50 protein-coding genes (1 of these 50 running past the window's edge) are annotated in these 57,671 nt (G+C 37.4%); 32 read left to right on the forward strand and 18 right to left on the reverse strand.

Features of this window, described 5'->3' with window-relative positions; translation table 11 throughout:
• The first annotated feature begins 231 nt into the window (after window positions 1-231).
• Window positions 232-747 (forward strand): ester cyclase, encoded by a 516-nt coding sequence (locus BIZ36_RS16020; RefSeq protein WP_187458909.1) that lies wholly within the window; start codon window positions 232-234, stop codon window positions 745-747.
• A gap of 120 nt (window positions 748-867) precedes the next feature.
• Here the strand turns inward: BIZ36_RS16020 and BIZ36_RS16025 are convergent, their stop codons facing one another.
• Genes BIZ36_RS16025 through BIZ36_RS16035 form a run of 3 tightly spaced genes read right to left on the reverse strand, consistent with a single transcriptional unit; the run spans window position 868 to window position 3,024 of the window.
• Complete coding sequence (locus BIZ36_RS16025; protein WP_187458910.1) at window positions 868-1,956, reverse strand: hypothetical protein; 1,089 nt, start codon at window positions 1,954-1,956, stop codon at window positions 868-870.
• Entirely contained in the window at window positions 1,940-2,482 is a 543-nt protein-coding gene (locus BIZ36_RS16030; RefSeq protein ID WP_187458911.1) for a hypothetical protein, read from the reverse strand. The genes BIZ36_RS16025 and BIZ36_RS16030 overlap by 17 nt, the downstream gene beginning before the upstream one ends.
• Window positions 2,482-3,024 (reverse strand): RNA polymerase sigma factor, encoded by a 543-nt coding sequence (locus BIZ36_RS16035; RefSeq protein ID WP_187458912.1) that lies wholly within the window; start codon window positions 3,022-3,024, stop codon window positions 2,482-2,484. The genes BIZ36_RS16030 and BIZ36_RS16035 overlap by 1 nt, the downstream gene beginning before the upstream one ends.
• 222 nt (window positions 3,025-3,246) lie before the next feature.
• Between BIZ36_RS16035 and BIZ36_RS16040 the strand changes: the two genes are divergently transcribed.
• Together BIZ36_RS16040 and BIZ36_RS16045 are read left to right on the forward strand one after the other, a co-directional pair.
• The gene (locus tag BIZ36_RS16040) at window positions 3,247-5,652 is read left to right on the forward strand and encodes a TonB-dependent receptor (RefSeq protein ID WP_187458913.1); all 2,406 of its coding nucleotides are present in this window, start codon (window positions 3,247-3,249) and stop codon (window positions 5,650-5,652) included.
• 5 nt (window positions 5,653-5,657) lie between these two features.
• The gene (locus BIZ36_RS16045; RefSeq protein ID WP_187458914.1) at window positions 5,658-6,506 is read left to right on the forward strand and encodes a DUF4249 family protein; all 849 of its coding nucleotides are present in this window, start codon (window positions 5,658-5,660) and stop codon (window positions 6,504-6,506) included.
• Between the two features lie 17 nt (window positions 6,507-6,523).
• Here BIZ36_RS16045 and BIZ36_RS16050 read toward each other — a convergent pair whose 3' ends face one another.
• Window positions 6,524-7,330, reverse strand: coding sequence for a DUF1853 family protein (locus BIZ36_RS16050; RefSeq protein ID WP_187458915.1), 807 nt, complete (start codon window positions 7,328-7,330; stop codon window positions 6,524-6,526).
• A 135-nt stretch (window positions 7,331-7,465) separates the two neighbouring features.
• Here BIZ36_RS16050 and BIZ36_RS16055 point away from each other — a divergent pair, with 135 nt between their 5' ends.
• From BIZ36_RS16055 to BIZ36_RS16065, 3 genes are all read left to right on the forward strand, one after another.
• A complete protein-coding gene (locus tag BIZ36_RS16055; protein WP_187458916.1) occupies window positions 7,466-8,863 on the forward strand; it encodes a Gfo/Idh/MocA family protein in 1,398 nt (465 codons plus the stop codon).
• A 112-nt stretch (window positions 8,864-8,975) separates the two neighbouring features.
• Entirely contained in the window at window positions 8,976-10,130 is a 1,155-nt protein-coding gene (locus tag BIZ36_RS16060) for a vWA domain-containing protein (protein WP_222937438.1), read from the forward strand.
• A 51-nt stretch (window positions 10,131-10,181) separates the two neighbouring features.
• Window positions 10,182-11,651, forward strand: coding sequence for a magnesium chelatase (locus BIZ36_RS16065; RefSeq protein ID WP_187458918.1), 1,470 nt, complete (start codon window positions 10,182-10,184; stop codon window positions 11,649-11,651).
• A gap of 79 nt (window positions 11,652-11,730) precedes the next feature.
• On the opposite strand, the gene BIZ36_RS16070 is transcribed toward BIZ36_RS16065, so the two are convergent.
• Entirely contained in the window at window positions 11,731-13,227 is a 1,497-nt protein-coding gene (locus BIZ36_RS16070; protein ID WP_187458919.1) for a sensor histidine kinase, read from the reverse strand.
• On the reverse strand, window positions 13,224-13,922 hold the full coding sequence (locus BIZ36_RS16075) for a response regulator transcription factor (RefSeq protein WP_187458920.1): 699 nt from the start codon (window positions 13,920-13,922) through the stop codon (window positions 13,224-13,226). Before BIZ36_RS16075 ends, BIZ36_RS16070 begins: the two co-directional genes overlap by 4 nt.
• 234 nt (window positions 13,923-14,156) lie before the next feature.
• Here BIZ36_RS16075 and BIZ36_RS16080 point away from each other — a divergent pair, with 234 nt between their 5' ends.
• Window positions 14,157-15,671, forward strand: a complete 1,515-nt coding sequence (locus BIZ36_RS16080; RefSeq protein WP_222937439.1) for a spondin domain-containing protein — start codon at window positions 14,157-14,159, stop codon at window positions 15,669-15,671.
• 82 nt (window positions 15,672-15,753) lie between these two features.
• Here the strand turns inward: BIZ36_RS16080 and BIZ36_RS16085 are convergent, their stop codons facing one another.
• Window positions 15,754-16,236, reverse strand: a complete 483-nt coding sequence (locus BIZ36_RS16085; protein WP_187458921.1) for a hypothetical protein — start codon at window positions 16,234-16,236, stop codon at window positions 15,754-15,756.
• 179 nt (window positions 16,237-16,415) lie between these two features.
• Window positions 16,416-16,850 (reverse strand): hypothetical protein, encoded by a 435-nt coding sequence (locus BIZ36_RS16090; protein WP_187458922.1) that lies wholly within the window; start codon window positions 16,848-16,850, stop codon window positions 16,416-16,418.
• A gap of 67 nt (window positions 16,851-16,917) precedes the next feature.
• Here BIZ36_RS16090 and BIZ36_RS16095 point away from each other — a divergent pair, with 67 nt between their 5' ends.
• From BIZ36_RS16095 to BIZ36_RS16110, 4 genes are all read left to right on the forward strand, one after another.
• Complete coding sequence (locus tag BIZ36_RS16095; protein WP_187458923.1) at window positions 16,918-17,703, forward strand: tRNA pseudouridine synthase A; 786 nt, start codon at window positions 16,918-16,920, stop codon at window positions 17,701-17,703.
• A 42-nt stretch (window positions 17,704-17,745) separates the two neighbouring features.
• Window positions 17,746-18,849 (forward strand): magnesium/cobalt transporter CorA, encoded by a 1,104-nt coding sequence (gene corA / locus BIZ36_RS16100; RefSeq protein WP_187458924.1) that lies wholly within the window; start codon window positions 17,746-17,748, stop codon window positions 18,847-18,849.
• 105 nt (window positions 18,850-18,954) lie between these two features.
• The gene (locus tag BIZ36_RS16105) at window positions 18,955-19,458 is read left to right on the forward strand and encodes a hypothetical protein (protein ID WP_187458925.1); all 504 of its coding nucleotides are present in this window, start codon (window positions 18,955-18,957) and stop codon (window positions 19,456-19,458) included.
• 96 nt (window positions 19,459-19,554) lie between these two features.
• On the forward strand, window positions 19,555-20,352 hold the full coding sequence (locus BIZ36_RS16110; protein WP_187458926.1) for an alpha/beta hydrolase: 798 nt from the start codon (window positions 19,555-19,557) through the stop codon (window positions 20,350-20,352).
• Window positions 20,353-20,361: 9 nt separating this feature from the next.
• On the opposite strand, the gene cysM is transcribed toward BIZ36_RS16110, so the two are convergent.
• Both cysM and epsC read right to left on the reverse strand, forming a co-directional pair.
• Window positions 20,362-21,246: a cysteine synthase CysM gene (gene cysM, locus BIZ36_RS16115; protein ID WP_187458927.1), complete on the reverse strand. Its 885-nt coding sequence runs from the start codon at window positions 21,244-21,246 to the stop codon at window positions 20,362-20,364.
• Window positions 21,236-22,030, reverse strand: coding sequence for a serine O-acetyltransferase EpsC (gene epsC, locus BIZ36_RS16120; protein ID WP_187458928.1), 795 nt, complete (start codon window positions 22,028-22,030; stop codon window positions 21,236-21,238). Before epsC ends, cysM begins: the two co-directional genes overlap by 11 nt.
• 93 nt (window positions 22,031-22,123) lie before the next feature.
• On the opposite strand from epsC, the gene BIZ36_RS16125 reads away from it, so the two are divergent.
• Window positions 22,124-22,804 carry a DUF2461 domain-containing protein gene (locus tag BIZ36_RS16125; protein ID WP_187458929.1) on the forward strand — a complete coding sequence of 227 codons (681 nt, stop codon included), beginning with the start codon at window positions 22,124-22,126 and terminating at the stop codon, window positions 22,802-22,804.
• Here the strand turns inward: BIZ36_RS16125 and BIZ36_RS16130 are convergent.
• Window positions 22,801-23,208: a glyoxalase gene (locus tag BIZ36_RS16130; protein WP_187458930.1), complete on the reverse strand. Its 408-nt coding sequence runs from the start codon at window positions 23,206-23,208 to the stop codon at window positions 22,801-22,803. The genes BIZ36_RS16125 and BIZ36_RS16130 overlap by 4 nt on opposite strands.
• A gap of 219 nt (window positions 23,209-23,427) precedes the next feature.
• Between BIZ36_RS16130 and BIZ36_RS16135 the strand changes: the two genes are divergently transcribed.
• Genes BIZ36_RS16135 through BIZ36_RS16145 form a run of 3 tightly spaced genes read left to right on the forward strand, consistent with a single transcriptional unit; the run spans window position 23,428 to window position 26,162 of the window.
• Window positions 23,428-24,783: an NAD-dependent succinate-semialdehyde dehydrogenase gene (locus tag BIZ36_RS16135; RefSeq protein WP_187458931.1), complete on the forward strand. Its 1,356-nt coding sequence runs from the start codon at window positions 23,428-23,430 to the stop codon at window positions 24,781-24,783.
• Between the two features lie 28 nt (window positions 24,784-24,811).
• Window positions 24,812-25,708, forward strand: coding sequence for a DUF72 domain-containing protein (locus tag BIZ36_RS16140; protein WP_187458932.1), 897 nt, complete (start codon window positions 24,812-24,814; stop codon window positions 25,706-25,708).
• Window positions 25,709-25,763: 55 nt separating this feature from the next.
• Entirely contained in the window at window positions 25,764-26,162 is a 399-nt protein-coding gene (locus BIZ36_RS16145) for an acyl-CoA thioesterase (protein WP_187458933.1), read from the forward strand.
• On the opposite strand, the gene BIZ36_RS16150 is transcribed toward BIZ36_RS16145, so the two are convergent.
• Window positions 26,156-27,436, reverse strand: coding sequence for a dipeptidase (locus tag BIZ36_RS16150; protein ID WP_187458934.1), 1,281 nt, complete (start codon window positions 27,434-27,436; stop codon window positions 26,156-26,158). The genes BIZ36_RS16145 and BIZ36_RS16150 overlap by 7 nt on opposite strands.
• Before the next feature lie 195 nt (window positions 27,437-27,631).
• Between BIZ36_RS16150 and BIZ36_RS16155 the strand changes: the two genes are divergently transcribed.
• From BIZ36_RS16155 to BIZ36_RS16180, 6 genes are read left to right on the forward strand one after another with little or no spacing between them, the layout of a single operon-like run.
• Window positions 27,632-28,348, forward strand: a complete 717-nt coding sequence (locus tag BIZ36_RS16155; protein WP_187458935.1) for an Hpt domain-containing protein — start codon at window positions 27,632-27,634, stop codon at window positions 28,346-28,348.
• A gap of 12 nt (window positions 28,349-28,360) precedes the next feature.
• On the forward strand, window positions 28,361-28,732 hold the full coding sequence (locus BIZ36_RS16160) for a response regulator (RefSeq protein WP_187458936.1): 372 nt from the start codon (window positions 28,361-28,363) through the stop codon (window positions 28,730-28,732).
• Window position 28,733: 1 nt separating this feature from the next.
• Complete coding sequence (locus BIZ36_RS16165) at window positions 28,734-31,745, forward strand: HEAT repeat domain-containing protein (RefSeq protein WP_187458937.1); 3,012 nt, start codon at window positions 28,734-28,736, stop codon at window positions 31,743-31,745.
• 3 nt (window positions 31,746-31,748) lie between these two features.
• Window positions 31,749-33,179 (forward strand): glycosyltransferase family 2 protein, encoded by a 1,431-nt coding sequence (locus BIZ36_RS16170; protein ID WP_187458938.1) that lies wholly within the window; start codon window positions 31,749-31,751, stop codon window positions 33,177-33,179.
• A gap of 5 nt (window positions 33,180-33,184) precedes the next feature.
• Complete coding sequence (locus tag BIZ36_RS16175; RefSeq protein WP_187458939.1) at window positions 33,185-35,545, forward strand: sulfatase-like hydrolase/transferase; 2,361 nt, start codon at window positions 33,185-33,187, stop codon at window positions 35,543-35,545.
• A gap of 2 nt (window positions 35,546-35,547) precedes the next feature.
• Window positions 35,548-36,894, forward strand: a complete 1,347-nt coding sequence (locus BIZ36_RS16180) for a YaiO family outer membrane beta-barrel protein (RefSeq protein ID WP_187458940.1) — start codon at window positions 35,548-35,550, stop codon at window positions 36,892-36,894.
• 22 nt (window positions 36,895-36,916) lie between these two features.
• Here BIZ36_RS16180 and BIZ36_RS16185 read toward each other — a convergent pair whose 3' ends face one another.
• Both BIZ36_RS16185 and BIZ36_RS16190 read right to left on the reverse strand, forming a co-directional pair.
• Window positions 36,917-38,194, reverse strand: a complete 1,278-nt coding sequence (locus tag BIZ36_RS16185; RefSeq protein ID WP_187458941.1) for a PI-PLC domain-containing protein — start codon at window positions 38,192-38,194, stop codon at window positions 36,917-36,919.
• 660 nt (window positions 38,195-38,854) lie between these two features.
• A complete protein-coding gene (locus BIZ36_RS16190; RefSeq protein ID WP_187458942.1) occupies window positions 38,855-39,718 on the reverse strand; it encodes a sigma-70 family RNA polymerase sigma factor in 864 nt (287 codons plus the stop codon).
• A gap of 172 nt (window positions 39,719-39,890) precedes the next feature.
• Between BIZ36_RS16190 and BIZ36_RS16195 the strand changes: the two genes are divergently transcribed.
• The 4 genes from BIZ36_RS16195 to BIZ36_RS16210 all read left to right on the forward strand — a co-directional run bounded on the left by BIZ36_RS16195 (window position 39,891) and on the right by BIZ36_RS16210 (window position 44,075).
• Window positions 39,891-40,403, forward strand: a complete 513-nt coding sequence (locus tag BIZ36_RS16195; RefSeq protein ID WP_187458943.1) for a DUF6155 family protein — start codon at window positions 39,891-39,893, stop codon at window positions 40,401-40,403.
• A gap of 179 nt (window positions 40,404-40,582) precedes the next feature.
• Window positions 40,583-42,094 (forward strand): DEAD/DEAH box helicase, encoded by a 1,512-nt coding sequence (locus BIZ36_RS16200; protein ID WP_187458944.1) that lies wholly within the window; start codon window positions 40,583-40,585, stop codon window positions 42,092-42,094.
• Window positions 42,095-42,150: 56 nt separating this feature from the next.
• Entirely contained in the window at window positions 42,151-43,404 is a 1,254-nt protein-coding gene (locus tag BIZ36_RS16205) for a glycosyltransferase (RefSeq protein WP_187458945.1), read from the forward strand.
• 131 nt (window positions 43,405-43,535) lie between these two features.
• The gene (locus tag BIZ36_RS16210) at window positions 43,536-44,075 is read left to right on the forward strand and encodes a hypothetical protein (protein WP_187458946.1); all 540 of its coding nucleotides are present in this window, start codon (window positions 43,536-43,538) and stop codon (window positions 44,073-44,075) included.
• 9 nt (window positions 44,076-44,084) lie between these two features.
• On the opposite strand, the gene BIZ36_RS16215 is transcribed toward BIZ36_RS16210, so the two are convergent.
• Window positions 44,085-46,715, reverse strand: coding sequence for a PAS domain S-box protein (locus tag BIZ36_RS16215; protein ID WP_187458947.1), 2,631 nt, complete (start codon window positions 46,713-46,715; stop codon window positions 44,085-44,087).
• A 297-nt stretch (window positions 46,716-47,012) separates the two neighbouring features.
• Between BIZ36_RS16215 and BIZ36_RS16220 the strand changes: the two genes are divergently transcribed.
• The gene (locus BIZ36_RS16220) at window positions 47,013-47,855 is read left to right on the forward strand and encodes a 1,4-dihydroxy-2-naphthoyl-CoA synthase (protein WP_187458948.1); all 843 of its coding nucleotides are present in this window, start codon (window positions 47,013-47,015) and stop codon (window positions 47,853-47,855) included.
• A gap of 206 nt (window positions 47,856-48,061) precedes the next feature.
• On the opposite strand, the gene BIZ36_RS16225 is transcribed toward BIZ36_RS16220, so the two are convergent.
• Entirely contained in the window at window positions 48,062-49,390 is a 1,329-nt protein-coding gene (locus BIZ36_RS16225) for a serine hydrolase domain-containing protein (protein WP_187458949.1), read from the reverse strand.
• Between the two features lie 176 nt (window positions 49,391-49,566).
• Between BIZ36_RS16225 and BIZ36_RS16230 the strand changes: the two genes are divergently transcribed.
• Genes BIZ36_RS16230 through BIZ36_RS16245 form a run of 4 tightly spaced genes read left to right on the forward strand, consistent with a single transcriptional unit; the run spans window position 49,567 to window position 53,654 of the window.
• The gene (locus BIZ36_RS16230) at window positions 49,567-51,102 is read left to right on the forward strand and encodes an FG-GAP repeat domain-containing protein (RefSeq protein WP_187458950.1); all 1,536 of its coding nucleotides are present in this window, start codon (window positions 49,567-49,569) and stop codon (window positions 51,100-51,102) included.
• Window positions 51,092-51,505: a 3D domain-containing protein gene (locus BIZ36_RS16235; RefSeq protein ID WP_187458951.1), complete on the forward strand. Its 414-nt coding sequence runs from the start codon at window positions 51,092-51,094 to the stop codon at window positions 51,503-51,505. Before BIZ36_RS16230 ends, BIZ36_RS16235 begins: the two co-directional genes overlap by 11 nt.
• On the forward strand, window positions 51,498-52,181 hold the full coding sequence (locus BIZ36_RS16240) for a peptidoglycan recognition protein family protein (RefSeq protein ID WP_187458952.1): 684 nt from the start codon (window positions 51,498-51,500) through the stop codon (window positions 52,179-52,181). The genes BIZ36_RS16235 and BIZ36_RS16240 overlap by 8 nt, the downstream gene beginning before the upstream one ends.
• A 3-nt stretch (window positions 52,182-52,184) precedes the next feature.
• Entirely contained in the window at window positions 52,185-53,654 is a 1,470-nt protein-coding gene (locus BIZ36_RS16245) for a M14 family metallopeptidase (RefSeq protein WP_187458953.1), read from the forward strand.
• A gap of 388 nt (window positions 53,655-54,042) precedes the next feature.
• Here the strand turns inward: BIZ36_RS16245 and BIZ36_RS16250 are convergent, their stop codons facing one another.
• Window positions 54,043-54,870, reverse strand: coding sequence for an OmpA/MotB family protein (locus tag BIZ36_RS16250; RefSeq protein ID WP_187458954.1), 828 nt, complete (start codon window positions 54,868-54,870; stop codon window positions 54,043-54,045).
• A gap of 222 nt (window positions 54,871-55,092) precedes the next feature.
• Window positions 55,093-56,184: a vWA domain-containing protein gene (locus tag BIZ36_RS16255; RefSeq protein ID WP_187458955.1), complete on the reverse strand. Its 1,092-nt coding sequence runs from the start codon at window positions 56,182-56,184 to the stop codon at window positions 55,093-55,095.
• Window positions 56,185-56,422: 238 nt separating this feature from the next.
• Between BIZ36_RS16255 and BIZ36_RS16260 the strand changes: the two genes are divergently transcribed.
• Entirely contained in the window at window positions 56,423-57,433 is a 1,011-nt protein-coding gene (locus tag BIZ36_RS16260; protein ID WP_187458956.1) for an XdhC family protein, read from the forward strand.
• Window positions 57,433-57,671: the start of a nucleotidyltransferase family protein gene (locus BIZ36_RS16265; RefSeq protein WP_286174883.1), read on the forward strand. Its footprint extends 370 nt past the window's final position; 239 of the gene's 609 nt are visible here — the first part of the coding sequence; the start codon lies at window positions 57,433-57,435; its stop codon lies beyond the right edge, outside the window. The genes BIZ36_RS16260 and BIZ36_RS16265 overlap by 1 nt, the downstream gene beginning before the upstream one ends.

Below are 57,671 nucleotides of genomic sequence, written 5' to 3' on the forward strand. Positions count from 1 at the left end.
TTATTACATACTTTAAAAAATAATTCTACACTGAATAACGAGTATTCTCAACTCTTATAAAATACGGTGTATTTTACACATTTATTTATACTAAAGCCTTTGGGATACACGTTTTTATGTTAAATTGAATAACGTTTGGTATAAATACCGAATGTATTTAATGGCAACAGTTCCCTACCTTCATTTCCCCCAGAACAGTTTGCCGGGAGACCGACTGACAAACCTTCTGATATGAAACCAAATTTTTGGCTTTACGGCCTATTGACCGTAATAGTATTTTCCTGTAAAGAAGAACCCAAAATTCAGGATTCTCTTGTAACGAATTCGACATCTCCAAATTTGGAGCGGATTATAAACGATTATAAACAATGCTGGAACAATAACCAACCAGAGTCATTTGAGTGTCTTTTAGCAGAAGATTTTAAGCGTTTTTCAAATGGAAAATTAGAAGCAACCAATTACGAAGAACTTACGGCGCTTGTAAATTCTCTACATGATTATATTCCAGATTTTCATACGGAAGTAAAGGATTTGGTCATTCAAGACAACAAGGCTTTTTATAGGTGGGAGTGCACAGGAAGTTTCAATGAAAACGGAACCACCAACCTTAAAAAGACTATAAATGGTTTTGCCGTTATCACATTTAGCGAGGATGGCTTAATACATAGACATGAAAACTTTTACGACTCGCTAGAGGCGTTTTTGAGGCTAAAAACCCCAACCAAAGGTGAAGTGGTACTTCACTAAAATCCATGTCTTTGAAATCAGTATTATCTATCTCTTCACTATTAATTGATATTAATCTCGGAAAAGAAATTTAAAACCAAACATTAGAACGTTATAAGGCGGTTCAAGTTTTGGTTCTTTCTAAAATTCCTTGATTAGAACCAATCCTTTTTTTCCAGTTATATTGATTTCTCCTTGAATATTGCTACCATAACTTGCACTGATCTCCCTTAGTTTTTTTCCTTTGTCCAACATTTTGGAAGAGACCTTCTCAAAGGACTTGGGCAACCTAACCAATCCTTCTTCCAAAACTGCGTTGAACGAATGCGAAAAGTTATTTACGTTTATGTTTACCTCGGAAGATTCTTGATTTACATTTATTTGTGTTTCAGGTGCAATTACTTCATCTACCCTTAAATCTGCAACTCGCATATTTAAATCTGCATAGGTGCTCAATCTCGTTAATTGTAGATTGGTAAATTTTAAGGTACCGTACAGACTTCCAACTTCAGAAATAACAACTTCGTCCTTATTGGAATGAAGCTCCATTGAAGTTATTTTTTGAACGTCAATTTCACTGCCATTTGAATTAATATGTAGACTTTTGGAATCCTCCATATCCAAAGAACCGTTGGTAAGTTCAAAGTTTCCGTAATTAATATTTCTAGCTTTTATTTCGCCATACTGCATGCTAAGGTCGGCTTTGTTTAAATCATTGTTCAACCACATATCGCCATGTTCTACCTTAGCTTTTAAAACACCTTTCCAGCTTTCCACAAATACATCTCCAAATTTATTGGAGATATCAAGTTCCGCTTTAGTAGGCAGATATACCTTGAAATCAATTTTGATGGTACTTTTATCCATATCAAAAGGATTGGCTTTCTCAAAAAGTTGATTAAAAAAACCGGTTTCCTTTTCTAAAACCTCATAGGTAACGGAAACATAATTTTCACTATTTCTCAAAATAGGTTTTATTCTTTTGAGCATCACCTTGGCTTCTTCCTTCTTTTTGTTTTCTACTGTGATATCCATGGTAATGACCAGTTCTTCTTTTTCCCAACCATAGACCTTGATGTCGCCATACTTGTTCTCAATATTAAGCGCACCGGAATTGGTAAACCTGTACGTTTTTTCCAATTTCTTGGTTACCTTTTGTTGAGCATAAACACTTCCCATAATTCCAAAAATGGCAACAAAAACCCAAATTTTCTTATAACGTATAGCCATATTCCTCTTCTTTAATTTTGGTATCGTTCAATTGTTTCAATAGGTTTTCTATGAGCACAATTCGCTTCTTGTAATTGGCAACAATTGCCTCTAATACCAATTGATTATCTAAATTATTCCGCATCTCCTTTCGCAGTTCATCATACTCTTGATCCAATTCATCCATAAAGGACAAAAACTCCTGCTTTTCTTCATCTGAAAGTTGACTGTTCTTTTTTATGAGCTGTACTTGATAAGAAACCAGACCTTGGTAATGACGATCAATGTCCTGTAACTCCTTGGAAGCGTACATGGCTTTCTCGTTATTGCCGACTTCCATAAATGAAATTCCCAAAAGGGCTCCTGCCCCTAAAAGAATGCATATGCTCGCGGCTACCTTAAATATGGATTTTCTCCAAAGCGGTATCACCTTTGTTTTTGAATCCGGTAGGCGAGATTCTATATTCGCCCACATTTTGGAGCGATCGGCCACCTGTACATCAAACTCCTTTCTTCTTTCTCTTATATTTTTTTCAAAACTGTCCATCACAGATTTTTAATGATATCAATTAATTTCTTTTTCGCCCTGTGGTATTGGGATTTGGATGTGGAGGTACTAATCCCCAGTACTTCACCAATTTCCATATGGTCATAACCTTCCAGCAGATAGAGGTTAATTATTTGTCTGTAACCATCAGGTAGCTTATCTATTCCTAATTTTACTTTGCTGATTTCCACTGCTTCCATCATTTCTTCCGGCGCATCATCGGATAGGTGAAATTCATGCTCATCCATTGGTGTTACCGGAATTCGTTTTAACTTTAAATGGTTAATGGATTTATTGATTACAATACGTTTGAGCCATGCACCAAAAGTACTTTCATACTTGAAGCTCTCTAAATTTTTAAATGCTTCCACAAAACTATCCTGAACTATATCTTCCGCATCCTCTTTAATTTTCAAAAACCGCATACCAACATTGTACATGGCATCTATGTAGAGCTCGTACAGTTGATACTGTGAGTTTCTATCTCCTTGCTTGCTTTTCTCCACCAGGGATTTATGTGTAAAACGAATATCGGTTTCCAACTAAAACAGAATGGCTGTTACTACAAAGGTTACTGTTCTCTTTTAAAGACAATACTAAATTCTAAAGGTTGCACTGTCTACCAAAAAAAATGTTTTGCTATAAACTTACTAAAACCAAATTGCTCGGTTTAGTGAATTATTCTCTAAAATTTGGTAGTTCATGCAACCTGTAAAAATTTCATCTGTCCATAAGGGTGTTCAATAATCAAAAAAAGTATGGGCATGAAAACAAACAACAAAGAAGGATTTGTGAAGCGGACCAAAAGATACCTTCTTCTCTTTTCTTTTCTAATGGTATCTATCTCCTATAGTCAAGAGAATTTTACCTTAAACGGAAGTATTACAGATAGTACGAATGGCGAAACCCTATTTGGTGCCTCAGTGTTTTTAGAGGGAACTACCATTGGGGCCATTACCAATGAGTATGGTTTTTATTCTTTAACCGCACCAAAGGGAAACTATACCCTATTAATCAGTTATATGGGGTATAACAGTAAAAGAAGGGAATTAACTCTAAATAGCAAACAAAAACTGGACTTTGAATTAGTTGAGTATTCCACGGAACTTAATGAAGTTATTGTAACAGCCGATGAACCGGAAATGGCCGTTTTGCGAAAGCCCGAAATGAGTGTTTCCAAAATGAACATTGCTACGGTTAAACAAATGCCGGTGGTACTGGGTGAAGTAGATATCCTAAAGTCCCTACAGATGTTACCCGGGGTGACCAACAATGGAGAAGGCAGTGGTGGGCTGCATGTAAGGGGAGGGGCCCAAGATCAAAATTTAGTACTACTGGACGAGGCGATCATTTATAACACGTCACATCTTTTCGGTTTTTTTTCTGTTTTTAATGCAGATGCCATTAAGGATATGAAATTATACAAAGGAGGTATTCCCGCACGATTTGGGGGTAGGGTTTCGTCTGTCTTGGATGTACGACAAAAGGATGGGAACAATAAAAACTTTGCTTTAACAGGGGGGATTGGCGCCATTTCTAGTAGGCTGGCGGCCGAAGGCCCTATTTTCAACGACAAAGGTTCCTTTCTAGTAGCTGGAAGAACTTCCTATGCCCATCTGTTTCTAATGCTGGCGGGCGAGAAAAATAGAGCAAGTTTTTATGACCTTAACCTGAAGACTAATTATGAAATTAATGAAAACAACAAACTCTTTCTTTCAGGATATTTTGGCAGGGATATTCTAAAGTTCGGGGATGTTTTTGATAGCAGTTACGGTAACTCCTCCGGAAACCTTAGATGGAACCATATTTTTAACGAAAGGTTATTTTCCAATATGTCCGCTATTTACGGTAGATATGATTATAACATCGGTTTCAATAGTGAGGATTTTGAATGGTTGGCATCTATTGATAATTACAATTTGAAGTACGACCTTAAGTATTATTTCAATGATGGTTTTAAGTTGGATTTTGGTGCCAGTGCTATTTACTATGAATTTGATCCTGGCAGGTTGGAGCCTACTTCAAACGAATCGGCTATCAATCCGCTTAAATTGGACATCAAAAAAGCGCTGGAGAGTGGCTTATATGTTAATGCCGAACATAAGTTAACCGATAGATTATCTGCCCAATATGGTCTTCGCTTTAGTCTTTTCAATAGAATGGGCGGTCAGGCCTTAAATGACTATGAAAATGACCTTCCTGTTGTATTTAACAGTAGACTGGGAATCTATGAAGAGGGAAATGTTATAGGGGAAACCTATTATGAAAATAGGAATTCTATTGAAGCATTTCATAATTGGGAGCCTAGGGCATCGTTAGCGTATCAGCTAAATGAAAATTCCTCAGTGAAAGCCGGGTTTTCTAGGGCGGCCCAATATATTCACCTTCTTTCAAATACAACCTCCGTAACTCCGGTAGATGTTTGGACACCCAGCGGTAAATATGTTAAACCACAATTATCCAATCAATATGCCTTGGGATATTTCAGAAACTTTAAGGATAAAGAGTATTCCATGGAAGTGGAGGGCTACTATAAAACAGTAGACAACAGGATCGATTATATAGATGGTTCTGAGCTCATTGGACAAGAAGCCATTGAAACGCAAATATTAAATGGCGAATCCCGAGCTTATGGGTTAGAGGTCTTGTTACGTAAAAATGAGGGCAAGCTTACCGGATGGTTGGCATATACCTTGTCCAAATCTGAGCAGAGAACTCCTGGTGGCAGTGCTGGAGGTTTGGGAATCAATGACGGGGAATGGTACAGAACTCCTTATGATCGAACTCATGATATTTCGGTGGCCGCAAGTTATTATCTAAACGAAAAATGGAGTTTTGGAGGTAATTTGGTCTTTCAAACGGGTAGACCAGTTACCTATCCAAATGGTCAGTATATATATGAGGATATTTCCGTGGCTAGTTATGCTCCAAGGAATTCAGACCGTTTACCTGCCTATCATCGTTTGGACCTTTCTTTAAATTATAAACCGAACAAAAGACCTAAAGCAGCCTGGAAAGGGGAATGGGTTTTAGGTATTTACAATGTTTATAACAGAAAAAACGCAGCATCCATTTCTTTTGGTCAAAACCGGGAAACCGGTGCCAATGAAGCTACTAGAACTGCCATTTTTGGAATTGTTCCATCTCTTACTTATAACTTCAAATTCTAAACATTATGAAAAATATCAGATTCCTCATACTACTTTTTACTTCCCTCATTCTCACAACATCTTGCGAGGATGTTATTGATGTTGATGTTCAAAATGCCAATACCAGGTTAGTTGTGGAAGCTTCCTTGGACTGGGAAAAAGGCACTGCCGGAAATATACAGACCATCAATCTTAGAACTTCCACCCCCTTTTTTGAAAGTGGTTCCAATACCTCCGTAACAGGAGCTCTTGTAACCGTCACAGATTTGGACACGGGTACCGAATTTTCATTTGTAGATGAGAACAATGGTAGCTATAGGACCAACGAATTTGAGCCCTTTCTTGGACACACCTATGAACTAGAAATCGTATATAACGGGGAAATTTTCACAGCGAAGGAAAACCTAAATTCCGTCCCGGACCTAAACATTATTGGACAGAGTAGGGAGGACGGGTTTAATGAGGACGACCTAGAGGTAAACATGAAAATTCAAGATCCTCCTGAAGAAGGAAACAGCTATTTTTTTAAGTTTTGGAAACAAGGAGAGTTACTGCCTTATTTTGAGGAATTTGATGATGAATTCGTTAATGGAAATGTAGTTGATTGGTATTTTGAAATTGGTGAGGATGAGGAAACGGAAAAAAAAGAAGCATTTCAACCAGGGGATACGGTAGAAATAAATTTTTATTCTATCTCACCTGAATACCTATCCTATTTGCGAATTTTGATCAACCAAATTGGCGGTGTGGGTTTGTTTGATTCAATTCCTGTAGAAGTCAAAGGTAATTGCGTTAATGAAACCAACCCGGAGAACTATGCTTATGGATACTTTAGAGTTACCCAGATGGTAAAAGCAAGTTATTTATTTGAGTAGTTAAATTTCTAATACAACTACCACCAAACTACGAACATTTTCGTAAAACCACCATTTTGCTTTTTCATCCATATCATGGGGGAGTTTTCCTTTATGATTCTAATATTTATTTCCAAAAGACATTCGTAATGGGTCAACCAGTCTACATTTTTAGGTGGATCAATGACCCATTGCGATTTATACGGAATATAATACTGATGTTCTTTAAATTCGGTAGCGTTGAATTCATCAAAAGAAATCCAAAATCCAGCAATACAGGATTTGTTCAAAGGCCTGATATGAACGGTAGGGTTCCAATAGGGTACAAATAATTGTGCCTTGAAACAACACTGATGCACTAACTCATTACTTTCAATTCCATTATTTTTTAGTGCGGTGATGGCCTCAGGCTCATGTACTAATTGAAACTGTTGATTCTTAATCTTCTCCATTTTGGTAAAGAACATATCCCGTCTATTAGGACCCATCAATTGATGGATTGGCTCGCTAATAGATGAATCGATGATATAGAATTTATAAGTGAGCTCTACATGAAGGAGCCTATGACTTTGCAGGTCTTCTAAAATAAAATCAATTTCCCCTATGGTGCGTTTTTCCCTTTGCACAGGAAGATTGTGTAGTCTAACTTTGAATTTTTTAGAATAGTTAATCAATTGTAGAAAGACACTTTCCATTTGATGGCCCAACCTCATTTTTGTTGAAATTGGTTGGGTCTCCAAACCCTCAAATTCAATCTTCGGAAATGGAAATTGGACCATTCCAAATTGCTCATGTACCCAAAGTGGAGGGGTATTGTAAAATCCGATAAATTGAGAATTGGGCATGAATAATGTGGTTTTTGGATTTTTAAAGTTGAAAGTTTCAAAATACAGGATGTAAAGTAAAAATCATCATAATTTCTCTATCTTGTACAACTACCAATAGATATAGTACTTATTAATTAAACTAAACTACCAAAAATGAAATCGAACCGAAGAAATTTTATTAAAAAGACGAGCATGGTGGGAGCTGGAATAACCTTGTCTCCAGCTATTGCCAAAGCTAATTTTTTTGGAACTGAAAGAGCCTTCAATGCCCAATATATGGGAGATTTTTCAGCACCTAAATTAGATACCGTACGTTTTGCATTCATTGGTGTTGGAGCCAGAGGTTCGGGCCATGCTAAACAAATTGCCGCTATTGAAGGAACTGAGATCGTTGCTATTTCCGACTTGTATGAGGATTTGGCAAAAAAGTCTGCGGAGGCCTGCAAAGAGCAGGGTAAAGGGGAACGCCACAAGAAAATAAAGCTGTATACCGATGGCGAAAACGACTGGAAAAAGATGTTGGCTAAAGAAAAACCTGATGCGGTCATAATAGCCACTCCGTGGAAACTTCATGCCCCAATGGCCTTAGAGACGATGAACGCAGGAGCGCACGCTTTTGTAGAAGTCCCATTAGCATTGACCATTGATGAAATGTGGCAACTGGTAGATGCTTCCGAGAAGACCAAAAAGCATTGCATGATGATGGAGAATGTGAATTATGGCAGGGAGGAACTTCTTTATTTAAATATGTGCAGGCAGGGTGTTTTAGGCGAGTTGCTACATGGCGAAGCTTCCTATATTCATGAATTAAGGGGACAAATGAATCAAGTGGATAGAGGTACGGGATCTTGGCGAACCTACCATTATGCCAAAAGAGACGGAAATCTGTATCCTACCCATGGCCTAGGTCCTGTAGCGCAGTATATGAACGTGGGTAGGGGAGACGATAATTTTAAGTTTATAAATTCTTTCTCCTCTCCTGCAAAGGGAAGACCGCTATATGCCAAAAAGAACTTTCCGGCAGACCATCAATGGAATCAATTGGATTACAAGGGTGGCGATATGAACACCTCCATTATCAAAACTACTTTAGGAAGAACCATTATGGTACAGTGGGATGAAACCAGCCCCAGACCTTACAGTCGTCATAATTTAATTCAAGGTACCAAAGGAACTTTAGCTGGCTTCCCAACAAGAGTGGCATTGGAAGGTGGTGTGGAAGGAGCTACCGATAACCACCATCAATGGGCTCAGGGAGAACAATTAGCAAAAATCTATGAAAAATATGAACACCCGCTCTATAAAAGATTAGGAGAGTTATCCGTAAAAATGGGAGGCCATGGCGGTATGGATTTTATGATGTTGTATCGTGTGGTTGAATGTCTTAGAAAAGGACTTCCTTTAGATCAAAACTTATATGAAGGTTGTTTTTGGAGTGCCGTGGCACCATTAAGCGAAGCTTCCGTGGCAACCAACGGCGCTCCTCAAGAGTTTCCGGATTTTACCAGGGGTAATTGGAAAAGTACCAAGGCCCTGGCTGTGGTGGACTAAAAACCTATTTGGGAGTGAGCTTCTTGACAAAGTCTCTCACTCCCTTTTACCGTTAACATTTCCTAAAAACAGCGGTATTCACAGCTAAAAACACTAATTTTATGTAATGGCTATGAATACTAGAAACGGATTTCGCTTCACTCCCTATGAAGCACCCGAACAAACTCCATTTGAAAGACTTTTTGAAATTTTTCAAGAACTCATAACGCACACGTCCGGCGATTTTGATGAGGCTATCGACTGGTTAAGGGAATTGGATAAAGAATATGAACTAACGGATGATGAATATACCATTGATGACTTTATTGAAGAGTTAAAGGCGAAGGGTTACATCAGAGAAGAATTTGAAAACGGAGGCGATGAATCAGGAAATGGAAAAGAAGGTGAAGACGGAGATGGAAAAGGCCAAATTTCCATTACGGCAAAATTAGAACGTCTTATAAGACAAAGAGCCTTAGATCAAATTTTTGGTAAACTTAAACGACATGGTGCCGGTAACCACAAAACCGGTAAATCTGGGCAAGGAGATGAGCATACGGGAGACTTAAGGGAGTACCGTTATGGAGATGGTCTAGAAAATATTTCTATGACCGAAAGTCTTAAAAATGCCCAAGTCAATCATGGCATAGGTAGTTTCTCCCTAAACGAAGACGACTTGGTGGTAGAAGATACCCAATACAAGGCCCAAATGAGCACGGTACTCATGATCGATATAAGCCATAGCATGATTTTATATGGCGAGGACCGTATCACTCCTGCCAAAAAAGTGGCGATGGCCCTAGCGGAACTTATTACCACTAGATACCCCAAGGATACTTTGGACATTTTGGTTTTTGGTAATGACGCTTGGCCCATTACCATAAAGGAATTACCGTATTTAAAGGTAGGTCCGTACCATACCAATACGGTCGCAGGATTGCGACTTGCAATGGATTTGCTTAGGCGTAAACGAAATACCAATAAGCAGATATTTATGATTACGGATGGTAAGCCTAGTTGTTTAAGGCTCCCAGACGGCAACTATTATAAAAACAGTGTAGGATTGGATGATTACATTGTTGAAAAATGTTACAATATGGCCAGACAGGCCAGAAAACTTCATATTCCCATTACCACCTTTATGATAGCTCAAGACCCCTATTTAATGAGGTTCGTGCGTCATTTTACCGAAGCTAATAAGGGGAAAGCTTTTTTTACCGGATTAAAGAACTTGGGGGAAATGATTTTTGAGGATTATGAGACCAACAGAAGAAAAAGAATGAAATAATTGCGAAATTGGTAAGTAACTTACCTTTTAGATCAAACTGAAAAAGAGAGCATGAATAACGATTATTTAAAAATTAAAACACTTGGTGAGCTCAAGGCCACAGGTTACCGGACTAAAAGTATAAAGGATGAACTAAGGGATAACCTAAGGGATAATATAAAGGAAGGAAAAAATAGTTTTGAAGGTGTTTGGGGTTATGAAAACTCCGTAATTCCACAATTGGAAAGAGCTATTTTATCTCGTCATAATATTAACTTATTAGGTTTAAGAGGTCAGGCAAAAACCCGATTGGCCCGTTTAATGGTAAATCTGTTGGATGAGTGGGTTCCCATTGTAAAAGGTTCGGAAATAAATGATGACCCGCTTCAACCCATGTCCCGTTTTGCCATGGAACTCCTAAAGGAAAAAGGGGACGACACTCCTATTTCTTGGTTACACCGAGAGGAGCGTTTTTCTGAAAAATTGGCTACTCCAGATGTAACGGTCGCAGATTTAATTGGTGATGTAGACCCCATAAAGGCTGCAAATTTAAAACTGAGCTATGCAGATGACCGGGTCATACACTATGGAATGATTCCACGCGCAAATCGATGTATATTTGTTATTAATGAATTGCCAGATTTACAGGCCAGAATACAAGTTTCACTTTTTAATATTTTAGAGGAAGGTGATATTCAAATTAGAGGGTTTAAACTTCGTTTGCCTCTGGATATTCAATTTGTATTTACCGCCAACCCGGAAGATTACACCAATAGGGGAAGCATTGTTACCCCTCTAAAAGATCGTATAGGCTCTCAAATACTAACACATTATCCTGAAACCGTAGAAATTGCAAGAAAAATTACTGCTCAAGAGGCTAAATTAGATGATAGACAGTCAGGTGCTGTGTATGTGCCGGAACTTGCCAAAGACTTGCTGGAACAAATTGGCTTTGAGGCAAGAAACAGTGAGTACGTAGATGCCAAAAGTGGAGTGAGTGCGCGAACGAGCATTACAGCTTATGAAAATCTCTTAAGCACTGCAGAAAGAAGGGCATTGACCACAGGAGCAGATAGTACCATGGTAAGGCTTAGTGATTTTCTGGGCGTGATACCTTCCATTACAGGAAAAATTGAATTGGTCTATGAAGGGGAACAAGAAGGAGCGGATTCCGTTGCAGAGATTTTAATAGACGATGCGGTAAAAAGTCTGTTTCCAGAGTACTTTCCTAAAATAAATAAGCTTGAAAAGAAAGATGCGGTAACCCCTTATGATGAATTGGTATCATGGTTTTTTCAAGGTGAAGGTTTTGAGCTTTTGGATGATTTTACGGATGAAGAATACAAAAGGGCCTTGGATGGTATTCCAGCGCTTAATCAATTGATAAAAGAGTATCAGCCAGATTTCCCAAAAGAAGATGTCTATTTCTTAAAGGAATTAGTCCTTTGGGGATTGGTTTCCCATAAAAAACTGAGCAAAAGTCGCTTTTCGGAAGGTTATCAGTTCAAGGATTTATACGGTAGCTTTATTAGCGGACTTTAAAATAAGCGAAATTCCAATGTATAAAAAGCCCCATCCATATATCAATGGTTGGGGCTTTTATCTATCCTAATATTCGTTGTTACATTTGGTATGCAGGAAGGTTAAAAATAAAGGAACTTCCTTCCTTAGGTTTACTCAATACGGTAATGGTAGTATCGTGTAAATCCATTATTTTTTTCACAATGGCCAAACCTAGTCCATGTCCCTGTTTTTTTGAATCGGCACTTTTGTCCACTTGTTTGTAACGGTCAAAAATATAGGGCTGTTCATTAACAGGTATACCAGTTCCGGTATCGGTAATATTGATTTCAACGTTTTTTCCTTTTTTATGAAGGGCCAAGGTTACCTTTCCCTTTGGTTCTGTATATTTTATGGCATTTTCAATTAAATTTTGCAGAGCTCTTTCCACCAGACTTACATCGGCAAAGACCAGACAATTTTCTTCTGGGTTGTCCAATTCCAATTCTATTTCTTTTTTCTGGGCAATAACCCTGAATTTTGCTATTAGATCATGGGAAAGTTCGGTAATGGAAAAAGGCTCCTTTACGGGTACTACCTGTTCTGCCTCTAACTTGGAATATTCAAAAAGCTGATTGATCAAGTTGGAAAGCTTATCCACATTATCATGGGTAATTTGTAGATATTCGTCCTTTTCTTCTTCCGTTAACGAATCTCGCTTAATCTGTAATGTTTCAATATATCCTTTAAGAACGGCCAAAGGGGTTCTAAGGTCATGTGAAACGTTGGCTATAAGTTCCCTTCTTAATTGATCTATGGATTGCATTTTATCCATATTACTTACAATACTATCTGCCATTTCATTAAAGGACTTGGCAAATACCTCAATGTCCGATTTTTCTGGATGGGCAATTCTAGCCTTAAGATCACCATCGTGGAATTTTCTAACCGTACGAGTGATAAGACGCAAATTTTTGGTAATGAACCAAATTGCCAATAGACCTATTATTACAGAAAACAACATGGTCAGCAAGGTCGCGCCCACGCCAAGCCTGGTAAAATACTGACTCATTAAATTATCGCTTACCTCCTGAAACTTCTTTCCGGCAAGGACAATATAGATATATCCTTCGTGACCATCAACGCTATAGGGTGCAGCAGAAAAAATCTTTTTCTCTCCGGGATTTCTGGGATCATCACCCAAAATAAAACGGGTACCACCATCGGCAATAAAAGATTCAATAGGAATTAAATCCACGTTTTTTGCGGCATCCTTATCTTCTGGATCCAGAACAACCGAGTAAAGAATCTCCCCAGATTTACCAAGTAAATACACCTCAATACTTTGATTAACGGCCATCATATCGTGCATTAAGTCGCCAAAAAGCGCCTTGTTAACGCTGCCATCTTCCATAAAAGGGGAGGCGCCATTAAATTTTTCGGCAATGACATGGTTTGCAACTTCGGCATTAAGCCTTTGAGTAGTTTCTTGGCTATGCTTGTTTGCAAAATAACCGGTGATAAATATGTAGGATGCCCCCATAAGTAGGACCAAACCAATAAAGGCCAGCCATAATTTTTTTACCAATTTTGGGGTTAGCGTCTTTTCACTTTTCATAGAACAATATCTTCATTAAACTTATAACCTACGCCCCAAGTGGTAAGTATATAGGAGGGGTTGGCCATATCCGACTCTATTTTGGCCCTTAGCCTATTTATATGGGAATTGACCGTATGCTCATAGCCGTCAAAATTATAGCCCCAAATAATGTTCAGTAATTCTGTTCTACTATAGTTCCTGCCTGGGTTGGATGCCATAAGGACCAAAAGTTCAAACTCTTTTGGGGAAAGCTCCACTTTATTACCTTTCAGCAAAACCTTTCTTTTATCGATATTGATCTGCAACCCTTCAAATTCAATAGTAGAAGATTCTTCAACAACAGTTTGCTTGTTGTCCGTACGTCTTAATACCGCTTTGATCCTAGCCAAAAGCTCTCTAATGCTAAAGGGTTTAGTTATATAATCATCCGCTCCGATCTCGAGTCCTAAAACACGATCAATTTCTTCAGATTTGGCGGTAAGCATAATAACTGGGGTCTGCTTTTGTGCCCTTAACTTCTTACATACTTCCACACCGTCCATGGAGGGAAGGGTCAAATCCAAAAGAACCAGGTCATAGTCCTTTTCCAAAGCCATCTCCAATCCTTCTTTTCCATCCCTCGCCTTGGAAGTGGAATAAATCAAGTCCGTAAGGTGAATTTCCAACAGCTTGATGATTTCGGGATCATCTTCTATTATCAGTATATCTTTCATAATGTATTAAATACGAATGACGCTAAAAAGTATCACACAATTATCACAAGAGCGGTTATATCCTAAATCATTAGGATTATAAGGCCATAAATAATCATCAGGATATTGATTTGGTCGTAGTTTTTATTAAAAACTCACAGAAATATTACATAATTAATAATAAAGTTTAAGTTTTTGTGATCTTGTCATGATGTAGCTGTGGTTAGTTTGCTATGAATCTAAAACAGCATTATTATGAAAACAAAAAAACTACTTTTATTAATGGTTGGTGTTTTTCTGCTTGCCTTTGCTTCATGCGAAGAGGACAACGAAATACCTGTAGTGGAAAATACGAATGAATCCAGTAATCCTACAACCGAACCCGAAGCTTCTGAAGAAGGGGAGGAGGAAGTGGAAGAAGAAATGGTCGCCATGGCAGACTTTACCGTAACTATAGAAAACGTAGTTACTCCAAAACCTATTTTTGAAAGCGGTGTTTTTGCAGTTCCAGTAGGTCAAAGTGGACCGGCACCCTTATTTCCTGGAGATGCCTATGCGTTTGAAATCAATGCAGGTCCACATGTTCTTCCCGGAGATGGAGGTACAAGATTATCGTTTGTAACTATGTTTGTACAATCAAACGATTTGTTTTTTGCACCTAACGAAGAAGGCATTGCTTTGTATGAAGAAAATGGGGCTCCTATCTGTGGCGATGGACCGGTAGATGTTACCGACCAAGTTTTATTATGGGACGCAGGTACGGAGGTAAACGAACAGACGGGCGGCCCCAATCAAAAACCACAACAAGCCCCTGATGCTATGGATCAAGGAGAAGATGAAAATGGCGTGGTAACGGAAGTTAAAGACAATAGCTGTGCATTTGGCAACGAATTACCCACAGTGGCAGAAGTAATTAAGGTGACTATAGAATTGGTTGCTCCTGCAAGGTTCAAAGTGAAAATCAAAAATGTCTCAACCGCAACGACCATTTCAGTTCCAGCACAAGGAGAAAATGCCAAAGCTGCTGTGCCAATTTCTCCAGGGGTATTTGCTGTTCACACGGCACCGGCTCCATTTTTTGTTGAGGGAGAAGCTGCTGCAGGTGCAGGATTGATTGCTAGCGAAACAGGAGTAGAGGATGTGGCCGAAGACGGATTTTTGGATGCCCTATATATGGACACCAAAGCGGCAACGGGTCTAATTGTCCCTTTGTCTCCAGGAGCTTGGGCTGTACATAAGGAAGGAATTATGCCTTTGTTCGAAAAAAACATGCCTGATTTTGGTGAAGGGTTAGAAGGTCTTGCAGAAGATGGGAACGTAGCTATGTTAGGTGAGTCACTTATGAACAAGGAAGGTATTATGGAGTCAGGAATTTTTAATACCCCAGTTGGTGCTTCTGAACCAGGACCCATTGGACCAGGAGGTCAATACCAATTTTCTTTTACCGCAGAAGAAGGCTACCAACTATCTTTAGCTACTATGTTTGTGCAAAGTAATGATTGGTTTTACAGTTTTAAACCTGAAGGATTGCCATTGTTCAAAGATGGTGAGGCCATGATGGGTGATGTAACTGAATACATTTATCTATTTGACGCAGGAACAGAAATTGATGAGTACCCTGGGGCCGGTATTGCTCAAGTGATAAGACAGGGGGACATGGATGCAGGGGAGATGGACTCCAATTCAAATGTAAGAGTAGTGACCGGTGAGGAATTTGATAATATCCCGGCCAACTCCTATGTTCTCAAAGTATCCATCGAAGCCAATTAAAAATGCTTTAAGGAAGAATCGCTATGAAAACTAAAGAGCCCTAATATATTTAGGGCTCTTTAATACTATTTGGAGAATAGAATTATTCCCAAGAATCTATATGTTGATTTTCTTCATCCATATTATAGTGTCCTACCAAGGTTTTCCTAAAATGAATGGCCATAAAACTAAGTGCTACCAATGATATTTGCAAAATAAAAAGCAAAATACCAACTGGCCAGAACGTATTGGGAATTACATGGGAAGCAAAATCAAACGAGGATAATAAGGTGGTCAAAGTTTGAAAAGCATAGAACAGATATAACAGAATAACCACATATAGCAAATACTCCGTTATTTTCATTTGTGGATCGGTATGTTCATATTCCTTTATCTTAAACCGGAGTACATATAAAAATAATAGGTGTACCAGACTAAATAGTGGAAATGCAAAATTTTCCCAATTTAAAACAGGAAAACTATTGGTGAACAATCCGTAAAAATTTAAGATGGATAGCACTATTATGAGAACTACAGTCGTATAAATAGTCCTTTTCCAAGGCAGTAGCGTTTCTAAAATCTTCATACCAAATGCAATTATCAAGAATAAACTAAAAACAAGTTCAACGTATCTTGAAAATGGTTTATTTAAAATATTCGATTAACCGCATTTTAAATCAGCCAAGCCAACCTATAGTGCGGGGGAACTAAAAGTTGATGGTGAAAGTAAATATTTTATTGACAACTACTTATAAATTTCGATGATTAGCTAAGAATCCCTTTTTCATGTAATTTTTTGGAGTAGAGAACCAGCAGAATACTGATAATAATAATGATTACAGGAAAAACCATAGCGCTTTTGCCAAATACCTCAAAGGTATTGCTTAGAAAAAATTGGTAGACGTTTTGGACTATGACACCCAGAAATGATATTATATATAACGTTTTTGCCCATTTCTTTCTAAACAATAAGGCTATACTACCTAAAAGACCTGCCCAAACGGCGATGGCAAATGCCCCAGTTACCCAAGCCGGTCTTACTGCGTATAGTTTTTGTTGGTCTTCAGGTAATTGAGCTAGATCATCTAAACTCATAAAGGCGTCTGCCAAATAGGAAAGAACACCAACAAGATTCCATAAGACCGCTAATACGGCGATGACCCAAAACACCGTGCTTGGTCTTTTAACAGCGTTATCCATAATTATTAATGATTGGTTGTCTTTACAAAGTACAAAAAAATGCCTAGTTTGCTATATTTAAATTCGGATGCAGAAGCAACGCTATTATTACTTGATACAGTTACAATACCTTGGTTTTAGGTATAGTGGCTGGCAACATCAGCCAGGGCAAAAAACCATTGAATCCATGTTGCAAAAAACCTTGAAATTTGTGCTCCCTGGAAGAAGTGGCAAAGTTTTGGGAGCTGGTAGAACAGACGCGAAAGTTTCGGCCTTGGATATGAAATTCGAGCTGTTTTTGGAAGATGAGCCTCTAGAGGATTTGTTTGGATTTCAAGAGCTGTTCAATAAAAACCTTCCGCCGGATATAAGAATTTTGAATATCAACAAAACTGATTCCAAATTCAATATTATACAAGATGCCAAGGAGAAAGAGTACCTTTATTTATTTTCCTTTGGCGAAAAGAACCATCCTTTTTGTGCTCCATTTTTAGCGAACATCCTTGACGATTTAGATATAGAACTGATGATGAAAGCTGCCAAATTGTTTGAAGGAACCCATGATTTTTTAGCATATACCGCTCGATTGCGTGAGGGAACCCGCACCCTTAGAACAATTACGCACTGTTCACTCACTGAAAACACCCTTTTAAAAGCCAATTTCTTTCCTAAAAAAAGCTATGTGTTTACGGTAAGGGGAAATGGTTTTATGAGGTACCAAATCAGAATGATGATGGGAGCTCTAATACAATTGGGAAGGGGAGAACTTACCTTGGCGGATATTGAAAACACCCTTTCACCTAATGCGAGCATTGAACTTAACTTTGTGGCTCCTGGATCAGGGCTCCTTTTAAATAGGCTTGACTTTACTTAAGATAATTGTCATCTAGCTATCTTTATAAAAACTAAAGTACAAATGGCGAAACCCAGAAAAAGAAGATTACTCTCCAAATTAAAGCCCCGCAAACAATCAAAGTTTGAACGCAAAATGGGTAAGGCTCCCGGCACCATTACTTATATGGGTAAAAGGGAAGGCTCTCAGAGTGTCGTCAATATTATGGAATACAATCATGATGAACTCAATACGAGTAATCCTAGCGATATTGATAGTATTGTAGCCCATAGAGACCCCCCTTTGACTTCTTGGGTAGATATAATTGGTCTAAGCGATGAACACTTCATAGAGTTGGTGGGAAAAAGGTTTGGATTGAATTCCTTGGTAATGGAAGACATTGTAGATACTACCCAGCGTCCAAAAATTGATGAGTATGATGATTATCTATTTGGTGTTTTTAAGATGCTCTATATAGATGATGAGACAAATGAAATTGTATATGAACATGTAGCGCTGGTATTATTGGAAAATTGTGTATTGGTTTTTCAAGAATTGGAGGACGATGTTTTTTCAGGAGTCCGTAATAGGGTTAAAAACCAGTCCGGTAGAATACGTACTCGCGGTGCGGATTATCTTTTTTTCGCTCTGCTTGATGCCATTGTGGATAACTATTTTGTGGTTCTTGAATATCTAAACCACCGCATTGAAACCCTTGACGAACTCGTTTACCAAAATCCTACCCAAGAAATTGTTCAGGACATTCAGGATCTTAAAAAACAGGTCTTAAAGGTTAGAAGGTGGATTTCTCCCGTTCGCGAATTAGTAGGTAGGTTGATCGATTCGGAAAACCTGTTGATTACAAAAGATACCAAAGTATTTTTAAGGGATATTCTAGACCATTCCCTAGAAATCAATGAAAGTTTACAGATTTACAGGGAGATGTCCATGAGCTTGATGGAAATGTACATGAGCAACATGAGTAACAAAATGAACGAAGTCATGAAGGTTTTGACCATAATGGCCTCTATTTTTATTCCACTCACTTTTATTGCAGGTATTTACGGTATGAATTTTGACCACATGCCAGAACTTCATTGGGAACATGGCTATGTTATGGTATGGATCATTATGATTGTTCTTTTTATTGGGATGATGGTCTATTTTAAACGTAAGAATTGGCTGTAAAACTGAAAGGCATCCTTGTTTTTGCTTCCTTATTTTTTTCTATTGAACAAAGCCTAAGTGGACTTCAGACGTAATTTTGTTGCTATAATTTTAAAAATTATAAAGATGAAAAATACAAAACAACTTTTGTTCGCCTTACTGCTATTAACCTCAGAAATGGTTTTGGCACAAGGAACGGACAGGGAAATTTCTGAAGAAACAACGGAGAAAAAATATGAAATGTATGAAGACGGGCAATTGGTGAAAAAATCAATTAAAATTCATACAGTTGTAAAGCAGGACATTAAGTTTGCCGAAGAGGATGAGGATAAAATAGATGCCAGGAGAATTATTACTCCTAAGAAAATAATGAAAACTGTTAGTATTGATAACGATGCGGATGAGGAGTATGATGAAATGATAAAATTTAGTTATATATCTGGCGCCAATAAAGATTTTCTTTTTGGAACCAATGATGACGAGATTTTTAAGGCTTTGGAAAACAGCAAATATTTGAAATTGGACGACAAAGAAAATATGTCCGATGAAAACCTGAATTCTTTAATCGTTATTACGGATGATGACGGACAGGTGGTAGAATTGGTCCTGGAGAAACACAATGAAATGTAATTTTTATAAATAGAGTAGAAGAGAAGCGCTTTAGGGCGCTTCTTTTTTTACGGATTAGTAATAATCCATAAATTCAACTTCAATTAACTTTCGAACATGAAAAAACTGAAAAGGTGGGCAATTGTTCTATTTATCTTGTACGCTTCTGTAACAGTATTTGCCTATTTTTTTCAGGAGAGGCTTATTTTCTTTCCTTCAAAAATGCCTAAAAATCATGTATATGATTTCTGCCAGCCCTACGAGGAATTTAATCTAAAAGCAGAAGATGGTGCAATACTAAACGCCGTACACATTAAACAGGAGAAGCCCAAAGGCATAATACTCTATTTTCACGGTAATTCCGGAAATATCTCCCATTTGATCCATGTGGCCAACATGTTTAGTAGAAAAGGATATGAAAGCATATTGGTAGATTATAGAACCTATGGCAAAAGTACAGGAGAGCTAAGCGAAAATGCGCTTTATAGCGATGCTCAATTATTTTATAATTATGCAAAAGAATTGTATGCAGAGGACCAAATAATTGTTTATGGAAGGTCTTTTGGAACAGGTATTGCTAGTTATTTAGCCTCAGAGAACACACCTAAAAAAATAGTTTTAGAATCGCCATTTTATAGCGCCGTCAATTTAGGAAAACACCGCTTTCCATTTCTTGCTGTCAATTGGTTATCGAATTTCAGGTTTCCATCCAACGAATATTTAAAAAATGTAAATTGTGAAATCCATATATTTCATGGTACGGAAGATGTTGTAATACCGTTTGAATCTGCAAAAAGACTATTCGAGTCTATAAAAGGAAAAAACAAATATCTGTATGCCGTTGAAAATGCCGGTCATAACTATCTACAGGATTTTCAAACCTTTAAAGACGGCATGCAAATGGCATTGGATTGATTACAGAAATTAATCGAATAAATCTGAAGAAAGATAACGGTCACCTCGATCGCAAACGATGGAGACAATAATACCCTCTTCTAGAGTATTCGCTAATCGCAATGCGGCAGCTGCAGCACCTCCACTACTCATTCCTGAAAAAATTCCCTCTTCCTTGGCTAAACGTATAGCCATATGTTTGGCTTCTTCTTGGCTAACTTCTAAAGTTTGGTCTACTTTTTTAGAATTGAATATTTTGGGAAGATATTCTTTAGGCCATTTTCTAATCCCCGGAATGCTAGAGTCATCAGTAGGTTGCACTCCTACAATTTGAACGTTTTCATTTTGTTCCTTCAAGTAAGTAGATGTTCCCATAATGGTTCCCGTGGTTCCCATTGCAGAAACAAAATGAGTAATCTCACCTTTGGTATCCCTCCAAATTTCCGGGCCGGTGGTTTTATAATGGGCTTTCCAATTGTCATCATTCGCGAACTGGTTGATCATAAAAAAACCATCGTTTTTTACTTTGGCTTCGGCATAATCGCGAGCTCCTTCAATTCCCACATCAGAAGGAGTTAAGGTTACCTTGGCACCATATGCCCTCATGGTCTGTACACGTTCTTTGGTAGCGTTTTCGGGCATGACGAGTTCAATATCCAACCCGTAAATTCCCGCTATCATCGCCAACGCAATTCCGGTGTTACCACTGGTGGCTTCAATGAGTTTTGTGTTTTGGTCAAAATCGCCCCTTTCCAAGGCACTTTTAATCATATTATAAGCCGCTCGGTCTTTTACACTGCCACCTGGATTATGGCCTTCAAGCTTAAAATATAATTTAACTTTTGGATTTGTATTAAGTACTCTGGATTTCACCAATGGCGTATTGCCAATCAAATCGAGTATATTATGAGACATGGGGTGCTGTTTTTATTTTAATTTCCGGGGTATGGAAAACGGTTGAATTTGGTGGTACGGAAGCAGTTAACCATGCATTACCGCCAATCACGGAATTCTCTCCAATTACTGTTTCGCCACCTAATATAGTCGCATTGGCATAAATGGTTACGTTATCCTCAATAGTTGGATGTCTTTTGGTCTGCTGCAAGTGCTTTGCCACATAAAGTCCTCCCAAGGTTACCCCTTGATAAATCTTTACATGATTTTTGATGATGGCAGTTTCGCCAATGACTACACCTGTACCATGGTCTATATGAAAAGAATCTCCAATTTGTGCCCCTGGATTGATATCTACACCGGTTTGCCTATGGGCGTACTCCGTCATTAATCTGGGTACCAAAGGAAAACCCTCTAAATATAGCTCATGCGCCAATCTATAAATGGCAATGGCATAGAAGCCTGGGTAAGCCATATATACCTCTTCAATAGAAAGGGAAGCCGGGTCGCAATTTACAGTGGCTTCGGCATCCAGATTCAAACGTTCCAAAATTTTTGGAAGTTTTGAAACGTAATTGTACCAAACTGCCTTACATGATTTATCTACATCCCAACATGCCAACTCTACCAGGCCATCAAACTGTTCTTCCAATTGGATCAAATTGGGTTCCACTTCGGTATCGATATCAAAAAGAGTATAAAAAAGTAGGTTCGTAAAAACCTCTGTTTTTTCTTTTAGCGCGTACCTTAAATTGGGTTGTTTCTTGTGTTTTTTTATTTGGTCGATGATTGATATCCTGTCCATAAGAATCTACTAGGTCTCAAAAATAGGCAATAATCAGTAAGCCGATTTCTGAAATAAGGTTAACTTTAGCATAAATAACAACCTTTTGGTCGTATGTTACAACCCGCAATTACAAAGGAAACACTACAGTTTCTAAATCTTCTTAAAGAAAACAATAACAGAGAATGGTTTACGGAAAATAAAAAAGAATTTAAAACGCACGAGAAGCAAGTAAAAGAGTTTTTCTTGTCCGTTCAGGAATTATTGCAAAACCATGACGAAATAGAAAAGATGAAGATGTTCCGAATTTATAGGGACGTGCGTTTCTCCAAGGACAAAACTCCTTACAAGGCCCATTTTGCCGGTTCCTTTTCTAGATTCGGGGCACATTTGAGAGGAGGTTATTATATACAGATCAAACCGGGAGCGTCTTTTATTGCCACGGGGTTCTGGGCTCCAAACAAAGAAGATTTGTTTAGAATACGTAAGGAGTTTGAACAAGATGCTTCTGAAATACGTGAAATATTAGCGCAACCCAATTTCAAAAAAATATGGGGAAAGCTAGAAGGCGAAACGGTAAAAACCGCTCCTAAAGGTTTTGATAAAAACCATGAAAATATTGATTTGATCAAGTACAAACAATTTGTTTTCACCAGGAAATTCTCGGACAATGAAGTACTTTCTACTGATTTCATTAATCAAATAGATACATCATTTAAGGGCATAAGACCCTATTTTGATTATATGAGCGATGTGCTCACAACCAATCTTAATGGAGAAATCATATTGAGCTAAGCCAGGGCCAACTCTTCAAAAACCTGTATTTGGTCTTTGAGTCGGTTAATAACCATATTCATCATCCGTTTGTTCAGGGCGGAGGAGTTTTGAATATAGGTTTCGTATTCCGTGGTCGTAAATTGGCCTATAACCATTCCTTTTAACGAGTTTCTAAATTTAATATCCTTCTGAATTGCATTTTCAACATATTGCAAACGCTTGTCCAAGGTAAGTTCATGAAAGGCGTTTTTATGCTTTTTGATGTAGTTCTTGAACGCCGCTATGAACAAACCGTTCTGTAGTTTAATAACGGGCCTAAGGGTTCCATTTTGAAATTGCTCATCTGCACTCATTCCATCATGTACAAGGGCGGAAGGTATTTCTGGGCGAATGCGCAGTAGACTCTGTGTTCGATCGCTCATTTTACGGGTTTTTATAAAGGTAGGGATTAAGTAAATGGTTCTTTGAATTGGCTTTTTTACTTTTTAACCAGTTTATGAACATTATAGGCCCATTACCTTGAAAGTTTCACCAAACTTGAATACTATCAATTTAAATATGAGTGGTATCGGATTTATTTACAGGAACCTTTTCCCTTATGAAAAACACATCCTTAATTTTACGACATATCAAAAGTAATTATGAAAGAGTCCATCAACCCATATACCGGAGAAAAAATTTTTGAATTTCAAGAATTGACAAGTAGTGAATTGGACGAAAAAGTTCAGGGGGCCAATGACACATTTTCAATTTGGAAAAAAACTACATTTCAGGAACGTAGTAAGCTCTTAAAAGCTGCCGCAAAGGAGTTGCGCGAACATACGGATGAATATGCGCAGATTATCTCCCAAGAAATGGGAAAACCTATCGTACAGAGTAGGGCCGAAGTTGATAAGTGTGCTTGGGTATGTGAGTATTATGCAGAAAATGGTGAAAGCCAGTTGGCATCCAAAACAATTGAAACAGATGCGCATACAAGTTATGTAAGCTATGAACCTCTTGGAGTTATTTTAGCCGTAATGCCATGGAATTACCCCTTTTGGCAGGTGTTCAGGTTTGCTGCTCCCAATCTCATGGCCGGAAATGTCGGGTTACTCAAGCACGCCAGTAACGTCATGAAATCTGCTCAATTGATCGAACAGGTTTTCCAAAGGTCCGGTTTTCCCAAAGGATGTTTTCAAAACTTGATAATCGGAAGTGACAAAATAGAGGAACTACTAAAAAATCCAGTTATTAAAGCGGCTACCTTAACCGGTAGTAAACCCGCCGGATCTTCAGTTGCTTCCATTGCAGGACAAGAAATAAAAAAAACAGTATTGGAACTCGGTGGCAACAATGCATTGATAGTATTTGATGATGCAGATTTGGATGCTGCCGTGGAGATATGCGTCAAGGCTAGATATCAAAATACCGGTCAAAGCTGTATTGCCGGTAAACGACTATTGGTACATGAATCCATTGCGGATGCATTTGTTGAAAAATTCCAGAAACAGGTAAAAGCTTTAAAAAGCGGTGATCCCATGAAGGAGGACACCTATATTGGCCCCATGGCACGAGTAGATTTAGCCCAGGAATTGGAAAAACAACTGCAGGATTCTATAAACATGGGTGCTAAAATTTTACTAGGAGGAAAACGAGACCAAGCCCATTTTGAGCCTACCATAGTCACTGACATTTCTTATGATATGCCCATATTTAAGGAGGAGACTTTTGGTCCTGTCATTGGCATTACCACGTTTAAAAATGATGCCGAAGCAGTGGAAATCTCCAATAATTCTGAATTTGGTTTGGGAGTTAGTATTTTTACATCCAGTCAGAAACGTGTAAAAGAACTTGCTCCTCTTTTCAATGAAGGAGCTGTTTTTGTAAATGAGCTGGTTAAAAGTGATCCTAGATTACCTTTTGGTGGCGTCAAAATTTCTGGTTACGGAAGGGAACTTTCCGAGGATGGCATTAAAGAGTTCGTAAACAAAAAGACGGTTTATATCAAATTATAGCCAAACATTAAATTAAAAATGTACCCTAATGAAGTTTGGTAAAGTAGACCGCCCAGACCTAATAGATTTTAGTTTACCCGAAGACCACCAGGACACCTCTGTACTACTGGAAGAAACCAAAACCTCGGAACCTTTGCAAATATATGTGGGATGTGCCAAATGGAACAGGCAGGATTTAAAGAATTTTTATCCCAGAGGCACCAAAGATGAACTTTCGTATTATGCCTCCCAGTTTAATTCCATAGAATTGAATGCTACATTTTACAGAATTTTTCCTGCGGAACAATATATAAAATGGTATGAAAGAACACCTGATAATTTCAAATTTTTTCCTAAAGTAACTAATGAAATAAGTCACTTAAGACGCTTAAACGATGCAATTTACCCTATGATAGATCGTTATTTAGAAGCAACCAGCAATCTTAAAGATAAGCTTGGCACCATGTTTCTTCAGATGCATACCAACTTTGGACCAAAAAATTGGGATCGGGTAGTTCGCTTTGTTGAATACTGGCCAAAGGAATTTCCGTTATCCATGGAGTTTAGGCATACAGATTGGTTCAATGATAAAAAAGTGGCAGACGAGCTTTATTATCTATTAAAAGAAAATGGAATTGCCAATACGCTGGTTGATACAGCAGGTAGAAGAGATATTCTACACATGAGACTTTCAAATAACGAAGCCTTTATTAGGTATGTTGGAGCCAACCACGAAAGTGATTATGAGCGACTGAATGATTGGGTAAACCGACTTTTTGAATGGAAGGAAAGAGGACTAAAAAAGATTCATTTTTTTGTACATCAAAATATGGAATTGGAATCTCCACTAATTTCTGCTTCCTTTATTGAGAAGTTGAATAAAAAGTTTGGTACAGATTTACATATTCCAAAAACCCTTCTTAAAACAAATGAAACGTTATTTTAAGGACGTTATGTTATGTAATTTTGCTCTCGAAATTCCCCGATAAAAAAGAATAGATATGAGGTTTCATACAAGGAAATGGGTAAAACCAGAAGATTTAAATGCGAACGAAACACTCTTTGGAGGTCGCGTACTGGCATGGATAGATGAAGAGGCTGCACTCTATAGTATTATCCAATTAGAGAATAAAAAAGTGGTCACCAAATATATGTCCGAAATTAACTTTACCAGCACCGCCGTGAAAGGCGATATTATAGAAATTGGTATTGAGGTAGTCAAATTCGGTAAATCTTCCTTAACGCTTAATTGCGAAGTGCGTAACAAAATGACTCGTGAGACCATAGTTACCGTTGATAATATAATAATGGTCAATCTTGGCGATAATGGTAAACCAAAACCACACGGAAAGAAGAAAGTGGAATACGTACGTGACAGGCTAGCCGCAGAAGATCAATAGGTCTCTGCATGGGCTTGTACTTCATCAAGTACGCGTAAAAGATTTTCACCCCAAAGCTTGGCTATTTCTTCTTCGGAATAGCCTCTTTTTACCAGTTCCAAGGTCACATTAAAGGTTTCAGAAGCGTCTGACCAACCTTCAATGCCTCCGCCTCCATCAAAATCGGAACTAATACCTACATGGTCAATGCCAATAAGCTTTACCATATAGTCTATGTGGTCAATAAAATCACTTACATTAACAGCTGGCGGAGCATCTTCAAGCTTGTTGGCTTTATTCTCACCTATCTTTTTGATGGTTCTATAATTTTTAAAAAATTCTTTGCGTTCATCTGCGCTAAGTTGCCCAAATTGAGTCCTATCATACCAAGGCATTTGTAGTGAATCTGCAATTTGTCTGTAAATATCCTTCATATAATTACTTCTTACCGTGTCCTTTTGCGTATTTAGATAAGCACTAAAGGCAACGGTTTGCACTACGCCTCCATTTTTCTTTAATTTCATTAATTGCTCATCATCTAGATTTCTGCTATGGTCGCACAACGCCCTTGCTGATGAATGGGAAGCAATAATCGGAGCTTTCGATAAGTTCACCATTTGATTAAAAGCTTCTTTGGAAGGATGAGAAACATCAATCATTATTCCGTTTCTATTTAATTGTTTTACAGCTTCTTTACCCAACTCACTTAAACCATTATTCAACCATTTATTATCTTCTTCTCCGGTATGTGAATCGCTAAACTGGTTATGTCCGTTGTGAGCTAAAGAAACATATAGAGCACCCATCTCCCTATACTTTTTAATGTTTTGAAGGTTTGTGGACATAGGGTAGGCATTCTCCACTCCGATCATGGCCACTTTTTTCCCTGAAGCATGAATTCTTCTAACATCTTTTGAGCTGGTTGCAAGTTCAATCTTATCCGGTGCATATTCTTCACAAAGCCTATGGATAGCTTTAAATTTATCCATGGCATTTTTTTCAGCAGCTTTGTATCCCTCTAAATTCATGGAATCTTGTCCCGTATAAACAATTAACCAAGTGACATCTAGACCACCTTCAATCATTTTAGGAAGGTTGACTTGTGTATCCAGTCTTTGCGTATAATTTTTATTAGAAGTAAAGTTACTGACGTTGAAGTCGTTATGGGTATCTATCGTAATAATATTCTCATGTATTTTTTTTGCCCTAATGACCAAAGAATCTAATTTTTGTGCCTCAGAATTTTTACAAAACAATAGGACCGTTAATCCGAATAAACAAGCAATTTGTCTCATACTGTAAGAATTTATACCTACAAATAAAGCATTTTGACAACACATATAGGGGCATAGAGAACATTTAATTGTACCTGCAGAAGTAATTAAGGAATTTTAGCATTATAAACAGGAAAAACTGTTGAAACCGCAAGTTTTGGTATCATGTCAGTTCCTGTATCGTCCCAAAATTACTAACAAAACAAAAACCCCGATTTGAAACCAAAAAACCTACTGGACCATCTTTGCGAAATGGAATCTCAACTTGGCGATTTCTCCTATGAGAATTTTACAATGAGCGAAGCAGAAGAGGTAAAGCAAGCTTTCCTGGCTTTTAAGAATACTCTTTTTGAAAAAATAAATCCTACCAATCCTAAAAATGCAGATTACAATTATCTAAAATCTTTCAATGAAACCGAAAGAGCCTTGCTAGATTTTGATATGCAAACCTACGATGCGGTAATTACGCATTATGAATCCTATACCAATGTTCTTAAATCCCTAAAAATCGAAACCCCCATGAAAAGCGAAAAATATAACTCTATTCCTTCGGATAGGGTAACCATTTCACCGCTTCAGTCCACCGCTACAGTTGACCTCTATCCTTTATTGGAAGACTGTATGGGCGAAATGGAGCTTCTAGAAGAACTCATAAAACTGTATGAAAAAAATGCCTTGGAGTTTATTGGTCACGCCAAAATTCATTTAAAAAATGAGGACTATGACCGTCTTAGATTATCCGCGCATAAAATTAAAGCTGGTTTGGCAATGCTAAAGACCAATGACCTGTATTCCATTGTCTTACAAATAGAGCAAACCTGTAAAACCGATAAAGACCATAAGCATTTACAATTCTTGTTCAACTGTTTTTTAAATGAGTTTCCTTTAGTACAGAACGCATTACAGCTTTCTTACAGTGAGTTGAAAAAATAAAATTATCAGACCATGGCAAGAAAGAGTTTATTACTGGCAGAGGATGATGAATTATTGGCCTCTTTACTCAACTTCCGATTAAAAAAAGGAGGGTATGATGTGGTACACAGTGGTGATGGCAAACAGGTTAAGGAGTATTTGGCACAGCGCATGCCAGATATTATTGTTAGCGACATTATGATGCCTTATTTCTCTGGTATGGAGCTCATTGATTATGTGCGCAACGAACTGAAAAGTAAGATTCCAATAATAATAATCTCTTCTGCAGGTAATGAAGAAAATGTGATCAATGCCTTTGAACTGGGCGCCAATGATTTTATATCAAAACCAGTAAGCCCCTCAGAACTGTTGGTGAGGGTAGCTAGGGAATTAAACAAAAATTAGATTGCTAATACGGGCGATACATATTATCTCTCTTTTTGTAACTGCACCAAAAATCGATACCGATTCGCTGTGGATACTTACCATTGTATTCATTTCCTTAGCGGCACTTTATTTTGTTTCGGTTTTTATCTTCAGAAACAATATTTCCTATAAATCTTCCAAAACCAAAAAGCGCAAAATGGAGCTTTCCCCAATGGTAAGCGAATTTTTGTTCTATGAGGAAAATGCCGATAAAGAAGAGAAATCAAATTATATAGATCTTAAAATACAGATAAGGGAACTGATCAAGAACGACTTCAACCGAAAAATTCTTACGGAGGTATTACTGGATTTACGTAAGGATGTTTCAGGAGATACCAAGCAAAGGCTTTTCAAATTATATCAAGACCTGGGACTTGACCAAGATGCTTATGAAAAGCTAAAAAGCTGGAAATGGGAAGTTATTGCAAAAGGAATTTCTCATTTGACCCAAATGCAGGTAGAACCTGCCTATAGTTTTATTATAAAGTTTGTTAATAATCGTAGGCATACCGTTAGAAAGCAAGCAGAAATAGCTGCAGTTACCCTTAAACCGGAGGGTATCAATTATTTTTTGGACACCACTCGCTATAAAATTTCTGAGTGGCAACAACTGAAACTTTTAGATGTACTAAGAAATAGAGAAAACTTTGAACCTCCCCGCTTTAAATATTGGCTTACCAGTACCAATAAACATGTAGTGCTATTTGCCATTCGTCTTATAAAACACTACAACCAGAACGATGCCAACGCAGCCCTTATTGAATTGGTAAAACATAGAAACAACCAAATCAAAACAGAAACCATACAATGCATTCAAGAGTTCTACGTTACCGATGCCATCCCAATGCTAAAGCAGGTTTTCCCAAAATGTAATGTCGACCTTAAAGTAAGTATTTTGGGAGCTATTGGTGAATTAGGTGATGAAACCGATATCGCATTCTTGGAAAAAGTAGCGGCTAGCGAAGGCAATTTTGCTGTTAAGAGCAAGGCCTTTGGTGCCATAAATATGATTTCACCAGATACCATTATGCCCACGGAGGGGTTAGACAATAAGGGCATACAACCTGTACTTTCTGATTTACCGATAGAAAAACCAAAAGAGTTAGAAACACAAGAAACCAAAGAGCTGCCTCAGAAACATGTAGAGGAGCAAGAAGATGTTTTATCGCAAGAAGCAATTGAAGCAATCAAGAATAGAATGTCTGCTAAAAAAATGGAAGATATATCTTCTGAAGACCATCAAAAAAGTTCCTTGCCTACTGAAAACGAACCTTCAATGGTGTTGAGCAATGAAATCAATTCGCCTTCCAAAGCAGTAAGTGAGGAAGAGATTGCAGAAAATAATATTTCCCAGTTGGAAAAGCTTACCGAGCCGACAGAAGCGAAAAATAGTGATGTTATTGAAGAGCAAACTGAAATTGCTAAAGATAAACTAGAAGAAAAAGAAGAAACCGCTGTTTACGGGGAAACCACAAAAGAAGACGTATCAATTAACGATGAACACAAGGAACAAACCTGTATTGAATCTGAAAAATATTCCTTTACCACAGCGTCTTCAATTTCTATAGAACTTACAGAAGATTATGGCAACAAACCTTCTTCATCAATAGACCTTGACTTTAACTTTTTGCCCATTGTTATTGAAGAATCGAACGACAAATACCACCAAAACAATTCAACCATGAATGAATCACACCAACCTGAGAAAGATATCCGTCAAATAGAGGTAGCATATGAGGTGATAAAGGTGGAGGATATTCCAAATCCCATTGCAGATGATGAATTTGATTTAGACATCAGTGATTTTGAATTTCTTCCTATTGTAATTGATAATGAAGAAGAATCGCAAGTAATAGAAAATAGTGAAGTTGATAATTTATCAGAGGAAATAGATGACTTGAACTTTCTGCCATTGGTAACAGATGGTGTTTTTGAGCCTACGACAGAGGAGCAAGAACAAGAATTACCTATGGAGGAAGCAAATGAACCAAATCTAACTACCTTGGAAGGCTACAAGCTATCTGATTTTGAAATAGATTTTGAACAAACCGATAATACCCCAATCGAAGCAAAAGAGCCGGTTTTTGAACTAGAGGAAGAACCTCTGGCAAGTATAAGTATTGATGCGGATAGTTCGAATGCCGATGATGTTATTTCTTGGTTGATGGAACAAAATGAGTTGGGACAAATAGAAGTGGATTTTGAAGAAATAAACACCCCATTCATTCAAGATGAAAGTTACTCCAACCTTATTCCGGAACCTATTTATTATGATGAACACGAGACCTACATGATGGGGCTCTTAGACGACCTTCAAGAATTAGGCGACTATAGGGAAATCCCATTGTTGGAAGAGCTATTGGCGGGTGAAACCAAAACCTTCATTAAAGATAGAATAAGTCAACTGATTACTACATTTTCACAACACATAACTGATGACAAGAAGGCTAAAAAAGAAGAATCGGCACCCTTAAACCTACCAAATTTTAGCGTTTTTGCAGACTTATTCAAAAGCATAGATACAGAGGCCAAATTAATTCTTTTAGATGAAGTGGTGGCCGTAGGGGACGAAAAGGAAATTGAGTTTTTGGACACCCTTTTGGAAGACCCCGACCCCCAAATTAGAAAAAAAGCCCAAACTGTTCTTAAAACCCTGGTAACAAAGGTTTCAACGAAATCAGATACTAAAAATTTTAAAAAAAAAGTAGATGATGAAGTGCTTACAAAAGAACTTTTTGATAATCAAATGGCCAGGGAAAACCCAAGTGTTACCTATACCACTGAAGAGTACCAAGAGGTAATTAGCGAGATTGAGGAGAATGAATATTTTGATGATGAGTTTTTTAGCATAGACTTTGAAGTTTCTGAAGTTCTTGATAAAACCTATCCCAAGAAAATATTGGATTTACCCGTGGAGGCCGTAGAAATTACCCCCAACGGGGCCTCGTTAATGTTCCAAATTTATCAGTTCACAAAGGCCTTCCATAGATAAAATATGGATACAACTTTATTTGATATAGCCCTAGAATACATAAACATTGTTTTCTTAATGTTTACGGTCATTCTTTTTACCCTTTTTACCATCATGGGCTATCTATCAACTAGAAATTCCATCCATTATAGAAAGAAAAATAGTTTTGGAGACCTATCTAAAATTATGGCTTCGCCACTTTCACCCAGTATAACCATAATTGCACCTGCCTACAATGAAGGACTTACCATAGTTGAGAATATACGGTCTTTAATGTCTCTTAGATATGTGAATTATGAGGTGATGGTAGTAAACGATGGGAGCAAGGATGATACCCTCCAAAAAATGATTGACGCCTATGACCTTGAGAGAATAGATTTTGAAATTGACCCTAATTGGAAGAACAAACCTATAAGAGGGGTCTATAAATCACCTCACAGGGCATTTGCAAAATTAACGGTAATCGATAAGGAAAATGGAGGAAAATCAGATGCATTAAATACCGGAATGGCCTTGTCTACCAGTAGGTATGTAGGTTGTATAGATGTAGATTGCCTTTTACTTCCTGATGCGCTATTACACGTGGTCAAATCCTTTTACCAACGTTCTGAAAAAAGGGTCATAGCTGTAGGAGGTGTCATTAGAGTAGCTAATTCCTGTGTTATAGAAGGAGGTCAATTAGAAGAAATACGGTTGCCCAAAAGCTGGCTGGCCCGCTTTCAATTACTGGAATATACACGCTCTTTTATTCTTGGAAGAATGGCTTGGGGGCGTATTGATAGTTTATTGATTATCTCAGGTGCTTTCGGTTTTTTTGACAGGGAAATTGCTTTAGAAGTAGGAGGTTATGATACGGGAACCGTAGGGGAGGACATGGAAATTGTCTTTAAGATGAGGAGATATATGCATGATAAGAGGGAACCCTATACTATAGAATACATTCCTGATCCCTTATGTTGGACCGAAGTTCCGGAAGACATGAAAATTTTGATCAATCAAAGAGATCGCTGGGCTAGAGGTAATTTAGAGACCCTTTTTAAGCACAAGGATATGTTCTTTAATTCCCGTTATGGGCGCTTGGGACTACTGAGTTATCCTTATTGGTTTTTTTATGAATGGCTCGCTCCACTAATGGAGTTTTTTGGGTTCTTCACCATTATTCTCTTTATGTATTTAGGAATACTAAATTGGGATTTTTTCATTGCCATTACCGTCATGGTCTATGTGTTTTCAATCATGTTCTCCTTTTATGCCATCCTTTGGGATGTTTATAGCTACAATGAGTATAAAAAGACGAAAGACATTTTAATATTGATGTTCTGCGCGATAATAGAACCAATTGCTTTTCACCCCATCGTAGTATGGTCCGCAGTTAGGGGTAATTATAAGAAACTGTTTAAAATTAAATCCGGGTGGGGGTCACAAGTTAGAAAAGGTTTTGCCAAAGCAACCTAAAAAATATGAATACCAGCAAAATAGATAGATACAGTTTAAAGCACTACACCAGAATGATCATTTCATTTTTTGGTAGTCTTTTGGTGCTTACCCTGTATCAATACGCAACCCTTTACTTTAAGGGGGTTGTAGACATCATTATTGGTACCAGTTTTTTAATCGCTGCCGTACATCAAATTGGATTTGCTTCCATTGTTGGTGTATTACTTGTATTCCCGTTTAACTTTTGGGAGAATCTTAGACCAAAGTATGGCTTCAACCTCATTTTTGTTTTACTCATTATTTTGTTGATCATAGAGGCCATGCTGATTAGTTATTTCTGTACAGCTTTGGTGCCACTTGGTTCGGATTTACTTGGGTACAGTTTTGAGGATATAAAAATGACGATTGCCAATTCCGGTGGTCTTTCCCTTTCTTTAATTATTGGGGTAGTGGTAATTATCGGCCTATTTTTCGGACTTTATAAACTTACAAGTAAGCACTACCACTACATAAGCAAAATGTATCCTTTCACGATCATTTTGTTCAGTATGTTCATTATGACCCTATTTTTGGAAGGTAAGCCTATTGACCATAACAAAACGCAATATCTAGCACTTAATATTTATCAATCTTCCACAGAGGACACCTCCTATAATTCCGAAGTGGAGTATCCGCTCATAAAGACCAAAAAAACTGAAAATGTATTAGGACCATACTTTGAATTAAAAAAGGAAAAACCCCATATAGTCTTCATTATGGTCGAAGGGCTTGGTAGGGACTTTGTTGGTGAGGGGGCGGAATTTGGGGGCTTCACGCCCTTCCTTGATAAATTGACCACTAAATCACTCTATTGGGAGAATTGTCTGAGTAATACCGGTAGAACTTTTGGTGTGCTGCCATCCTTAATGGGATCACTTCCATTTGGAAAAAGTGGTTTTATGGAACTTGAGAAATATCCAAATAAGCTTACCCTCTATGGAGTACTTAAAAACAATGGATATAATACAGCATTCTATCAAGGAACCAATAGTGCCTTTGATAATGTTGACCGTTTTTTAAATAGCGAGAATGTGGACTTTGTATTGGACAAATCAGGTTTCGGTAGCAAATACACCATGCAGGCCGAAGATGCCGCAGGTTCCTCTTGGGGCTATCCGGACATGGAACTGTTTAAAAAGAGCATGAGCCTTCACAGAAATGAGGAGGCCCCAAGAATGGAGGTATATATGACCATAAGTACGCATGAGCCTTTTATTCCACCCCAACACGAAGTTTACGAAGAGAAGGCCCAGGAAATTCTATCACAAGGCACGTACGAGGGAAAAACTAGAAAAATTATAGAAAAAAACAGTAATGTTTTTGCAACCTTGTTATATACCGATGAAGCCTTGGAATACGTATTTGAAGAATACAAAAAACAACCGGGGTATAACAATACGATTTTTGTAATTACCGGAGACCATAGGCTTATACCTATTCCGCAAAGAAACAATTTAAGCCGATTTCACGTTCCTCTTATCATTTATAGTCCTCTGCTCAAGGAAACTAAAAAAATAAGTGCCATAAATTCACATTTTGATGTTACTCCAAGCCTGCTGGCACTTCTGGATGCTGAATATGAAATGAAAATGCCTAAGAAAGTTGCATGGATGGGAGATGCCTTGGATATGAACCAAGATTTTAGGGGCACCAAGGATATTCCTTTAATGAGGAACAAAAACGAGTTGAAGGAATACATAAGTGGAGAAAAATTCTACTCTAACGGTAATGTGTTCAATCTTGATGAAAATTTAGATGTTCATAGTACTTTTGGAGGTTCTAATTTGGAAACAAAATTGAGGTCTTTTAAGTCAATGAACTCCTATGTAACCAACAACAACAAAATTATACCGGACAGCCTAGCAATTTTCAGTGTTAAAAAGGAAAAATTTACGGATAGCGAAATTATCTGGATCAATAGCGTCTATAACGGTGAGAATTTTGACAAAGTTTATATGAAAGCCAGAGCTTTGGCGTTTAAAAAAGAGTATGATAAAGCATTGTTGCTCTGTAGTTACATTTTATCCGAATCTCCAAGCCATATAGATACAAAGGTGCTCATGGGCAGGGTTAGTGTTTGGAGCGGTGATTACGCCTCTTCCATTAAAATTTTAAAAGAGTGTATTAAAATGAACCCTAATTATATTGATTCTTATTCGGCCTTATTTGATGTGTACTATTGGTCCGATCGTTTTAGGGAGGGTTTGGAACTGATAGATATGGTAGAGGAGAACAGTTCCAGTGCGCATGAAATAAAAGACAAAATAAACAGGGCTAAAATTTTGGCCAGGAAAAATGGCGTGGCTCTTAACAAGAAATTAAAATCAGAAGAATCCCCAATTTAAAGATGAAGTTGGTTAAGCCATATATTGTCCTTTTGTGCCTGTTAACGTTTAATTGGAACGTAGCTCAGGATTTGGCTTTTAACAACGCTATGGATGATAGCTATGATGCAGCATACGCGCTTGCGTATAAAGGGGAACACGGAAGGGCAAAGGCTATATTGATATCTTTTTTAGATAAGCAACCGGATCATGAAGATGCCAGAACCCTATTGGCCAACACCTACAGTTGGGACAGACAATATGAGGCAGCCCGTAGAGAGTATAATACAGTAACTAGCAATAATAGAAACCATAAAGCCGCTTGGATAGGAGCAATTAAAAATGAGCTTTACGCTAAAAATGAAGGTATTGCCCTAGGACTTGCATATAAGGCCTTATCCTATTTAGATAAAGAAAATGAAATAGAGCGATTAAAGTCGATTTCTCAAAATAGGCTAGAGTCAAAGGAATATAAAGAAAACGGATGGTATAATGTGGAATCTGTCATTACCTCAAAAAGCAAGAAGAGTCCTAAGAATACGAAACAAAAAATTGTAGAAGGAGAAGATAAAGAAGGAAAGGACGAAAAAGAACAGATAACGTCCTCTATAGCAAAAACAGCTGCTGAAAAGGACGTGTTCAACAATAGAATTGATATACGAAATGCGGTGACTGTTTTCGATCAGCGCTATGACCCCATGATTTATACCAGTATATCCTACCGAAGGCAAACCATGGCGGGAGCCTTAATTCCAAGACTAAATTATAGCAATAGGTTAGGAAAAAATGGAATACAGTATGATTTGGATTTTTATCCCAAGTTTTCCAAACGTTTCTATGCTTATTTAAATTACGGTTATTCCAATTCTTCCATTTACCCTGAACATAAATTTGGGGGAGACCTTTATGTGAATCTTCCGGGAGCAATTGAATTTTCTGCAGGAGGCAGGCATATAACTTTTGAAAGTGGAGATGTAAATGTACTTACTAATTCCTTGGGGCACTACAGGGGCAATTATTACTTTTCCCTACGGTCTTATATCACACCAAAACCGGACAACCTTACGCGCTTTGCGGGAAATCTTTTGGTTAGAAAATATTTAAAGGACGCAGAAAATTTCTTTGGGGTAAATCTTGGAATGGGCTATTCCCCAGAATTGAGGCAAATAATTTCAGGAGATGAATTGCTCGCAGAAACACTATTATACGTAGAATCTCAACGTTTAAGCCTGGAGTACCAATTTACCGGAAAGAACAATCAAAATGCCTACAGAGCTAATCTTGGTGCCACGCGACAGGAATTGGCATTTGCGGCAGGCAAATTCTTCTATGGGATTTCAGCGGGAATTACTTATCAGGTTAAATTCTGATGTTTCAATTTTGATAACCCGATCATTTAGCGGGTTCATCATTGGTTTTGACTGTATCAAAAGACCATTTATCGGCATACATGCCATAAACCAATCCTAACTCATTTTCATATACATATTTTTCATCCTTGCCAGGATCAAAGTTTACGTTAAAAACATATACTTTAATACCCTTCTCCCTTAATTGAAGCATCAATTTCTTTTTGCTGGAAATTATTCTTCTAGAAACTGCCACGTGCTCTATGTTGTTAATGGTCAAATAGTCCGCTTTGTCGCCTTTTAGCCTCAATAATGGTTCTTGGGACATCATCACGTTTATACCGTGTTGAGTAGCCTCTTCAATGGATAATTGACTGAACAATTCCATAATCAATCGTTCCTTATCAACAAATGCACGGGCAAATTTTAGAGGTTCATTTATTTTATCCGTAACAAGAATCGCGTCTTTATGATTCGAAAACCAATGGTTGATATCGCTCATGGCCAAGGTATGATAATCACCATAAATGGTATGCTTTTTAAATTCTGTGAGGGTAGGGGGCAGTTCACCCGAGTAATCCGTAAACCTGCTCCACATTTCCCAATCGTGAGCAGCTACCCACTCACCATCCGAAGTTTCTATTATATCCAGTTCAAATAGCCGGAAACCCTTTTTGTAATTTGCATCCAATGCCTCTTTGGTATTTGTATAACGAACCTCGTTAATTTCTCCTCCAGCATGCGCTATGTAACGATCCACACTGGGTTCAAATTCAAAGGTTTCTTTAGGGAAGTACGCTATTTTATCATTTATAGTGTTAGGGATTGATAAGGTTACATTTAATGAAATATCATGAATTGCCTCTGAGGTTTCGCCGTTTAGATTATGAAGAATATAGGCCTGTCTACCTTTTAGTTCTGTTAGCTTCTGAAAACCAAGGGAGTTTAATTCCTGTGAATTTGATAAAGATGCATTTGCAGCAGAATCATGTGCCAAAACTATGTAACGTGCTTGGTCCTTTTCCATTTTAGCCATTACCTCAATAAACTCCTTGCAAGCTTCCGCACTACCGTATGTATCAAAAGACTTAAATTCATATTTATTTTCACCCATAAAGTGGATTATTGTTAAGCCCCTTTCCACATATTCTCCTACTCCCTGAGTTGCAAAATTGCTTTTTTGTTTGGCATTAAAGCTAAAGCTATTGACCTTAATTGTAGTATTCCCTTGTGCCGATAACATAAAAGAATTTAGAACTAACAAAGAAAATAATAAACGACCCAGAAGTTTGGGAATAGACTGTGAAGTGTAGGTTTGCATTCGTTTTAATTTTAGCCAATTAAGAGCGGTAATTAAGTATGTAAAAAACGAAAAGACGGGCTTGTTATTGTCGATTTTAGTCCTAATTGACTAGAGAATCAAAAGGGTTTTACTTCTGCACAGTATATATTGAAAATACCCATCCAATCAAAAAATGAATGTTTGCAACAAAAAATCGTCCTTTTTAATGCCAAGATTTGTAAAAAACAGGTTTTACAACAAAAAAAAGGCCTTACACCACAATTTGTTGTAGGGCTAAGAGCTTATGAATAGTTTTACTATATAAAATTAAGCGACCCAAATCGCTCAAAGCAATAAAAGTCTAACTTAACCTATAATATCATGCTTTACGACACTTACGGAGAAGAATACCTTTCTTTCTTACAAGAACTAAACGAAATCTTAAGCGTAAATGAGTTGGTAGAATTGGATTATATGTAATCCCCCAAAACCAAGTCCTAATTCTTAATTTAAAACCTACTACTATGGCACAGAATCCAGACAATGCAGCGTACATGAGCTTTATCGAAAGTCTAAACGAAATTCTTAAAAGTCAAGAAATAAGCAAATTAAACTATTCATAGTGTTCTTAGTTAATTACTTAGTTGTACAAAAAAGGCTCCATTTATTGGAGCCTTTTGTTTTTTGGAAGGCAACGTATTATCCCAAGTAAGCCTTCAACAATTTACTTCTTGAATTATGGCGTAATTTACGAATGGCCTTTTCCCTTATTTGTCTTACCCTTTCTCGGGTCAAATCAAAAGTCTGGCCTATTTCTGCCAACGTCATTGATTGTTGGTCTCCTATTCCGTAATACAATTTAACCACATCTGCCTCTCTGGGGGAAAGCGTTTCCAAAGCACGGTTGATTTCCGTGTTTAGGGACTGTTGCATTAAGGTTTTATCGGGCTTTGGAGATTCTCCTGAACGCAAAACATCGTACAAGTTAGAATCTTCCCCTTCGCGCAAGGGGGCATCCATGGATACATGTCTTCCAGAATTTTTCATGGACTGCTTCACCTCACTAACGGTCATTTCCAACTCTTTGGCAATTTCTTCAGCGGAAGGCGGACGCTCGTGCGCCTGTTCCAAATAAGAAAATGTCTTTTTTATTTTGTTGATGGACCCAATCTTGTTCAACGGTAGCCTAACAACCCTTGATTGTTCTGCAAGCGCTTGTAAGATAGATTGTCTGATCCACCAAACGGCATAGGAAATAAACTTAAATCCACGTGTTTCGTCAAACCTTTTGGCGGCCTTTACCAGACCTAAATTACCCTCATTGATTAAATCCGGTAGTTTAAGACCTTGATTTTGATATTGCTTGGCAACCGAAACCACAAATCGTAGGTTGGCAGTGGTCAATCTTTCTAGTGCTATCTGATCACCGGCACGAATTCTCTGTGCAAGTTCAACCTCCTCGGCTGCATTGATCAGGTCTATTTTACTGATATCCTGCAAGTACTTATCCAATGATTTTGATTCTCTATTGGTTACCTGCTTGATTATCTTAAGTTGCCTCATATATTTTGCTTATGTTTATAATTACTACAAGTTCTCATAATACACTTTTATTTGGTCTTTTCCAAAGAATTGTCAGTATTCTTATACATAATTTATGAGAAGTTTAAGATTTACCTACAAAATGAATTTGTGTTGCAAATTGGAATCATACCTTTGAAGTTTAAATTAATTAATGAGTAAGAGAGCCCTTAAGAAGTACTTAAAAGAAGTACCAAAAACAGCGTTGGAGGAACAGGTATTGGATTTATATGAGCGCTTTCCTGTCGTAAAGGAGTACTATAACTTCATCTTTAATCCAAGAGAGGATAAACTTGTTCAAGAAGCTAAAACCAAAATCAGCAATGAATATTTTCCGGTGAAAAGAAAAAGGCCCCGGGCAAGAAGATCGGTTGCTCAAAAATATATCAAACACTTTTTAAAATTGGGAGTGAACCCTCCTTTGATAGCAGATGTAATGCTTTATAACTTGGAAATAGCCCAATTGTTCGCCCAAGAACGAAATGTGAACGAAGCCTTTTTTAAAAGTATGCTCAATTCCTTTAAAGAAGCCCTTCAATTTGTTTCTTTAAATGCCCTTTTACCTCAATTTAAAGACCGAATAATTAAAATTTATAAGGGAAGTCAAGAAAAAAATTGGATGTATTCAGAAGGTTTTTCCAGAGCTTTGGATATCATTGATAATTAGACCACTAATTAAAAAAACTGTTTTGTTTTTAGCTTCTGTATAGCATTTTTATTGCAATCCCAAGTCACCTATTCAAGATATTCATTTCATCCACAAACAATTTTCCTTTAGTTTTGCAAATTGAGGTTGGGCCTAAATCTCAGAGTAAACAAAGTATTAAATTAAATACGACCACCTACTTGGAAGTTAAATCGAACAAAGCGGAAAAGAAACTCTACGATTACCAAATTCAGGATCTCCACAAGATTTTTGAACATCTGGAAGACGAAGAATCCAAGGGCAACTTGTTATACCAATTACCCACTGGAGGCGGAAAAACGGTGGTCTTTTCTGAGATTGCACGCAGGTACATTCAGCAAACTGGGAAAAAAGTGGTCGTTTTGACCCACCGTATTGAATTAAGTGTTCAAACCTCCAAAATGCTAAAAGGCTTTGGGGTCAGGAATAAAATCATAAATAGTGAGGTAAAAGAACTTACCGATCAAGATGATTACATGTGCTTTGTGGCCATGGTAGAAACCCTGAACAATAGATTGCAGGAAGAAAAGGTTGAAATTAATAACATTGGGCTTGTAATTATAGATGAGGCCCATTACAATTCTTTCCGTAAACTTTTCAAGTACTTCAACAAATCTACTATTCTAGGAGTTACAGCTACGCCCTTAAGCTCCAACATAAAGCTCCCGATGAAGGACAACTATCAAAAATTGATCGTAGGGGAGTCCATTGGTTCTTTGATAAAGAAAAACTTTTTGGCCAAGGCCAATGTGTATAATTACGACGTAAGCTTACAGAGCCTAAAACTGGGAATAAGTGGTGATTATACGGTGAAGTCATCAGATGAGCTTTATAGCAATCATGGCATGCTTACCAAATTGCTTTCAGCCTATAAAGAAATAGCGGAAGGAACCAAAACCCTTATTTTCAATAACGGAATAAACACTTCCCATTACGTTTACGAGACCTTTAAGAAAGCGGGCTACAATGTACGTCACTTGGATAATAAAAATACAGCAAGTGAGCGTAAAGAAATATTGGATTGGTTTTCCAATACTCCGGATGCCATATTGTCCTCTGTTAGCATTCTAACAACAGGATTTGATGAACCAACTGTGGAAACTATTATCCTTAATCGTGCTACCAGATCATTAACACTGTACTTTCAGATGATAGGGAGGGGTAGCCGAATTTTGCCCAACAAAGATGAATTTACCGTTGTTGACTTAGGCAATAATGTGGCACGTTTTGGCTTGTGGGACGCTCCCATAGATTGGCAGGAAATTTTTCACTTCCCGGATTTCTACTTGGAAAATATCAAGAATGATGAGGAAATAGAGCGGGATTTTGTTTATGAAATGCCTCCTGATTTGAGGGCGAAATTCAGTAAGTCTTCTGAAATACAATATGATATTAAGGAGGAATACAAAAAAGTATTCGCCCAAGGGTTAAAATCTAAAATCGTTATCCAGAAAAGTATTGAACAACACGCCAAAATCTGTGTAGAAAATGCCGAAGATGTATTTGATGCCCGTATTTTGGCCAAAGAGCTTAAGGATGAAATCGCATATCGTGTGAGACAATATTCCTATTGCATAATGAACAATACCAAAAACTATAAGGAGTGGTTGGAAGAGGATTATGAGCGTAAACTGCGATCTGCCATTTCCAGAATGTTCGCTGAAAAAATGTAGCCTACAATTACTAGTTCCCTAAATTGCCTTTATTTTGTGCCATTAAAAAAAATGGCATGCAATTAGCAAACTCCACCGTTTTATTTATTGGTTATAACTGGCCGGAGCCCAAGACCACGGCTGCAGGAAACCGAATAATGCAGCTCTTACAATTTTTTTTGGACCATAAGTGTCAAATCACATTTGCTTCCACGGCCAAAAAAGACATACATTCAACGAATCTGACTGATTTAGGAATTCAGATGTCTGAAATTGAACTCAACAATAGCAATTTCGATGAATTTATAAAAAAATTGTGCCCAAATGTTGTGGTTTTCGACCGGTTCTTAACGGAAGAACAATTTGGGTGGCGGGTAACGGAGCACACGCCTGAAGCCCTTAAAATATTGGATACCGAAGATTTACATTCCTTACGTAAAACTAGGGAGATAGCTTTAAAGAAAGGGGAGGAGTTTACCTTGGCCAACTGGTATCTGAATGATCTTACAAAGCGTGAAGTGGCCAGTATTTATAGATGTGACCTTTCATTGATTATTAGCTCATATGAGTTTGACCTACTTAAAGGCATCCTCAAAACCTCTTCGAATCTGTTAATGCATTTACCGTTTATGCTTCCTGAAATAAGCAAGAGGGATATAAATTCATGGCCTAGTTTTAATGATCGAAAGGATTTTATCTGTATTGGTACCGGCAAACACCTTCCTAATGTGGATGCCATAGTATGGTTAAAAAGTAAAATTTGGCCTAAAATTAGAAAGGCATTGCCTAATTCTCAAGTGCATATTTATGGAGCTTACTTTCCACAACAACTATTAGAAATGCATCATCCAAAGCAAGGGTTTTTAATAAAGGGTTGGATAGATGATGCGGGCTTGGAAATGTGTACTAAAAAAGTAAATATCGCTCCTCTACGTTATGGGGCAGGAATTAAGGGAAAGCTTATGCTGGCAATGCAAAACGGTACTCCAAACGTGACAACTTCTATTGGTTCCGAAGGTATGCACGATAATCTCCCCTGGAACGGTTTTGTAACGGATTCTGCTGATGATTTCGCCCAAAAATGTATTGAAATATTTACAAATGAAAAATTATGGAATCACGCCCAAAGAGCGGGAAGTACAATTATCAATGAATTTTATGAAGAAAATCGTTTAAAAAAAGACTTGGCTCAAAAACTGAACTTTCTACTGTCTAACTTAACTGAACATCGAGGCAACAATTTTACAGGATCCTTGTTGCACCATCAAAGTATGCAGGCCACAAAATTTATGGCTAAATGGATTGAAGAGAAAACCCAAAATAGAAAGTAAAGGGGAGAACAATTTCTTTTCCCAACGTTCTGAAGTTCAATTTTTAATGCCACCATCAATAATTCTTTTAACAAAAAAATATATCTTAAGGGTCAATTATTTATTCTAGCATTAACCAACCTCTATTTAATATGAAAAATTTGACCCTTCATTTCACTTTCATTTTTATGATCTTATTTTCTTCAATTGCCGTAGCGCAAACCACTACGGACATTGCGGTTGTAGATAGTACGGGAGTGGTAAATAAAAAACTCACCTTTGGATGTGGTTTTGGATTAAGCTTTGTTGGAGGAACAAATATTGGACTTTCCCCTAATTTAATGTATGCCGTAAGTGACAAGGTAAGTTTTGGAGCTGGATTGCAGGGTAATTATACAGCCATTAAAGATGTACAGAGCACAACCACATTTGGAATTAACCTTTTAACACAGTATAGTCCAGTCAAAAAATTGATTACTTTGGTAGAATTTGCCGAATTAAATGTCAATACCAAACAGGAAACATTGAACGGAGATATTAAGGATAGTTTTTGGGAGTCCATTCTATTTGTAGGGGCAGGACTAAATGTCACTAATAAAATAGCTTTGGGTGTTAAATACAATGTGCTTTACAAAGAGGATGAAAGTGTATATACGAGCCCAATAATACCTTTTGTAAATATTACTTTTTAGAAAAGGTTATTAGGTTTTTTTTTCCTGTGCAAATTCAACCGTAAAGATTGAGCCCTCGCTCACCTTACTTTTGGCAGATATTTTGCCCCCCAATGATTCAATCTGAGTCTTGGTCATATATAGTCCTACACCTTTTGCTTCGGGGTGCTTATGAAATACCTTGTTCATTTTAAACAATTTGTCACCATAACGTTCCAAGTTCATACCCAGACCATTATCCTTAAAAATTAGGTGAATGCGATTATCTTTAATTTTTGAGGTTACCTCAATCACTGGCTTTCTGTCCGGATGTTTATATTTTAAGGCATTCCCTATGAGATTTTGAAAAATACTGTCCATGTAAATTGGGTTGTAGACCATGGAATCTATTTGTGAGAAATCAGCAGAAATAGTGGCTCCCGTTCTTTCGATTTCTGCCGTTAGGATTTCTTGAGTTTTAGTAAGCACGTTGGAAAACGAGAGCTCTTTCAAGTTTACGCCGTTCTCTGTTTGAACCCTTAGAGTATCTACGAGGGTATCAAGAGTCAAGGTTAAATGATCAATGACCTTTTCAAATTTTTCAAATAAAATTCCTTTTTCCCCTTCCGATTTAGCGATTTTATAAAGCGATAATAGGGCATTTAGATTGTTTACGGGAGCTCTCAGGTTATGGGTTGTGATATGCGAAAAATCTTCCAGTTGATGATTTTGAGCTTTAAGCTCATCTGTCAACGCTTCTAATTCTTTTTTAGAGGTAAGAATTTTTTGCTCATCTTCCTTTTCTTTGGTTACATCTCTTGCCACCCAAGCACCTAAAACGCCTTCATTGGTAAATACAGGCCCCACCGTAACCTCTACAGGAATTTCCTCGCCTTTCTTTGATTTCATGAACAACTGTTCATCTACATTGACCGATACTATTCGCGGGTTTTCAAAGAAATCTTTTCTTAGTAACGTTCCTGAGCTATAAAATCTTTCTGGAATCAACAATTTTATGCTTTTTCCAATTAACTCCTTACTAGAATAGCCAAACATTTTTTTGGCCTCATTATTGACCATTTCAATAATTCCCTCCTTATTTAAAATCAGATTTGGATAGGGGGCAGAATCCAAAATATTTCTGATTTTTGCCTCCTCCTTAAACTGAAGAGTAATATCCTGGCAGACGCCGATTACTTCCTCCGCCTCGCCATTTTCATTGGTGTAAACAGTTTGGTTAATTTTAAGCGTTTTTTCCGTTCCATCCTTTAAAATAATCCGATGGATGAAATCTTCAAATGTCCCCGTCCGGTCACCAGTTTTTCTATGCTCTAAAAGAATCTTTTTATCATCGGGGTGTACGTAGCTCAGCATTTCTTCAAAGGAAACTTTGGAATCTTTGATATCCATACCGTACATGGCCAATAGGTTGTTGGACCATGTTGTGTATCTATTTCCTAATTTTAGATGCCAATGCCCCATCAGTGCCTTTTCTTCAGCTAGGTTTAATAGATTATTTTTTTTAAGTATTTCGGTTTCAAAAGTCTTTTGCTCAGTTATATCTTGAAAAATGCCCAAAATCTCTTTGATTCTTCCACTATCCTTATCTTCATATACTTCACCGGTTACCATCAGCGTCCGGACTTCATTATTCCCAAGAATAATCCTAAATACAAGTTGGTCTAACTTTCTTTCCTTTAAAGCCCTTAACCTGTAGTCGTCAACTCTTTTTAAATCCTTGGGATGAACAAATTTTAATAGGGATTTTATGGGGGCCTTTTCATCTTCAAACTCAATTCCAAAAAGCCTAAATAGATTCCAAGAACCTAAAATATAATCGGTTTGGTCTTGCCAATACCAATGGCCCATATGTGCCTTTTGTTCTGCTACATTGAGCAGATGGTTTTTTCTGAGGATTTCATTCTCAAAATTCTTTTGCTCCGTTATATCTTGGGAAATACCTAATACATTGACAATGTTTCCTTGTTCATCTGTATTCACTTCTCCTATGACCTTAATGTACCGAACGTGGCCCTTAAATACAATTCTATGGGTAAAGGACTTGTACACCTTTGTTTGCATGGAAATGGCTAAGCTAGCCTGCACATCCTCCATATCGTCTGGATGTACATCTTTCAATATGGTTTCAAGGGGAACTGCTGAGCCCTTTTCAATTCCCAATAATTCGCACATATTATCGGAACAAGTCGCCAATTTGGTGGAAGCGTCCCATAACCAATGTCCTAATTGCGCCTTTTCTTGAGCTACATTAAAAAGTTGGTTGCTATTACTCAATTCAACTTGCAATTTCTTTTGATTTGTTATATCCAAGGTAAGGCCCTTGATCATTTTGCATTTTCCATCTATCATTTCAGCAGATGCCGCTAGCATTACCCAGATTATATTTTTCTTAGGCGTTTGTAGTTGAACTTCTTCGGAGAATGCACCACCGGACTGCATAATATCCCTTAGTTTGGAATTGATACGTTGGTGGTCCGCATCATTCACATAGAAGATTTTACTGTGATCGAGGGTTGTGGTAGCGTTTAAAGGTACTTCTAGAATACTGCAAGTAACATCGTCAAGGGAAGAGGTCTGGTTGTCGAAGTTCAAATACCAATGACCAATTCTTGCAACACTGTATAACTTATCTTCCGATGGAAAATTATTGTTTTCCTTCACTACTTAATTTTGTATTCTATAAACGTATAAAATGAAGTTTTCTTACAAAAACTATATTAAAATACAATCGGTTACATTTCGCTAATTTAATACAATTAACTGAATTTATGAAAGGAAGGAGTAAGGTTTTAGACCACTGGAAGATAAATATCGGCCAAGACATTATATAATATAGACTGTTAACAAAGTAATTTATTTCTTGTTAAATTTATATTAAAATAAATACGAGCCCTAAATAATATTAAAAAAGAGCATATTATATTACTTTGCATCTTATTTTATTTTAAAACCATTAATATGCGTAAAGCAAACTGGCAAACAGCTATAGAATTTGAAGATATTACCTATAAGAAAAGTGATGGCGTAGCACGTATAGCTTTCAATAGACCTAATGTACGAAATGCTTTTAGACCCAAAACTACAAGTGAACTTTACAAAGCGTTTTATGATGCCCAAGAAGATACCTCTATAGGGGTGGTTCTATTATCAGCTGAGGGTCCATCCACAAAAGATGGTGTTTATTCCTTTTGCAGTGGGGGCGACCAAAAGGCCAGGGGAGAGCAGGGCTATGTGGGCGATGATGGAATGCACAGACTCAATATATTGGAAGTACAAAGGCAAATCAGGTTTATGCCTAAGGTAGTCATTGCCGTAGTTCCGGGATGGGCCGTTGGTGGCGGACATAGCCTACATGTAGTTTGCGATATGACGCTTGCCAGCAAGGAGCACGCCATATTTAAACAAACCGATGCCGATGTTACCAGTTTTGATGCGGGTTACGGTTCTGCGTATTTAGCTAAAATGGTGGGACAAAAAAAAGCACGTGAAATTTTCTTCTTAGGGAGAAACTACTCTGCCCAAGAAGCTTATGAAATGGGAATGGTTAACGCTGTTGTTCCGCATGACCAACTTGAAGATACGGCCTATCAATGGGCTCAAGAGGTATTGGAGAAATCTCCAACCTCCATCAAAATGCTCAAATTTGCCATGAATTTAACGGATGATGGTATGGTGGGCCAGCAAGTATTTGCTGGGGAGGCCACTAGACTCGCCTATGGCACGGAAGAAGCCAAGGAAGGCCGAAATGCCTTTTTGGAAAAAAGAAAACCCGATTTCGGTAAAAATAAGTGGATTCCCTAAGTGGTTCTTTAAAAATATCGTCCATGAAAAAAGCCTTCTTAATTGAAGGCTTTTTTAAGAGAACACACTATATGAAAAAATTAACTCCTGCATTAATTCTTTTATAAACTTAAAATAGTTGCTCTAAACTTTAAAAGATATGTTGCCTGCTTAAGTATAATTGTTGTGAAAAGGGCATTTTTATAAATCAGACCGGCTTGAAAAACTTATTCGAATGCAGCAATGACATTTTTAAGAAAGTAATTAAAATCAAAATCCGGACTTTCCGCCAACCCGGTTCTCACAATTACCAAATCCTTACTGGGGATAATAAAAACTCTTTGACCTTGGTATCCATTAGCTGAAAACATATCTGCGGGGGCATCCGGAAACTTCTTCTCTGCATTGAGCCAAAAATGCGCACCATACGTTCCATTTGAATGTTCCGTTGGCCGAGTGATGTATTTTATCCAGCTTTCATCAAATAATTGCTCTCCATTCCAATTTCCATTATTTAAATATAATAGTCCAAATTTTGCCCAGTCCCTCGTATTTGCCCATGCATAGGATGAACCTACATAATTCCCGGCCTGGTCGGTTTCAATTATCATTGAATTCATCCCAATTTTATCAATGAGGCTAACGTATGGAAAATCCATATATTCTTGATGTGACTTAAATTGTTGTCTTAAAATGCCGGATAACAAATTGGAGGTTCCCGAAGAGTAATTCCAGATTTCCGTGGGTGGTGCCAAAGGTTTCTTTTTTGCCTGACCAACCGTCATATCCGTATCTAAAAAGAGCATTTTGGTAACATCCGAAATACTGGTATAATCCTCTTCCCATTCCAATCCGCTCTGCATTCTTAACAAATGGTTCAAGGTTATATTTTTGCGTTCATCACTTTGCCATGCCGAAATAGGGGCAGGAAGGTCCAAGTCAATTTTACCCTCGTATTCCAAAAGACCATATAAAGTGGCCATAACACTTTTGGTCATGCTCCAACCTAGGACAGGGGTTTGATGGTCAAAACCTTTGGTGTAACGCTCTGCCACGATCTGATTTTTATAAGCCACTAAAACCGTCCTTGTTTTTTGAATATCCGGGTTTTCAAAAGCTTTGTCCATGGCGTATTCTAAACGGCCGTAGTCCACATTTTTAAAGACGGTATCTTTTTGTGGACCATCACCATAAGGAAAAGGCATACGGTTAGCTTTTTTTCTTCTCCGAGGGACGGTAATTTTAGAATTTTCATCAAATTCTTCATTGATCAACATGCAGCCGATACCATCAAAACAAACAGCTTCCCTATTCATCAAAGCAAATACCGAGGCTTTTGCTCTGGCATCCTCCACATCCACAGAAGCTAATTTTATTAAGGGAACATTATTATCGTTTACAGTAACGGATGCAGGAGTTCTACCGGTCAAAAAAACAGTAGATGCCATATTTTTAGAGGCATATCCAGATATGATATTTAGTTTGGGATATTGCGTGTAAACCACAATTGCCAAAAGAAGGACGAGAACTAATAATATTTTTTTGAATAACTTCATGAGAAACTGAAAGAAAAGGTTTGTTTAAGTAAAAATAGAAATTTGAACCTTTAAATATCCATTTAAATTATTACCCCTTATAATTGCCTCAAAATACTTTTTGCTATTTTGAACCTTTGGTAGTAGAACCTCCAAAAAATAAAATAGGTACCTTTCCATTTACTAAAAAGATGTATATGGCTACTTACTATAGGTGGGTTTTAATGTTAATTCTGTTCTTGTTTATATCCGTATCATGTAAAAAAACAACAGAGGAAAAACAGCAGGCCCTTTATCAAAATTATTGTGCCAGTTGCCATATGCTACCTAGTTTGGACGCCCTGCCCAGGCATCTATGGGAACAAGAGGTACTCCCTGATATGGCCGCAAGACTTGGAATAAGGGATTCTACCAATGACCCTTATAAAAATCTTTCTTTGGTGGAACAAGGGGCCTTATTGAAAGCCAATGTATATCCATCGGACCCACTATTGCCAATGGAAGATTGGGAATTGCTAAAAGAATACATAATTGAAAATGCACCTCAAAAACTCCCCGTTATAAAGAAAAGGGAATTGAAGGAATTAACACAATTTTCGGTCAAGAATATCGCAATCGATTCCATAAATGGGAGTACAATTTCATACTTACGATATGACTCCATAGATCGTAAAATTTTTACGGGATCCATGCGAGGAAAGCTTACAAAATATAACCCGCGAAAAGACTCCTTGGAACTTGTATTGCGTGCTGGCAGTACAATAACCCATTTTTCACAAAATTTGGATACTACTTATTTAACTACCATTGGTTTTCTATTACCTTCTGAAATACCAGCTGGGGACTTGGGAATTAAACAAGGAAATAAGATAAGGAGCCTGCCCCAAAAACTTCATAGACCCGTTCACACCCTAATTCATGATTTCAATTCCGATGGAAAAGATGAAATTTTAATAAGTGAATTTGGAGATCTAAAAGGGCAATTATCATTATGGAAAAAGAATGGACAGGGGCATTTTACAGAAACCATTCTCCTACAGCAACCAGGAGTGATTAGGACAATAGCTAAGGATTTAAACAAGGATGGCAAAGATGATATTATGGTATTAACATCACAAGGGGAGGAGGGAATAACCATTTTTTACCAATCAAAGGATTTAACTTTCAAATCTGAGCAAGTACTTAGATTCCCTCCCAATTATGGCTCTAGTTGGTTTGAATTGGTTGATTTTGACAACGATGGGGATTTAGACATTCTTACCGTTCATGGGGATAATGCGGATAAAACATATACCGCGAAACCATATCATGGAATGAGAGTTCACTTAAATAACGGGCAAAATCAATTTATAGAGTCATTTTTTTACCCCATGAATGGGTGCACCCGGATAATTGCAAAAGATTTTGATGCTGATAATGATGTGGACATCGCTCTCCTCTCTACGTTTCCGGATTATAAAGCGCACCCAGATGAATCCTTCATATACCTTGAAACAAAGGATGCTAAAAATTTCAAATTTGAAGCCTACAAATTACCCGAGCCCAATGATGGCAGGTGGTTTCTGATGGATGTTGGGGATATTGACAAGGATGGAGACGAAGATTTAATGATAAGCTCGCTAACTTACGCCTATAGTCCTATTCCTGAAAGTCTTGAAAATAAGTGGAAAAATGAGAATATTGATTTAATTATTTTGGAAAACAACCTTCTAAAAAAGGAAGATGAAAACTAGTTTTAGAATATATATAGTTCTGGCATTTTTAATTTATTCCTGTAGTTCTGCAGATAAAGGGTATACATGGAAAACAAAAGAGGTAATGGTATCTGCTTATAATTCCACTAAAGGACAAACAGATGGCCAACCCAATATAGCTGCATGGGGAGATACTTTAAAACCAGACCAAAAATCCATAGCCGTTTCAAGGGATTTGATTCCCCTTGGTTTTAATTACAATACCCAGGTTAAGATAGATGGGTTAGAAGGAATATATTTGGTGAAGGATAAAATGCATTATAGATGGCGAAATAAAATTGATGTATATATGGGCTTGGACGTTCAAAAAGCACGTGACTGGGGAAGAAAGAAATTAAAAGTTCAGTATAGGGTAAAAAAAGATAGCATAGACAATGAATAGAAAAATTAAAATATGGGTGTTTGTCAACATCATGGTTATCAGTAATTTATTGGTATCGTGTTCCTCTACTAAAAAAATTGTGGACAGGCCAATTGTCTTTAACGAACAAAGAATGCAATTGACTTCAGAATATATGAAAAACCGATATGGATTGGAGCGAGAACAGCCTATTATTGACCCAAAGATGATTGTTTTTCATTGGACGGCCATTCCAACCTTAGAAGGCTCTTTTGATGCTTTTAAAGAACCAACGCTTCCCAATTGGCGGCCGGATATCAATTCTGTTAGCGGCCTCAATGTCTCTACCCATTTTCTAGTAGACCAAGATGGCACCATTTATAGGCTTATGCCAGAGAATATCATGGGCAGACACGTTATTGGTCTTAACCATACAGCACTAGGAGTAGAAAATGTAGGGGGCACGAGCGAAACTCCTTTAACAGAAGCTCAGCTACAAGCCAATATTTGGTTGGTAAGACACTTGGCAAAGAAATACGATATTGAATATGTCATAGGTCATTATGAATATACCCATTTTGAAGGGCATCCATTATGGCTTGAAGTAGATAATAGTTACCGTACCTTAAAAACGGATCCAGGTAATGACTTTATGGAAAAGGTTAGAGCCGCTACCCAAAATTTAAATTTTAAATCTGTACCTAAAAAAATCAAGTAATACATGAAATTAATAGCTTTCGCAATCCTTTTTCTTAGTCTGAATCCTATTTTCTCCCAAAACAATGATATTACGCAAAGCCTGTATGATACCTACGAAAAGTACAAGGAACCTAGCTTAAACAAACGTAGAATAAAACATAAGCAGGTTCTGGGATTAATTGAAAAGTTTAAGAATAAAAATGGGTTTATTGTTAAAAAGGTAGGTGAATCTATAGAAGGGAGGTCGCTTAACTTAGTATCTATTGGAACTGGAGAGACCAACGTATTTCTATGGTCTCAAATGCATGGGGATGAACCCACTGCCACACAAGCCATTTTTGATATTTTCAATTTCTTGGACAGTGAAGATTTTACGGAGCAGAAACAAGCAATTCTGAACAATTGTACCCTTCATTTTCTTCCGATGCTCAATCCTGATGGGGCAGAAGTCTACCAAAGGCGTAACAAGTTGGGCATAGATATTAATCGCGATGCGTTAAGATTACAATCCCCAGAAGGACGGACCTTAAAAAGAGTACGAGATAGTTTAGATGCAGATTTTGGGTTTAACCTTCATGACCAAAGCACCTATTATAATGCCGAAAGAACCGAGAAACCCGCAACCATTTCGTATTTGGCTCCAGCTTACAACTATGAGAAAGATATCAATGACGTGCGCGCAAATGCCATGAAGGTAATAGTTTTTATGAATGACATTATACAAAAATATGCACCGGGGCAAGTTGGAAGATACAATGATGATTTTGAACCTAGGGCATTTGGGGATAATATTCAAAAATGGGGTACAAGTGCCATTTTAATTGAATCTGGCGGATACCCCAATGATGTGGAAAAGCAAGAAATTAGAAAGCTTAATTACGTTTCTATACTCTCTGCGATATATACTATAGCCAACGGTAGTTATCAAGATATTGATATTAAGAGATATGACGATATCCCGGAGAACGACCGCAAACTATTCGATTTAAAGATTAGTAATGCTACACTTCCGTTGTTAGGGAAAAATTATATTATTGATGTAGCCGCTAACCGTTTGGAAGTGGACAAGGACAAGCATAACGATTTTTGGTATAGCAGTAGGATTTTAGAGGTGGGCGACCTATCTACCTATTATGGGTACGAATCCTTTGATGCAACAGGGTACACCATAATTCCAGGGAAAATTTATCCAGAGACTCAAAAGACCATCGAAAGTGTCCAAAATCTTGATCTTCAATTTTTGCTTAAATCCGGGTATACCTATGTTAAAATTGGTACTATTGATAAGCAAAAGCTATCGTCTCCCTTTCCTGTACATTTAATATCAGAAAACTATAAACTACCCGATTTTAAAATTGAAATAGGTGCCAACCCTACCTTTTTGTTACAAAAGAACAATGCGATTGAATACGCTATTATTAATGGGTTCCTCATTGACCTTGATAACTTTAAGACAGCAAAACTTCTTAAAAACGCAATGATTTATAGATAAGGTCTTAATACGAGAATTGTACATTTAGATTTGAACCCTTAAAAAGTAGAAGATAGTAGCTAATAAAAACGGTTATGGTTATGCAAATAAACAGTATCAAAGTTCCTACTTGATACCATCTAGGCATACCGTCTAATGAGCTGTTTTTTATAATAGTGTTCAATACATCCATAGTTTTAAATTTTAAATTAAAACATAGCTTATTCTTTTTTGGATGTAGGCCTTTGAAATGAAGAATTGGGGGTTCTAATTATTAAACAACTAACTAAAAGAAAACCCTAATCCATTGTCGACATAATTGAAAATGGAGACAAGAAAAAAGGGAGAACCGCTAAGTTCTCCCTTTTCCCAGATTATTAACACTGGTTATTAAACCAATTTAATGCAATTATAAGGTTTCTGCATCCAATAATGCAAAAAATTTGTCCAAATTTGGTAAAATAACAATTTTGGTACGACGATTTTTTGCCATATTCTCTCTAGAATCATTCTCAACTAGAGGCATATAGCTACTTCTACCGGCAGCAATCATTTTTGAAGGGTCTACGTTGTATTTGCTCTGTAAAATATCGACCACAGAAGTAGCTCTCTTTACACTTAGATCCCAATTGTTACGGAACATAGCTGTATTGATGGTTCTAGAATCTGTATGACCTTCTACCATTACTTCCATACTTTCTTCAGAATTGATTACCTCCGCAAGCTTTTCAAGGATTTTATGGGCTTTGCTGCTAACTCTATAGCTTCCGCTATTAAAAAGCAATTTATCTGAAATGTTGATCATAACAACCGTCTTATCGATATCTACATCAATATCATCCTCCTCATCAGAAATAGATTTCTTAAGATTGTAAGAGACGGCTAAGTTCATGGAATCTTGAAGAGTCTTAGCTTCGGCCAATTTTGCAGGATCTACATTTTTTAACGTAGCTCTCATTTTCTTTTTAGTATTATTGCTCATCACAGCAACATCATCCACACTGGTATATTGACTGTCATTAACTTCTTTTAAAGAGCTAATTTTGTTGTTGTACTCTTCTACGCGTGCTTCAATTTTTGCCATTTTACTCTCCAACTCCTCTTTTTCCACTTGCGTTTTGGTCAAGGCACTTTGAGTCTCAGAAAGATTGGTTTCCAAAGCAGTGTATTTCTTCTTGGAAACACAAGATGCTAAAACAGCCATGGAAAGTGTACCTACAATAATTGATTTCTTCATTTTGTATTATTTAAATTATATGGTTCTCATTCAGGACTTAAATACGGGGAAGAAATAATTTTAGATGTTAAAGAGGTATTAACACCTAAGGTTTTCTTTTTTGTAATTACCCTAAAAATTATTTTAATTTTCTGATTAACAGAGTTATAAATTCGAATATCTATAAATAAAAAAAGTGTCCTTTAGGACACTTTTTAATGCGTTTTATAAAGCTATTATAGCTTACTCACATCCACCTGTAAAGCCATTGGCACTAAATTTTGTTTGAACGGCTCCTTGCAAACTTCCGTTTTTTACTTGGATGGCAAGGTTACTTTCACCACTTCCGTCTCTTTTAGGACTGCAATATTCAAAAAGGTAAAAACTGTTGGCCCTTTCAGAAACCTTATCCGAAATATTCTTAAAGGTATTTTCCAAATCCTCTTTATTGGTGGCGAACTCGCTAGAAGTTTTTCCTAAGTCCGTGAGCACCTGCGTATCAATCTCAGTTCCCAATCCAATGGTAAAGAAAGAGATGTTAGGGTTGGCATTATCCACACGCTTTTGAGCATCTTCTTTTTTATACCTGGAAGCCTGATCGGTACCATCCGTAAAAATTACCAAGGAAGCCGCGCCAATTTTATCACCTTCGGTACTTTCATTAAGTAAATTGTTGGCAATTTCACTTGATTTTATTACTGCCCCATATAAGTCTGTTGACGGGTCATTGCTAATATCTTCCGTAATTCCCTCTATGGAAGTGGTCAGTTCTTCTTTAGAAGGAGTCAATTCATTCAACACATGTAGTTTGTTCTCTCCGTTAAACCAATAAATGGCCATCTTATAAGATTCCTGAGCTGGAGTTGGCATAACCGTATTTACAAAACTGATACTGGCCGTTTTAAGTTCTTCCAAACTAGTTTCCAAAACACTGGCACTGAGATCGAGGACCAAAATGGTATTATTGGTGAAAATTTGGGAATTGGGAGAAATTCTTGCTTTGGACTCAGAGGTTGATATAGTGCCAAAGCAATCATCATTCCTTCCTTGTTCATAAATGGTGAACTGATCCGCACTTAGTCCAGAAACAGGGTTTCCATTAGAATCGGATACTTTAAAGAATATAGAAACTTTACCTGGGGGAGTGGTGTACTGATCTTGTATGGAAAGAACAAGGTCGTTCTCGCCAAGATCAAGACACTCATCAACCGGTTTTCCTTCACCAAGGCCATCGCCCGGGTCTATGGCAAAATTCACATCATCATCAGCATTTCCACAAGAAACAACGGTTGCAATTGACAAGAATAAAAGGAGAAACTTGTATGGGGTTTTCATTTTCAATTATTTTATGGTTCAACCAACAGAACGGCGAAAATTCATTTAAAGTATGGGATTACAAAAATTCTAGTGTTAAACATTGTTAAGGTTTCTCAACAACTAATACATCTGAATCCAGTGTACACAAATGAAATTTCAAAAATCTTGACATTCTCGAATTCTTGTAATCCTATAAATTTTTATATCTTATTTAAAGTTATTCAAAAGAATATGAAAAACTTTTAAACCTCAATAAATGACCCATGAACTAAAAGGCATTTTAGAAGCGTACCAAACCGCAACAAACAGCGGATTAAAAAGTGTATTGGCTACTGTAGTACATCTAAATGGTTCTTCTTATAGAAGACCTGGGGTACGGATGCTAATTTTAGAAGACAACACCATGATCGGAGCAGTTAGCGGAGGTTGTGTGGAAAAGGAAATTCTTAGGCAATCGCAGTCCGTATTTAAAGGTGGAATTCCTAAAATGATGACCTATGATGGTCGTTATCGCTTAGGGTGCGAGGGAGTTTTATACATTTTAATTGAACCCTTTCAACCAAACAATGAACTTATTTCAATTTTAAATCATTCCATCAGCTCAAGAATTGATTTTAGTCTTGTATGTTCATATAAAAAGGAAGAGGGTGAAAGTTCCCAATTGGGTACATTTCTAAAATTGAACGACAAACTGTACCCATTTCAAACTGATAATAAAGTTGCTAGTAACATCTCCCTCTTTGAACAAAAAATGCCCCCCTGTTTTCAATTGATTATTATTGGTGCGGAACATGATGCAGTGCAATTGTGTACGTTTGCCTCTAGGACGGGATGGGAGGTAACTATCGTTGCGTCGGCCACAGAAGAAAAGGATATTTCCTATTTCCCGGGGGCAAAGGAGTTTATTTCAGCGGAACCTGAGATGTTGACTTTAAATTCTATCGATAACGAAACCGCAGTAGTTTTGATGACACATAGTTATGCGAGGGATTTAAAATATCTATTAAGGTTGAAGGAAGAAAGACCAGCTTATCTTGGATTGTTAGGGCCTTCCAATCGTAGGGAAAAATTATTAAATGAATTCATGGAATACGCTCCTGAAATTGAGGATAGTTTTTTTGACATCATTCATGGACCGGCAGGTTTGAATATAGGAGCAGAGACCGCTCAAGAAATTGCTATTTCCATTGTATCAGAGGTTTTATCGGTAATTCGCTCTAGAAACCCCATAAAACTTAAGGACAAAATAGGAAGAATTCATAATTAATGGGTGTTCCGAAGAAAAAAATAGCACTTTTGATTTTAGCGGCCGGTAATTCCTCCCGCATGGGAACGATCAAACAGCTCTTGCCTTGGAAAAAGACCACCTTACTTTGTAATGCAATCGAAAATGCCATGGCTAGTATGGGCGATAATACCTATGTTGTTGTAGGAGCTAATGAGCTTAAAATACGAAACCAAATACCGGAGAACGGATTCACATATATAGCGAACCCTGATTGGGA

Source organism: Cytophaga sp. FL35 (assembly GCF_014349235.1).
GTDB lineage: Bacteria > Bacteroidota > Bacteroidia > Flavobacteriales > Flavobacteriaceae > Euzebyella.

Bases quoted from the DNA above. Each gene is read 5' to 3' on its own strand.
- BIZ36_RS16020 (WP_187458909.1), top strand. From the start codon at position 232: ATGAAACCAAATTTTTGGCTTTACGGCCTATTGACCGTAATAGTATTT.
- BIZ36_RS16135 (WP_187458931.1), top strand. From the start codon at position 23,428: ATGAAAGAGTCCATCAACCCATATACCGGAGAAAAAATTTTTGAATTT.
- BIZ36_RS16125 (WP_187458929.1), top strand. From the start codon at position 22,124: ATGTTACAACCCGCAATTACAAAGGAAACACTACAGTTTCTAAATCTT.
- BIZ36_RS16240 (WP_187458952.1), top strand. From the start codon at position 51,498: ATGAATAGAAAAATTAAAATATGGGTGTTTGTCAACATCATGGTTATC.
- BIZ36_RS16185 (WP_187458941.1), bottom strand. From the start codon at position 38,194: ATGCAAACCTACACTTCACAGTCTATTCCCAAACTTCTGGGTCGTTTA.
- BIZ36_RS16230 (WP_187458950.1), top strand. From the start codon at position 49,567: ATGGCTACTTACTATAGGTGGGTTTTAATGTTAATTCTGTTCTTGTTT.
- BIZ36_RS16040 (WP_187458913.1), top strand. From the start codon at position 3,247: ATGAAAACAAACAACAAAGAAGGATTTGTGAAGCGGACCAAAAGATAC.
- BIZ36_RS16110 (WP_187458926.1), top strand. From the start codon at position 19,555: ATGAAAAAACTGAAAAGGTGGGCAATTGTTCTATTTATCTTGTACGCT.
- BIZ36_RS16080 (WP_222937439.1), top strand. From the start codon at position 14,157: ATGAAAACAAAAAAACTACTTTTATTAATGGTTGGTGTTTTTCTGCTT.
- BIZ36_RS16220 (WP_187458948.1), top strand. From the start codon at position 47,013: ATGCGTAAAGCAAACTGGCAAACAGCTATAGAATTTGAAGATATTACC.
- BIZ36_RS16050 (WP_187458915.1), bottom strand. From the start codon at position 7,330: ATGCCCAATTCTCAATTTATCGGATTTTACAATACCCCTCCACTTTGG.
- BIZ36_RS16085 (WP_187458921.1), bottom strand. From the start codon at position 16,236: ATGAAGATTTTAGAAACGCTACTGCCTTGGAAAAGGACTATTTATACG.
- BIZ36_RS16250 (WP_187458954.1), bottom strand. From the start codon at position 54,870: ATGAAGAAATCAATTATTGTAGGTACACTTTCCATGGCTGTTTTAGCA.
- BIZ36_RS16055 (WP_187458916.1), top strand. From the start codon at position 7,466: ATGAAATCGAACCGAAGAAATTTTATTAAAAAGACGAGCATGGTGGGA.
- BIZ36_RS16170 (WP_187458938.1), top strand. From the start codon at position 31,749: ATGGATACAACTTTATTTGATATAGCCCTAGAATACATAAACATTGTT.
- BIZ36_RS16260 (WP_187458956.1), top strand. From the start codon at position 56,423: ATGACCCATGAACTAAAAGGCATTTTAGAAGCGTACCAAACCGCAACA.
- BIZ36_RS16145 (WP_187458933.1), top strand. From the start codon at position 25,764: ATGAGGTTTCATACAAGGAAATGGGTAAAACCAGAAGATTTAAATGCG.
- BIZ36_RS16195 (WP_187458943.1), top strand. From the start codon at position 39,891: ATGAGTAAGAGAGCCCTTAAGAAGTACTTAAAAGAAGTACCAAAAACA.
- BIZ36_RS16175 (WP_187458939.1), top strand. From the start codon at position 33,185: ATGAATACCAGCAAAATAGATAGATACAGTTTAAAGCACTACACCAGA.
- BIZ36_RS16045 (WP_187458914.1), top strand. From the start codon at position 5,658: ATGAAAAATATCAGATTCCTCATACTACTTTTTACTTCCCTCATTCTC.
- BIZ36_RS16225 (WP_187458949.1), bottom strand. From the start codon at position 49,390: ATGAAGTTATTCAAAAAAATATTATTAGTTCTCGTCCTTCTTTTGGCA.
- BIZ36_RS16235 (WP_187458951.1), top strand. From the start codon at position 51,092: ATGAAAACTAGTTTTAGAATATATATAGTTCTGGCATTTTTAATTTAT.
- corA (WP_187458924.1), top strand. From the start codon at position 17,746: ATGGCGAAACCCAGAAAAAGAAGATTACTCTCCAAATTAAAGCCCCGC.
- BIZ36_RS16190 (WP_187458942.1), bottom strand. From the start codon at position 39,718: ATGAGGCAACTTAAGATAATCAAGCAGGTAACCAATAGAGAATCAAAA.
- BIZ36_RS16075 (WP_187458920.1), bottom strand. From the start codon at position 13,922: ATGAAAGATATACTGATAATAGAAGATGATCCCGAAATCATCAAGCTG.
- BIZ36_RS16060 (WP_222937438.1), top strand. From the start codon at position 8,976: ATGAATACTAGAAACGGATTTCGCTTCACTCCCTATGAAGCACCCGAA.
- BIZ36_RS16025 (WP_187458910.1), bottom strand. From the start codon at position 1,956: ATGGCTATACGTTATAAGAAAATTTGGGTTTTTGTTGCCATTTTTGGA.
- BIZ36_RS16070 (WP_187458919.1), bottom strand. From the start codon at position 13,227: ATGAAAAGTGAAAAGACGCTAACCCCAAAATTGGTAAAAAAATTATGG.
- BIZ36_RS16030 (WP_187458911.1), bottom strand. From the start codon at position 2,482: ATGGACAGTTTTGAAAAAAATATAAGAGAAAGAAGAAAGGAGTTTGAT.
- BIZ36_RS16205 (WP_187458945.1), top strand. From the start codon at position 42,151: ATGCAATTAGCAAACTCCACCGTTTTATTTATTGGTTATAACTGGCCG.
- BIZ36_RS16105 (WP_187458925.1), top strand. From the start codon at position 18,955: ATGAAAAATACAAAACAACTTTTGTTCGCCTTACTGCTATTAACCTCA.
- BIZ36_RS16090 (WP_187458922.1), bottom strand. From the start codon at position 16,850: ATGGATAACGCTGTTAAAAGACCAAGCACGGTGTTTTGGGTCATCGCC.
- BIZ36_RS16255 (WP_187458955.1), bottom strand. From the start codon at position 56,184: ATGAAAACCCCATACAAGTTTCTCCTTTTATTCTTGTCAATTGCAACC.
- BIZ36_RS16065 (WP_187458918.1), top strand. From the start codon at position 10,182: ATGAATAACGATTATTTAAAAATTAAAACACTTGGTGAGCTCAAGGCC.
- BIZ36_RS16130 (WP_187458930.1), bottom strand. From the start codon at position 23,208: ATGAGCGATCGAACACAGAGTCTACTGCGCATTCGCCCAGAAATACCT.
- BIZ36_RS16245 (WP_187458953.1), top strand. From the start codon at position 52,185: ATGAAATTAATAGCTTTCGCAATCCTTTTTCTTAGTCTGAATCCTATT.
- BIZ36_RS16160 (WP_187458936.1), top strand. From the start codon at position 28,361: ATGGCAAGAAAGAGTTTATTACTGGCAGAGGATGATGAATTATTGGCC.
- epsC (WP_187458928.1), bottom strand. From the start codon at position 22,030: ATGGACAGGATATCAATCATCGACCAAATAAAAAAACACAAGAAACAA.
- BIZ36_RS16210 (WP_187458946.1), top strand. From the start codon at position 43,536: ATGAAAAATTTGACCCTTCATTTCACTTTCATTTTTATGATCTTATTT.
- cysM (WP_187458927.1), bottom strand. From the start codon at position 21,246: ATGTCTCATAATATACTCGATTTGATTGGCAATACGCCATTGGTGAAA.
- BIZ36_RS16140 (WP_187458932.1), top strand. From the start codon at position 24,812: ATGAAGTTTGGTAAAGTAGACCGCCCAGACCTAATAGATTTTAGTTTA.
- BIZ36_RS16095 (WP_187458923.1), top strand. From the start codon at position 16,918: ATGCAGAAGCAACGCTATTATTACTTGATACAGTTACAATACCTTGGT.
- BIZ36_RS16180 (WP_187458940.1), top strand. From the start codon at position 35,548: ATGAAGTTGGTTAAGCCATATATTGTCCTTTTGTGCCTGTTAACGTTT.
- BIZ36_RS16150 (WP_187458934.1), bottom strand. From the start codon at position 27,436: ATGAGACAAATTGCTTGTTTATTCGGATTAACGGTCCTATTGTTTTGT.